Raw genomic sequence first — 56,526 nt, 5'->3', positions numbered from 1 at the left:
GGTTACCGCGTAGCGCTCCTTGTAGATGCGCCGTGCACTCTCCATGTCCCCCTGTTCCATGGCGGCCAGCATGGGCTGCAACTCGCTCTTTTCCATCGCTTCGAATTGTTCGAACAGCTGCTGGGCATTTTGCCGCGCGGCAGGATCGACCTGGGCGTTGACCGCCAGCTGCATGGCTTGGCGCATCTCGGGGATGTCCTCTTCCCGTGTCTCCTTGACCCGGGTCAACACCCCTTTTTCATCCTTGAGCGAGGTTTCTTGTAACAGCATCATGTCGAGCCCCACCCGCATGCGGGGGATGCGCGACACTACCTCTGCCATGGCCCGCATCGGGGTGGCGGTGTTCTCGTAGAGCTCGGTGGCCTGTCGTTCGATAGCGCCCATGCTGCGAAGGCTGGCGGCGCCCACCAGCAGCAGCGCCAGGCAGGGCACGGCGACAGCCAGTATCAACTGGCTCTTGATTGTCAGTTTACCCTCTAGCATGGGTTCTCCTCGCTGATCATGACGATGTGAATTATCACAGTATAAATCGACGGATCTGGCGCCAACTTGAGCCTTTGTTAACAAACTGCCAACAAAAAGGGGCGCCATGCGCCCCTTGTGATGTCAAAAGCCTCAAAGTCGGAAGTTGCCGACCAGCTTGTCCAGCTCGCCGGAGAGGTGCTGCAGGCTGCGGCTTGACTCGGTGAGCTGGTGGGCGATGTCGGCGGTCTCCATGGTGAGCTGGTTGATGTCTTCCACGTTGCGGTTGATCTCGCCCACCACGCTGGACTGCTCCTCGGTGGCGGTGGCGACCTGGATGTTCATGTCGCTGATCTGGGTGATGTGTGCGGTGATCTGGCCGAGGGCGCCGTTGGCCGCATCGGCCTGGGAGACCACTTCCAGGCTCTGGTTGCGACCCTGGGCCATGGCGCTGACGGCGCGGGCGCTCTGCTCCTGCAGCCGGTTGATCATACCCTGGATCTCGGCGGTGGAGGCGGCGGAGCGGCTGGCGAGGTTGCGCACCTCGTCGGCCACCACCGCGAAGCCACGGCCCTGCTCGCCGGCGCGGGCCGCCTCGATGGCGGCGTTGAGCGCCAGCAGGTTGGTCTGCTCCGAGATGCTGCGAATGGTGTCGAGGATGCTGCCGATGGAGTCGGTCTGGCTGGCCAGCGACTCGATGACCCCGGCCACCCCTTCAATCTCGCCGGAGAGGCCGACGATGCCGTGACGGGCCTGGGCCACCACCACGGCGCCGGCATCGGCCTGTTCGTTGGCCTGCTTGGCCACATCAGCCGCCAGCGACGCATTGCCGGCGATTTCACTCACGGTGGCCCCCATCTCGTGGATGGCGGTGGCCACCTGCACGGTGCGATCCCGCTGGGCGGTGCAGTTGTGCTGGGTCAGCTGGGCCTTGGCGGCCACCTCGTTGGCGGTGGCGGCGAGCTGGCGGGAGTTGTCGGCCACCTGCTCGATGGAGCCGTGGATCTTGGCGACGAAGTTGTTGAATCCGGTGGCCACCTGGGCCAGTTCATCCCGCCCTTCCACCTTGAGGCGCTGGGTCAGATCGCCGTCGCCGCTGCCGAGTTCGCGGAACAGGCGGGCCAGCTGGTTGAGCGGACGGCTCACCGAGCCGGCCAGCAGCATGCCGAGCAGGCCCATGCCGGCGGCGATAGCCAGGCTCACCAGCAGGATGTGCAGGCGGGCGCGGTCTAGCTCGGCATAGATCTCCGCTTCCGGCACCTGGGCCACCAGATACCAGTCGAGCAGCGGGATATAGCTGCTGGCCAGCACCACCGGCTGGCCGTCGATCTCGGCGTGGGTGGCGGCAAAGGGCTGCTTGTTCAGCAGGTTGGTGCTGCCGCTTGCCAGCTGGGCCAGGCTGTCACGGTCGATGCGGCTGGCGTCGGGGTGTAGCTTCACCTTGCCGCTGCCGTCGGTCATGAAGACGAAGCCGCTGTCGCCGATGCGGAAGTTGGCGAGCATGCTGACCATGCTGTCGAGGGACTTGGCGAGACCGGCAAGGCCGCGGCCATTGAGTTGCTGGAAGTTGACGAACAGCTTCACCTCGCCGTTGCTCTCGCGAAAGATGCTGAGCATCAGGTCTTGCTGGCTCTTGGTGTAGCCGTAGAACCAGGCGTCCTGCTCCGGGGTGAGGTTGCGCAGGAAGCCATCCTGGTTGTAGTAGGCGGCGCTCTGGCGATCGGCGAAGGAGGCGGTGACCAGACCATACTGGCTCGTCATGTCCTTGAGCTGGTTGATGAGGATGGACTCCTGCTCCTTGGGCATGCCGCGCTCGACCCAGTCCAGCACGAAGCGATCGTTGGCCAGTTGCCTGGCGGCGCCGGCGACCGAGGTGAGATCCTTCTCGATCTCCTTGCCGATGCGCTGGGTCAGGTTGGGCAGCTCCTGCTCGAACATGCGGGTTTCGATCAGTTGCTGGGCCGAACGCTGGCTGAAGTAGCCTACCAGCAGGCAGGAGAGCACCACGGCGAGGGTGACCGTGGCCAGGATTTTCTGTTTGAGTGTCAGGCTTGCAAGCATAAGAGTGACTCGGATGGATGAACGCGGGATTGAGCACATATTAGCGGCAGCCCGGCGCCACCCTTGATAGGCCGGCCCACTTTATTGATGGATTACGTTTGCGCTCACATCGCCGCCTGGCCGGGCCGTACCCGCCTGCGTCGGAATGCGCGCCGATAACCCGTACCAACTGTTGCGGTTCGCTTTGCGCACCTTATAGTAGGCTTCACTGCCTAGCTGGCTCGCCCTGGATTCAATGGAAAATCATATGCGCATCTTTCGTCGAGGATGGAACCCCCTGTTCCTGATTTTGCTGGCCTGTCTGCCGCTGATGGCGGCGGCCCAGCCCGAACGGCCCAAAATTGCCCTGGTACTCAGCGGCGGCGGCGCCAAGGGGTCGGCCCACATCGGTATCCTCAAGGTGCTGGAGCAGAAGCGCATCCCGGTCGACATCATAGTGGGCACCAGCATGGGCTCCTACGTGGCGGGCATGTACGCCATGGGGCTGAGCGCCGAAGAGGTGGAGCGCACCACCCTGGCCATCGACTGGAACAAGGGCTATCAGGACAAGGTAGGGCGCGACGAACTCTCCCTGCGCAAGAAGCAGCAGAGCGAACAGTATCAGCTGCGCACCGACATCGGCATCAACGGCGACTCGGTCCAGTTCCCCGACGGCTTCTTCCAGGGCCAGTCCATGGCCAGCCTGCTGCGCCACGCCACCTCCAACCTGCCGGTACAGAAGAGCTTCAACGATCTGCCCATTCCCTACCGCGCCATGGCCACCGACATGGAGACGGTGACTCCTTTCGTGCTGGACCACGGCAGCCTGGCCAAGGCGATGCAGGCCTCCATGTCCATTCCCGGCGCCCTTAAGCCGGTGGAGTGGGAGGGGCACATCCTGGCCGATGGCGGCACCGTCAACAACATGCCGGTGGACGTGGCCAAGGCGATGGGGGCCGACATGGTGATCGCGGTGGACATCAGCGCCAGGCTGCGCACCCGCGAGTCCCTGAAGTCGGGGCTCGCCATGATCGATCAGCTCACCACCTACATGACCCAGGTCGGTACCGAGAAACAGAAGGCGCTGATGGGGCCAGACGACATTCTGCTGACACCCGAGTTCGGCAACATGGGCATCGCCGACTTCGCCCTGATGCCGGAGGGGATCAAGCTCGGGGAGGAGGTGGCCAACCGCGCCTCGGCCCGGCTCGACAAGCTCTCCCTCTCGCCGGCCGCCTATGCCGCCTATCGCAACCAGAAGCTGAGCCGGCGTGCCGAGCGCAGCGGCCAGCCCGCCTACTACATCGACAAGGTGGAGATCATCAACAAGTCCCGTCTTTCCGACGAGACGGTGCGCGCCATGCTGAAGGTGCGTCCCGACAAGATCCAGACCAACGAGAGCCTGGAGGCGGGCATTCGCCGGCTCTATGCGCTGGAGTCGTTCGATCGCATCACCTACGAGGTGGTGGAGCGGGGTGGCGAGAACGTGCTGGTGGTCGACGCCAGCGAGAAGAACTGGGGGCCGGGCTACCTCAACTTCCAGTTCGGCTTCTCCGATGATTTCGAGAGCAGCTCCAATTACAACGTGGGCATGTCCTACACCCTCACCAACGTCAACGACTGGGGGGGCGAGTGGCTGACCGAGGCATCGCTCGGTACCGCCAAGCACTTCAAGACCGACTTCTACACCCCGCTGGAGCCCTCCCAGACCTTCTTCGGCGAGGCGAGCCTGGCCTATGACAAGACCCAGCGCCGCATCTTCATGCCCGAGGAGACGCGGGCGGCCGATGGGGTGAGCTATGTCGATTCCGAATACAGCTTCACCAGCGTCGATCTGGCGGTGGGCTGGAATCGTCAGCCCTGGAGCCGTCTCTCGCTCGGGCTGGAGGGAAAAATGGGGGACATCGACATTCGCAACGTGGCGGATGCCAAGGTGGATGCCTCCTCCTGGGGCCCCTATGTCCGTTTCGAGCACGACACCCTCGACAGCCGCTACTTCCCCTATCAGGGTGCCTACTGGGACATCAAGGGGGGTTACTCCGCCGTCCGGCTGGATGACAGCAGTGACATCAATGATCGCTACGAGGGGGTCAACTACCACCTGGCGATGATCAAGCCCTGGTCCTGGGACAGACACAGCCTCAACCTGCTGCTGGAGGGAGGGGGCTCCACCTCCCAGGAGGAGTACCCGCTGTTCGTGCAGGATCTGGGCGGACTGTTCCGCATGTCCGGCTTCCAGCGCTACCAGCTGAGCGGCCGCTACAGCCTGTTTGGCGGGCTGCGTTACATCTACCGGGTGGCTGACAACGACTTCGGCGCGCTGCGGGCCCCACTCTATCTGGGGGGCTCCATCGAGCAGGGTGGGGTGTGGAACAGCGGCAGGGATATCAGCGTGGAGAGCTCTTTCACCGCCGGCTCCGTCTACGTCGGGGTGGAGAGCTTCCTCGGCCCCATCTTCCTCGGCTACGGCATGGCGGAGGGGGGCAACGACATGTTCTATCTGCAATTGGGCAGCACGTTCGAATAACGGGAAAATGATGCCTTTTTGTTAACTTATTTCTGGTGTGCCATTTATCCACTTGTAAAACATCAGCAAGTTTAGATGGTTATGTCGTTTTGATGAATATCTGTACAGGCTTTGGATTTTAATTAGTCGTTAAAACTTATATAGTGGGGGGCACCCTACGGGTGTCCCGCAAGGACGATCGCCGCGAGCGTGGGCGAACCCCAAAAAAAGACCAAAGAGGAATTAGTCGTGCTTGAAACATACCGTAAACACGTCGCAGAACGTGCCGCCGAAGGCGTGGTTGCCAAACCTCTGGACGCAGAGCAGGTCGCCGCCCTGGTTGAACTGCTCAAGAACCCGCCCGCCGGTGAACAAGACTTTCTGAAAGAGCTGTTGTCCTCCCGTATTCCCCCAGGCGTTGATGAAGCGGCCTATGTCAAAGCCGGTTTCCTCACCGCCGTCGCCAAGGGCGAAGCCCACTCTCCCATCCTCACCGCTGCCGAAGCCGTCGAGCTGCTCGGTACCATGCAGGGTGGTTACAACATTCAGCCGCTGATCGACCTGCTGGACGACGCGACCCTGGCTCCTCTTGCCGCCAAGGGCCTCTCCCACACCCTGCTGATGTTCGACTCCTTCCACGACGTGGAAGAGAAGGCCAAGGCCGGTAATGCCCACGCCAAGCAGGTAATGCAATCCTGGGCCGACGCCGAGTGGTTCCTCTCCCGCCCCGAATTGGCCGAGAAGATCACCGTCACCGTGTTCAAGGTGACCGGCGAAACCAACACCGATGATCTGTCACCGGCGCCGGACGCCTGGTCCCGCCCCGACATTCCGCTGCACGCCCTGGCCATGCTGAAGAACGCCCGTCCCGGCATCACCCCGGACAAGGATGGCGTCATCGGCCCCATCAAGACCATCGATGCCCTGAAAGAGAAAGGTTTCCCGCTGGCTTACGTGGGTGACGTGGTCGGTACCGGCTCTTCCCGCAAATCCGCCACCAACTCGGTGCTCTGGTTCATGGGCGACGACATTCCGTTCGTGCCGAACAAGCGTGCCGGCGGCGTTTGCCTCGGCGGCAAGATTGCCCCCATCTTCTTCAACACCATGGAAGATGCCGGCGCCCTGCCCATCGAAGTGGATGTCTCCAAGCTGGAAATGGGCGATGTCATCGACATCTACCCGTACCAGGGCAAGATCTGCAAGCACGGCACCGACCAGGTGCTGGCCCAGTTTGAACTGAAGACCGACGTGCTGATCGACGAAGTGCGCGCCGGTGGCCGGATTCCGCTGATCATCGGCCGTGGCCTGACCGACAAGGCCCGCGAGGCGCTGGGTCTGCCGTTCTCCACCGTGTTCCGTCGTCCGCAGCCTGTCGCCGACACCGGCAAGGGCTTCACCCTGGCCCAGAAGATGGTGGGCAAGGCGTGCGGCGTGAAGGGCATCCGCCCGGGCACCTACTGCGAACCCAAGATGACCACGGTCGGTTCCCAGGACACCACGGGCCCGATGACCCGCGACGAGCTGAAAGACCTGGCCTGTCTCGGCTTCTCCGCCGACCTGACCATGCAGTCCTTCTGCCACACCGCGGCCTATCCCAAGCCCATCGACGTGCAGACCCATCACACCCTGCCGGACTTCATCATGAACCGCGGCGGTGTTTCCCTGCGTCCGGGTGACGGCGTCATCCACTCCTGGCTGAACCGCATGCTGCTGCCGGATACCGTGGGTACCGGTGGTGACTCCCACACCCGTTTCCCCATCGGCATCTCCTTCCCGGCGGGCTCTGGCCTGGTGGCCTTCGCCGCCGCTACCGGCGTGATGCCGCTGGACATGCCGGAATCCGTGCTGGTGCGCTTCAAGGGCGAACTGCAACCGGGCATCACCCTGCGTGACCTGGTCCATGCCATCCCCTACGCCGCCATCCAGAAAGGGCTGCTGACCGTCGAGAAAGCGGGCAAGAAGAACATCTTCTCCGGCCGCATCCTCGAGATCGAAGGTCTGCCGACCCTGAAGGTGGAGCAGGCGTTCGAGCTGGCGGACGCCAGCGCCGAGCGCTCCGCCGCCGGTTGCACCATCAAGCTGGATAAAGAGCCGATCATCGAGTATCTGAAGTCCAACATCGTGATGCTGAAATGGATGCTCTCCGAAGGCTACGGCGACGTGCGCACCATTACTCGCCGCATCAAGGGGATGGAAGAGTGGCTGGCCAACCCGGTGCTGATGGAAGCGGACAAGGACGCCGAGTATGCCGAGATCATCGAGATCGATCTGGCCACCATCAAGGAGCCGATCCTGTGTGCGCCGAACGATCCGGACGATGCCCGCCTGCTGAGCAGCGTGGCTGGCGATCAGATTGACGAGGTGTTCATCGGTTCCTGCATGACCAACATCGGCCACTTCCGCGCCGCCGGCAAACTGCTCGAGAAGTATCAGGGCGAGCTGCCGACCCGCATGTGGATCGCCCCGCCCACCAAGATGGACAAAGATCAGCTGACCGAAGAGGGCTACTACGGCATCTTCGGCCGGGTCGGTGCCCGCATCGAGATCCCAGGCTGTTCCCTCTGCATGGGCAACCAGGCGCGGGTAGCGGAAGGGGCCTCCGTGGTCTCCACCTCCACCCGCAACTTCCCGAACCGTCTGGGCAAGGGTGCCAACGTCTATCTGGCTTCTGCCGAACTGGCTGCGGTTGCCGCCATCCTCGGCAAGATCCCGACCGTGGCGGAGTACCTGCAGTATGCCAAGTCGCTGGATGCCACTGCCGCCGATACCTATCGCTACCTCAACTTCAACGAGATCGCCTCCTACACCAAGAAGGCCGATGCGGTGATCCTGCAGCAAGCGGTATAAGGGGAGGCGCCGACAGGGCGCATCCGTACTGACTCCAAGCCCCGGCCCGTGCCGGGGCTTTTGTTTGTCTCGCTGTCAGCAGCTGGTCAATCTTTGCGCATGTTAGGGCCTGATTCAGCATCGGCTGTTAAGGTGGGCTGCCATGTTTGCTGTATGGTCCCGCCATGTCGATGTCGCCGCTCAACCTGGATTTCTCCCGTACCTGGCTAAGGTTCGGATGCACCTTGCTGCTGTTCATGCTGCCCTTTTCGCTCGGGCTGTGGACCATCTACCACGGTCATCTGCAGACGCTGGATCGCCAGTCGCAACGCTCGGCCCGGCAGGCGGTCACCCTGATGGAGACCATGCTGACCCACGCAGAGGGGGCCAACCAGGCCTTGCGTCCCTTCGTTGACAAACCGTGCGAGCAGGCCCTGTTCACCCTGCGCCAGCAGGTGGCGCTGGTGCCCTTCGTGCGCACCGTCAACCTGGTGGGGGAGCAGGGGATCTACTGCAACTCGCTGTTTGGTGCTATCCAGTGGCCGGATCGGCTCGAGCACTACAGCGGTGGCCGGCTGCGGTTGATGGCCGGCAATCAGGTGAGGGCCGATCACCCCCTGCTGGCGCTGCGCGACAGCGAGGGCAAGGGCGCCATCTTCAGCACCATAGACGGCGACTACCTGCGCTTCATGCTGGTGCTGAGTGGCCACCCCTGCACCCTGCTGTTGCACGTAGGCAAGCAGTGGCTGGATGAGCGGGGCGTGCTGAGTGAAGAGCCGCAGGCGCCCTCCATGCTGGCCGGCCATGAGATCCGCTCTGCCCGCTACCCGCTCTCCATCTATGCCGGGCACGAGCTTCCTTCGCTCTGGCGCTCCCTCTGGCAGACCCGCCCCTGGGCCATCCTGCTGCTGCTGGGGATCTGCTTCGGCTTTGCCCTGCTCATCTGGTGGTTGCTGGGGCGACCCCGTTCCCCCGGGATCGAGCTGGCTCGTGCCCTGCGCAACCGGGAGTTCGTACCCTATCTGCAACCGCTGGTGGAGGCGGGGAGTGGTCGGGTGATGGGAGGCGAGGTGTTGATGCGCTGGCAGCACCCGACGGCCGGGCTGATCCGCCCCGATCTCTTTATCCCCCAGGCGGAGGCGAGCGGACTGATCGTGCCGATGACCACCCTGCTGATGGAGGAGGTGGCCCGCGAGCTGAGCATGGCGCGAGAGCTGGTGCCCCAAGGCTTTCACATCAGCTTCAACATCAGTGCCGTCCACTGCCGCGACATGACGCTGCTTGCCGGGTGCCGGCGTTTCCTCGATCACTTCGCGCCTGGCCAGGTGGTGCTGGTGCTGGAGCTGACCGAGCGGGAGTTGCTGGTGGCGGATCCCAAGACGCTGGCGCTGTTTCGCCGGCTCGACGAGATGGGGGTCAGGCTGGCCATCGACGACTTTGGTACCGGCCACTCCAGCCTGCACTATCTGCAGCAGTTCCATGTGGACTATCTCAAGATAGACAAGTCATTTATCGGCAGGATCGGCACCGAATCCCTCTCCGAGCACATAGTCGACAACGTGATCGATCTGGGAACCCGGCTCGGTCTCGCTCTGGTGGCCGAGGGGGTGGAGACGCGCCGGCAGGCCGACTACCTGAGGGGCAAGGGGGTCGACTACCTGCAGGGCTATCTGTTTGGCCGCCCGCTACCGCTGCGCGAATTTCAGGAGGTGCTGCGCCACTCCTGCGTCGATCCCGCGCGGCAGGCGCTCTCGGCCTGAGTCGTCAGGTGAGGGCGTGCAGCCACTCCGCCAACCTGGCGTGGGCACTGCCGGGGGCGGGAGGCGCGGGGGCGAGCAGGTGATAGCCGGTGCCATCCGCAATGAAGCCGAGCGGCGCCACCAGCAGGCCGGCTTCTATGTCGTCGCACACCTGCCGGTAGGGGCCGATGGCGACTCCCAGCCCGGCAACCGCCGCCTGCAGGCTGAAGTAGAAGTGCTCGAAGGTCTGCCCCGGTGCCTCCTCGCCGGCGGACTGGCCGGCGTGCTGCAGCCACTCCTGCCAAGCCCCCGGCCGGGTCTTGGTGTGCAGGCGGGGGGCGCCAGGGCGCAGGGCCGGGCCGTTGGCCCCCGTCTCGAAGAAGTGCGCCACCTTACCCGGCTGGCAGACCGGCCCGGTCAGCTCCTCGAACAGCGGCTGGCTGTAGAGCTCGGCGGGCCACTGGAAGTCGTTGCGCCGGATGGCGAGATCGATGCCGCTGCCGAAGTTGAGGGCGCCGCCACCGGCCATCAGGTGTACGTCCAGCTCGGGGTGCAGGGCCTGGAAGGCGGGCCAGCGCGGGATCAGCCAGCGCATCAGCAGGGTCGGCTCGCAGGAGATGACCAGCGAGGATGGCCGCCCCTGTTGGCGCAGTGCCTGCGCCGTCTGGCGGATGCCGCCCAGCCCCTCCCTGACCGCCTGATAGAGCCGTTCGCCCGCCTCGGTCAGAAAGACCCGGCGCTGGCGCCGCTCGAACAGCATGACTCCCAGATCCTCCTCCAGCAGGCGCACCGCCCGGCTGACGGCTCCGTGGGTGAGGTGCAGCTCGTCGGCGGCGCGGCTGAAGTGTTCGGTGCGGGCCGCCACCTCGAAACAGCGCAGCGCGGTCAGGGCGGGCAGCGACAGGCTTTTCTGTGAATTATTCTCACCGTTCATGTCAGAAGTTATCGTTCGTTATTGGCATCATGGCCAAATAAAATAGCCGATATTCCATGTAATCAGGACTATTTTCATGACCGAACTGTTAGCCGTAGTGGCCATTACCTTCTTTGCCGTCATCAGCCCCGGGCCCGACTTCGCCATGGTGTCGCGCAACAGCCTGCTGCTCTCGCGCCGCAGCGGGGTGCTGACGGCGCTCGGCATAGGTGCCGGGGTATGCGTGCACGTCACCTACACCCTGCTCGGGGTGGGGCTGTTGATCCAGCAGTCGCTCTGGCTGTTCAACCTCATCAAGCTGGCGGGAGCCGCCTACCTCATCTTCCTCGGCATCAAGATGCTGCGGGCCAAACCGGCAACCGACGAGATGCTGGCCGAGCAGCCTGCCCTCTCCAGCCTGGGGGCGCTGCGCACCGGTTTCCTGACCAATGTGCTCAACCCCAAGACCACCATCTTCATCGTCAGCCTGTTCATGCAGGTGGTGCAGCCGCAGACACCGCTGGCGGTCCAGCTCGGTTACGGCGCCTTCATCGTGCTGGCCCATGCCGTCTGGTTCAGCGCGGTGGCGATCTTCTTCTCCACCGACTCGGTACGGGGTCGGCTGCTGGCGGTGCGCCACTGGATCGATCGGGTGTTTGGCGCTCTGCTGGTGGGATTCGGCATGTTGCTGGCACTGACCCAGCAGACGCGCTGAGGCGAGGGGAGAGGCGCTCTCCCCTATCCACCCCCGACTGTAGGGGCTTGTTTTTCATGCCTTGTGGTCCGCTTTTCGGTAGAATTGGCGCTCATTTTGACGTCAATAAAGATGAGGGGCGGTATGACGGTCAGGTTCCAGGCATTTCACAGCATCAAGGCGATAGGTCAGCGAGAGGTGCTGTTCAACTGGTCCAGGACCAATCCCCTCGGCGCACTGGAGCAGGTGTGGCGTCCGAAGAATCGCGACGAACTGCAGCAACTGCTGCGGGAAAACCCCGAGCGCAAGCTGCGCCTCATCGGCTCCGGCCTCTCCTTCGAACCCATCCACAGCGTCTATGCCGAGGGCAGCCAGGCGCTGCTGGTGGACTTGCACCACCTGCGCGGTCAGCTAGGGCAGACCGCCGACACCGTCACCTATCAGGCGGGCACCCCGCTCGACACCGTCTACGCCGATCTCATCGCCATGGAGCGTATGCTGCCGGCTTCCCCCGGCGTCATCGGCATCCAGACCCTGGGCGGGGCGCTCAGCACCGGCACTCACGGCCAGGGGCTGCACCAGTCCGCCCTCTGTGATGCGGTGGCGGCCCTGACCGTGATGTTGGCCAGTGGCGACATCATCCGGGTGGATCGTACCGACCCCCGCTTCGGTGCCTTCGTGATGGGGATGGGCATGCTCGGCATCCTGCTCGACGTCACCCTGCAGACTGTGCCCAACCGCATCATGCGTTGCACCAAGTTCACCACCGACTACCCCTTCCTGCTGGAACACAACGAGCGGCTCAACCGCGAGCACACCTTCGTGAAAAGCTGGTGGTTCGCCTGGACCGGCGAGAGCCACATCTGGCTGGTGGACCCCGCCTCCGAGGAGGAGGTGGCCCGCTACCGCGCCGGTGGCAGCGAGCCGCTGCTGCTGGAGGGCGACATCGACGCCCGCATGAACGCCACCATAGATGCCACCCTGCAGAAGATGGCCAAGGACACCAAGGATGAGGCGCTGGCCGGCGAGCACTTCGAGACGGTGCGCCGCTTCAAGGATGCCTCCGATCTGGTGGGCAACGTCTACCAGATCCTCTGCAAGGGGATCCCGGCGCCCCAGATCAATTGCGAAGTGGCGGTGCCGCTGCATCGAATGAACGAGGCGCTGGAGACCCTGCAGGCGTGGCAGCAGGCCAACCCCGGCGTGCTGCACTACCCCTTTATCCTGCGCTGCACCGGCCCCTCCGAGGCCTGGCTCAGCGCCGCCTACGACCAGTCGGTCTGCTGGATCGGGTTCCTGGTCTATCTGGCGGCGGACGGCACCTTCGTCAACGGCTCCATGGAGCAGATGCGCGAGCTGCAGCAACTGCTGGTGCCGCTCGGCGGCATCCCGCACTTTGGCAAGCACCTGGCGATGGATCTCTACGACTTCCCGGCCCTGCTGCCGCGCTGGCACGACTTCCTGGCCCTCAAGGGCGAGCTCGACCCCCACGGCCGCTTCGAAAACCGCTGGCTCGCCGACCTGTTTGCCAACCGGTAAGGATCTGACATGACCGATATGCAAGATACCCGCATCCCAGTGACCCTGCTGACCGGCTTTCTCGGCAGCGGCAAGACCACCTTGCTCAACCACTGGGTCAAGCAGCCCGAGCTTGGCGAGTGCGCTGTACTGATCAACGAGTTCGGCTCGGTGGGGCTGGATCACCACCTGGTGCAGCAGGTGGACGAGCAGGTGGTGCTGCTCGATTCCGGCTGCATCTGCTGCTCGGTGCAGGGCTCCTTGGTGGAGGCGCTGCAGGGGCTGTTTATGAAGGCTATTCAGCGCAAGATCAAACCGTTCAAGCGACTCATCATCGAGACCACAGGCCTCGCCGATCCGGCCCCCGTGCTGTTCACGTTGAGGGAGGAGGGCTTTATCGCCCAGCGCTATCGCTTCGACGGTACCGTCACCGTGGTAGATGCCGGCCATATCGAGCAGCAGCTGGCGGCTCAGTATGAAGCGGTGAAACAGGTGGCGCTGGCGGATCTGCTGGTGGTGAGCAAGGGCGATCTGGTGGATGAGGAGACGCTGGCACGGGTGGAGGCCCAGCTGGCGACCCTCAACCCGGCGGCCCCCATCGAGCGGGTCAGCAATGGGGTGCTCTCGCCCGCCGTGCTGGAGAAGCTGGGCGCCTACAACGAGGCGGCCGGGCGCGACGTGCGCCAGCTGCTGGCCTGGCTGCGCACCGAATCCCCGAAACAGGGGCTGGCGTCGCCGATGCAGCCGAAGATGAAGCCGTTCGCCGCCAAGGTGGGCACGGCCGCGCCGACCCACTTCGAGCACGGCAATATCGAGAGTTTCTCCCTGCGCATCGGCGAGCCGCTCAAGCCCTCCCGCCTGCTGGCCGCCATCGACGCGGTGCAGGCGCAATACGGCGATGCGCTGCTGCGGCTCAAAGGCATCTTGCAGCTGGAAGGGGAGAGCCAGCCGGTGGTGATCCACGGCGTCCACGGTCAGCTCTATCCGCTGCAGGCGCTGGGGGAGTGGCCGGAGGGCAAGGCCCAGTCCCGGCTGGTGTTCATCGTGAAGAGTCAGGACAAGGCGGGCATAGAGCGGTTGTTCCTTGATACCCTCAAGGCGCCCGAGCCCAGCCTGGAAGAGCAGCTCAGAGCCATGCTCGGCCAGCCTGATGCCTGATGTAATGAGATGACCCGCGCTTGTGCGGGTCTTTTTTTGTCTGAAGAGGAGGTGGCTGCAGATGCCCGATAGCACACACATGGTGACCCCTGCCCAGCGCAAATGGCTGCCGCCGCTCACGGCGGTCGGTTTCTTCATGCAGACGCTGGATGGCACCATCCTCAACACCGCCCTGCCCAGCATGGCCGAGACCCTGGGCGAGAGCCCGCTGCAGATGCAGTCGGTGATCATCGCCTACATGCTGACGGTGGCGCTGCTCATTCCCGCTTCCGGCTGGCTGGCGGACCGATTCGGTACCCGCCGCATCTATCTGGCCGCCATCCTGCTGTTTACCCTGGGCTCTCTGGCTTGCGCCGCCGCCAACTCCCTGCCGGTGCTGGTGGCCGCCCGGGTGCTGCAGGGGATCGGTGGCGCCCTGCTGATGCCGGTCGGCAGGCTGGCGGTACTGCGGGTCTACAGCAAGCACGAGCTGCTGCGGGTGATGTCGTTCGTCACCATCCCCGGCCTGGTAGGGCCGCTCATCGGCCCGGCACTGGGTGGCTGGCTGGTGGAAGTGGCGAGCTGGCACTGGGTGTTTCTCATCAACCTGCCGGTGGGGTTGCTCGGCTTCATCGCCAGCTGGTACTTCATGCCGGACTTGCGCCAGAGCACGGCCAAGTTCGACTGGCAGGGATTCGTGATGTTCAGCGCCGGCATGGTGCTGGTGTCGGTGGGCCTGCAGGGGCTGGGGGAGCACAGCATCTCCACCGGCTGGGCGCTGTTTGCCCTGCTGTTCGGGCTGGCCGCCATGGCGAGTTACTGGCTCTACGCCGCCAATGCCGAGGAGCCGCTGTTCGGGCTGGGACTGTTCAAGACCAGCACCTTCGCCATCGGCATCTGGGGCAACCTGTTCGCCCGCCTCGGCAGCGGCGCCATGCCGTTTCTCACCCCGCTGTTTCTGCAACTGGGGCTTGGCTTCTCGCCGAGCAAGGCGGGGATGACCATGATCCCCACCGTGCTGGGGGCCATGCTGACCAAGACGCTGGTGAACAAGCTCATTCCGCGCATCGGCTATCGCCGCATCCTGATCGGCAACACCCTGGCGCTCGGGGTGATGATCGCCAGCTTCTCCCTCATCGACAACCAGCTCCCCTACGGGGTGCTGCTGGGCTGGCTGATGGTGTTCGGCGCCATCAACTCGCTGCAGTTCTCCGCCATGAACACCCTGACCCTGCAGGATCTCAGCCCGGAGTTCGCCAGCAGCGGCAACGGCCTGCTGTCGGTGGTGATGCAGCTCTCCATGAGCCTGGGGGTGGCCATCGCCGCCAGCCTGCTGGGGCTCTTCTCTGCCGGCTCGTCGGCGGCGGATGGCCAGTGGCTGGGAGGCTTTCACCTCACCTACCTCTGCATCGGCCTGATGTCGATGCTGGCGGCGCTGATCTTCGCCCAGCTGGCGCGGGACAAGCGCTGAGCTGCAGGCTCAGGGGGCCGGTAGGTAGCTTACCTGGCAGGGCAGCTGGGCCAGCAGTCCGGCCAGGTGGGCGGTTTCCAGCAGGAAGGTCTGCTCGGGGTGGCCCGGGGTCCAGGTAAAGGCGTGGTGGGTCATGAGCACGGGATCCACCAGCAGCGGGATGTCGGCGCGGGGCAGGAAGGGGCAGACCGCGCCCGGCAGGCAACCGATCTCGGCCTGCATCTCGTCGGCGGTGCAGATGGATGGCTTGGCGCCGAGCGTCGCCTTGACCGCCTTGTTGTCGAGCCGGCCGTCCCTGTGGGTCAGCAACAAGGCGAAGCGGCCATCCTTGAACTTGAGAAACAGGGTCTTGCTGAACTCGGCCTGCCAGCCGAGGCGGGCTCTCACCTTTTCATCGGTGGCGTAGTCGAGGATGGGCTCGTGCTCGAAACGCTGATGGGGCAGTTCGGCCAGCAGCCGGCAGTTGAAGTCGTGAATGGTATCGAGTGGCATGGGGTCCTCCTGTGATGGCGGCCATCCTGCCACTTGCCGCGGCACAGGCCCAATCACGGTTTCTTATCCGTTATCAGCTCCGTCCATCAGCAACAAGGGCACCCGTGGGTGCCCTTGTCGTTCAGTGGTGCTGCAATGTGTCCGCTTCCCAGTGAAAGGGGATGGGGCAGAGCCGTTGGGAGGCCTTGTCGTAGCACGCCCACAGCTCGCCGATGGTGCGGCCATCGACGGGGTGGCAGAACTTGGGCGCCAGCTCGGCCAGTGGCCAGAGCACGAAGGCGTTGCTGAGGATCTCGCCGCGCGGCAGCACCAGCGGCGTCTCGCAGACCAGCTCGCCGTAGAGCAGCAGATCGAGATCCAGGGTGCGCGGGGCGAACTTCTTGGCGTCCGGCTCGCGGCCGTGGGCGAACTCCATGGCACGCAGTCGCTGACACAGGGTCGCCAGCGGCAGCTCGGTGTCGGCCCCCACCACCAGGTTGTAGAAGGGGCGGCCGTTGAAGCCTACCGCCTCGCTCTCGAACACCCGGGAGACCTGCAGCTCGCCAAACTCGGCCTGCAGCGCATCGAGGCCGGCGCGGATATGGCGTTCCCGCTCGATGTTGGATCCCAGGCTGATATAGACACGAGTCATGCGGTGCTCCCTGTCATCTGGCTGGAACCCTGGCTGATGTAGATACAGGTCATGCAGCGCTCCCTGTTATCTGGTTCGAGCCCAGGCTGATATAGATGCGGGTCATCAGTTGGCGCTCGCGGCCGGGGTGCGGTGACGCAGGATCTCGACACCGACACCGGCTGCATTGGGGACGGCGCCCGGCTTGGTCAGGGTGACCTTGACCCAGTGCACCCGTTCGTCGGCCAGCACCAGCATGGCGACCTGTTCGGCCATGGTTTCGACCAGCTCCACCACCTTGCTGGCGACGTGATCACAGATCTTGCGAGAGAGGGTGGCGTAATCCAGTGCCAGATTGATATCGTCGGTTGCGGCGGCGGGGCGGTTGTCGAACCCCATCTCGAGGTCGAAACAGAGCTTCTGGCGAATGCCTTTCTCCCACTCGTATACACCGATAGTGGTCAAAACCTCGAGTCCGCGAATAAACACCTTGTCCATGACAGTACTTCTTCTTTACTCTTGATGGGCTGTGATGACAGCGCAGGGATGCAGGCCTGGCCAGCGGATGAGTGCCGGCGGCCGGTTTGGGCGACACGCGGTGGGCAACCCCACGCAGGCGCCAGAGAATGTGGCCCGCATCATACCCCATTCATATCGTGGTAAAAACGACCAAGATGACGGCCCTGACGATTTTGATGATTATTCTGGCCTACCTGGGCGGCTCGCTGTCCAGTGCTGTGCTGGTTTCCCGCATCACGGGTCTGCCGGATCCCCGTGATCACGGCTCCCACAACCCGGGGGCCACCAATGTGCTGCGCCTCGGTGGTCGGCTGGCGGCCGTGGTGGTGCTGCTGCTCGATGTGCTCAAGGGCACGGCTCCCGTCTATCTCGCCTGGTATCTGCAGATCAAACCCGTCTACCTCGGCTTCATCGGGGTGGCTGCCTGTCTCGGCCACATGTACCCCATCTTCTTCCACTTTCGTGGCGGCAAGGGGGTGGCCACGGCGCTCGGCACCATGATGCCCATCGGCTTCACCATGGGGGGCGCGGTGATCGGCACCTGGCTGCTGGTGCTGCTGGTGAGCGGCTATTCGTCGCTGGCCTCCATCATTACCGTGTTGCTGACCCCGCTCTTTACTTACCTGCTCAAGCCGGAATACACGCTGCCGGTTTCTCTGCTCTCCTGCCTCATTCTGATCCGCCATCACGAGAACATCGCCCGCCTGCTGAAAGGGGAGGAGCCCAGAGTCTGGGGCCGCCAGAACCGCGCCGAGCAGGAAGAAGTGCTGGAAATGGATGATCCTGAGCAAAAAAGAGACGAACGAGACAAAAAGTGAAATTTCCCGTTGACCACCTGCCTTAAAATCCGTTTAATAGCGCCCACGCCCAGATAGCTCAGTCGGTAGAGCAGGGGATTGAAAATCCCCGTGTCGGCGGTTCGATTCCGTCTCTGGGCACCAAATTTTGGTGTCGTGAAAGAAAAACTTGTTCATGCACAATGGTTTAAAGTGTGCCGGCTTAGCTCAGTAGGTAGAGCAACTGACTTGTAATCAGTAGGTCACCAGTTCGATTCCGGTAGCCGGCACCATTTGCCCAGATAGCTCAGTCGGTAGAGCAGGGGATTGAAAATCCCCGTGTCGGCGGTTCGATTCCGTCTCTGGGCACCACTTATAATTCCTCCTTAGCTCAGTCGGTAGAGCGACGGACTGTTAATCCGCAGGTCGCTGGTTCGAGCCCAGCAGGAGGAGCCAATTCAAAAGCCCAGCAGCAATGCTGGGCTTTTTCTTTGCCCGTTTTCCGGCATCCGGTGCCCCATTGAGCAAGATCTCGCCAGCTCGGCGGCAAGTTGTCGCAGTGCCCCTGCCGTACCGTTCCCGCCAGTGACTTCCCCCGCCCGCCTAGTATGATGGCGTGATGAGTCCCTATTCTGCCCATCTTGCCCTGGCGGCCTCTGTCGCATCGGTGGGCGCAGGAGAACGGGACCGCTTTCTTGAGTGAGGTCATGCATGAATGCAACAGAGCTTTGGCAGCTTTCCCCCGAACAGTTCAACGAGTGGCGCCGAGCCAACGACTACCCCCTGATCTGGGATCTGCTGGTGGCGTCGCTGCCCCATTTCGACGACTGGATGACGGAGCAGAAGATCGACAAGCAGGTGATCTTCCAGATCGGCATCGCCCGCTTCATCAGCTCCCGCTGCGTGCTGAGCCTGTGCCTCTACATGAGCGACGACAAGATCAGACTCTATGAGACAGCCTCGAGCGCGCTGGAGTCCCTGCGCAAGAGCGGGCTGATCCGCGCCGAGACGCGCTTTGAACCCTACTGCATGTGGCTGGCCGGCAAGCATGGCAAGGACGAGGTGAAGCGGGTGCAGAGCCTGCTCTCGGTCTCCGAGAACAACAAGGGGGAGGCCCAGGTGCTGGGCAGGCACCGGCTGCTCAACATCGGCGGCGTCGAGCTCAAAAGCCCCATCATCTCCGGCCGGCTGCTCGACTTCACCTGCCTGGACGAGCTCTCGCTGGATGGCGCCGTCAACAACTCCAAGGTCTATCTGTGGCACTGCTCGGCCAAGGGGGTGAGGGTCAACGGCGGGGTGATCGGGCTCGATCTGTTCGACTCCCTGCTGTGGGACCACAGGGCCTGGGCCAAGAAGCGGGAGCTGGCGCTGGAGGACGGGGTGTTTCAGGACTTCACCATAGAGTGCGAGGAGATCCGCTTTCACTCCTCCCGGGCGGTGCTGAAAAACTTCAACGTGCGGGCCAAGAACTTCGACGCCACCATGGAGCACACCAACCTGGACAAGGTACAGGTGGCCTACAACGAGAATGGCCGGGTCGATCACAGCGAGGCCAGCAAGCTCTATCGCAACGCCAAGCGGCTCTTCTCCAGCGTGGGCGATACCGTCGATGCCGGCGAGTGCTACTACAAGGAGAAGCTGCACGAGATGAAGTCGCTGGCGAGCCCCAGGGAGCTGTTCAAGGAGTGCTGGCTGCGCAGCGGCTTGCTCAAGAAAGGCTGGCTCACCCTGCTGTGCTACCTGAAATGCGCCGCCAAGTTCATCAGCTTCATCACCTGGGGCTTCGGGGAGCGGCCGATCCGCAGCCTGCTGCTGTCGATGGGGGTGATCCTGCTGGCGACCCTGACCTATTATCTGGCGCCGGGATCGGTCACCCATGACCATCTTGGGCGTTCGCTCTATTTCAGCATCGTCACTTTCGTAACCCTGGGCTATGGCGACATCTCCCAGACCTCCTCCCCGCTCCAGCTGCTGTCGGCCATCGAGGCCTTCTGCGGCATGTTCCTGACCGGGCTGTTCCTGGCGGGGTTTGCCTCCAAGACCAAGCAGTATTGACGGCGCACCGGTCACTGGTCGAGCAGGTCAGCCGGCCGGCGTGATCTGCTGCATCTTGAGCCAGAAGGCCTCCTGGCAGGGGTTGTGGAACAGCTTGCGCGCAGGGGTGATGGGGATGGAGCTGGCGACCACCCGATAGCTGATCCAGCACTCCGGGCAGACTTGTGGGGAGGGCTCTTCGTCCAGCTCCAGCTGGTGGCAGATGACCACGCCGTTGGCGAACCAGTAATGGGTCTGCCGGTGGTGGGTCAGGGTGCCGCTCTCGTCCTGTTCGCTGTGTTGTTCGCTCTGCTGGCGGACGAGTATCGCCGGTCCTGCCTGGCGATGGATGGCCCTGATATAGGTCACGAGGTCGTTCATGGTGTTGCCCATGTTGCTGCCGGATGGTGAATGACGGAGTCGATTGCCGATGGGGAAGCTTACCCGCGCAGGCGCTGGGCGGCAATCTGCTCCGGTTGTCCCCTTGTTTCGCCGACCGGCCCCAGTTGCTATACTGCCGCCCCGTTTCGTCGCTAGGCAGGCCGTGGTGCCGGTGCGCTGGCGCGAGACAGGCAGACTGGACAGGATCGTCCGGCCACCCGTTTTCTCCTCCCCGGTTCAGTCGCCAGCGTGGTGGACAGTCAGTCCGCATGGCACAGTTCGAGCCTGGCAGAAGAATCAATGCAAGGAGCCCTTGTCGCAAGACAAGGGCTCCTGCTTTATGGGTGTCATAACAACAATACTCACCACACAGCGACAGATTTCAGGATTGGTATGGAAAATCAAGCAGTTAAAAATTCTCACCAGGGGGCGGCCTCCCTTCGCCGCTGGCTGGAGCCGGTATTGGTGCTGGCCATCCTCGGCAGCCTGTTTGGCTACCTCGGCAGCCAGATGGGCCTCTCTGCCCTGGTCAACACCCTGTTCAACACCGCCCACCAGCTGCTGCTCAACACCGTGCTCTTCATCATGGGCATTACCGTGCTGTCGGGGGCGCTCAGCCAGCTGCTCAGCGAATTCGGGGTGATCCGCCTGCTGGAGGTACTGCTGGCGCCACTGATGAAGCCGGTGTTCCGGCTGCCGGGCCGCACCGCATTGGCGGCCCTGATGACCTTCTTCTCCGACAACCCGGCGGTGATCAGCCTCGCCAGAGACAGCCGCTTTCGCAAGGGTTTCACCCCCTGGCAGCTGGTCTCGCTCACCAACTTTGGCACCGCCTTCGGCATGGGATTGATCGTGGTGACCTTCATGGCCACCCTGCAGCTGCCGGGGGGCGAGTCCACCGCCAGCGCGGCTCTGATCGGCCTGCTCGGCGCCCTCATCGGCTCCGTGGTGTCGACCCGCCTGATGCAGCGTATGATCCGCCCGCTGGTGGGGGAGACCCCGATCGCCGACGAGGTGGCGAGTGTGGGGGCCAAACCGGGTCTGAGCCGGGAGGCGGCGCCTACCTGGCTGCGGGTGCTCAACGCCCTGCTGGACGGTGGCAAGTCCGGGGTAGAGCTGGGGATGGCGGTGATCCCCGGGGTGCTCATCATAAGCACCTTCGTGATGCTGCTGACTTTCGGCCCGGGTGAGCAGGGCTATACCGGCGAGGCCTTCCAGGGGGTGGCGCTGCTGCCGGTGCTGGCGGCCAAGGTGGGCTGGCTGTTCGAGTTGCTGTTCGGCTTCACCCACGCCGAGCTGGTGGCCTTCCCGGTCACCTCGCTGGGGGCGGTCGGGGCCGCCATGTCGCTGGTGCCCCCCTTCATCGGCAAGGGCTGGATCACCGGCAACGAGGTGGCGGTGTTCACCGCCATGGGCATGTGCTGGAGTGGTTTTTTGAGCACCCACACCGCCATGCTGGATGCGCTCGGCTATCGTCATCTCACTTCCCGCGCCATCGTGGCCCACACCGTCGGCGGCCTGTGCGCCGGGGTGGCGGCTCACCAGCTCTATCTCTGGCTGGGCTGATCCATTACGCAGCAAAAGGGCGCCGAGGCGCCCTTTTGCTTGCGTGGCCGACCGGCGGCCTCACAGGTTGCCCGGTTTGGGAATGGGGATGCCGAGCAGGAAGTTGTCCATCATGCCGACCATGCGGCCCAGCTCCGGTTTGGTGATGGTGTCGTTGGCCCCCAGCTGCAGCGCCTTTTGGCGGTTGTCATCGCTCATCAGCGACGAGAACATGACGATGGGGATGGTCTTGAAGGCGGGGGTGTCGCGCAGTCGCTTGAGCAGGTGCATGCCGTCCATGCGGGGCATCTCCACGTCGGTGATGATGCCGCTGACGAACTCGGCCACCGGGATCTTCTCCTCCTGCGACAGGCGATCGAACTCCATCAGCATCTCCAGCCCGTCGCCCCCGTCCTTGGCGGTCACCACGTTGTAGCCCGCGGTGCGCAGGGTGGTCTCGATCATCTTGCGGATGAAGGCGGAGTCGTCCACCACCAGGATGGTTTTGGCCTGGCGCATGGCCATCATGCGATCGTCGATGATGACCTTGCGATCCTGGGTCACATCGTACTTCTCCATGCTCAGCTCGGGGTTGATGTCGGCGATGATCTTCTCGAAGTCGAGGATCATGATGAGGTTGCCGTCGCGCCTGACCACCGCCACCACGCAGTCATTCTCGCCCGCCTCCAGGAACTGGCTGGGGGACTCAACATCCTCCCAGGAGACCCGGTGGATCCTGCTGACGCTGTCGATGAGGAAGCCGTTCGCCATCTTGTTGAAATCGGTGACGATGACCACCTTGTTGCTGTTGTCCGGGTTGGTTTTGATGCCAAGCCAGCCGGCCAGATCCACCAGCGGGATCAGCCGCTCGCGCAGGGAGAAGACCCCCACCATGTGACGCTGGGCGTTGGGGTAGTCGGTGGTCTCCGGCACCCGGATCACCTCGCGCACCTTGGCGACGTTGATGCCGTAGTAGGCTATTTTCTCGCGGCCATCGGGCAGCTGCTTCTTGAGGTGGAATTCGATGATCTCGAGCTCGTTGGTGCCGCTCTCGGTCAGAATGGATTTACGCTCTTCCCCGTCTTTGGCCATCATGGTCACTCTCGTGCTTCTGGTTGCGCTGGCAGCACCCGCTGCGGTTTTCCCTCAGTATAGGAATGGATCCGCCGCTGACGGCGGGATCCACACAAGATCGCCTCCATAACCGCTTGATCCCGCAGGCTGGAAGGCGCGTATCAGCCTATCAGGAAAAGCGCGGGGCGATGGAGAAGGCCATCACACTCGCCGCAAGGGGGAGTCATGGAAGAGAGTGTCGTGGTGATCGGCGCCGGCGGTGGGCTGGGGAGCGCCCTGGTGGCGCACTGGCTGGCGGCGGGCGCCGCGCCCGTCATCGCCGTCAGTCGCCAGCCGCAACCGGTGGGGCTCGACAGCGTCAGGCTGTACTGGCTGCGCTGCGATTACAGTGATGAACAGCTGGCAGAGGCGGTGGCCCGCATCGGTGAGCTGGCGCCGAGGCCGCGCTGGCTGGTGATCTGTAACGGCCTGCTGCAGCAGGGAAGCATCCGGCCGGAAAAGCGGTTAGAGGCGCTCAACCTCGAGGCCATGACCCAGCTCTACCAGACCAACGCCCTGCTGCCGCTGCGCTGGATCAGCCAGCTGCTGCCCCTGCTGGGGTCGAGCCCCTGCACCCTGGCGGTGCTCAGTGCCCGGGTCGGCAGCATCGGCGACAACCGCGCTGGGGGCTGGTATGGCTATCGCGCCGCCAAGGCGGCCCTCAACATGCTGCTCAAGTGCGCCGCCATCGAGCTCGCCAGACGGGCGCCCGGCGTCAAGCTGCTGGCGTTTCATCCGGGCACGGTGGATACCCTGCTCTCGCGACCATTTCACGGCAACCTGGCCGCCGGCAGCCTGCACAGCCCGCAACAGGCTGCCTCGGATCTGGTGACGCTGATGGCGCGGCTGACGCCGGATGGCGAGCTGAGCTACCTCGACTGGCGAGGCACGCCTATCGAGTGGTAGCGGGCGGCAACAACCGGGCCAGCAGGCTGCGCAGCGCCTTGATGACCGCCGGCTTGCCCGCCAGTTGCAGCCTGGCCGCCAGCGCTCCCCAGTCGGCATATTGCCAGATGGTGGCGATCAGCAGTTGCCGCTCGGCGGGGTCAAGCTTTTCCAGTTGTGTCAGGTTGCCCGCCAGCCAGCGTTGCAGGCTGGGTTGGCACAGCTCGAACGGCTTGTGGTGGTGGGCAAAGCAGGCCAGCTCATCCTGATCAAACTCATCGAGCCCGCTCGAGCTGGCCTCCGCATCCTGCAGGCACTGCCACACCAGCTCGGATTCAAGGGTTTTCAGCTCGCCCGCCAGCAGGGTGGGTAGCTGGCGCACGAAGCGTTGGTGCCAGTCGGCCAGCTCGGCGGTGCGAGCCGGTTGCAGCGCCTTGAGCAGCAGGGCGGCGTGGCTGCCGCTGGCGGCATCCCGCTGCAGGCCGATGCGCAGCACCCTGAGCTCGGCCTTGCGCCAGAAGGGCAGCAGATCGGCGCTGGCCGAGAAGGCCGAGCCCAGATAGTCGAACCCTGCCGCCTGATAATGCTGTTCGAGGTGGACCAGCAGGAGCGACCCCAGCCCGCTGCGATGCAGCGCCGGATGGATGGCGATGCGCATCACCCGGGCGTAGCTGCACGCACCTGCGGTCTTGAAGCCGGCGTGCGCCAGCAGCGACTGGGGCAGCAGATGACCGCGCGGACGCCGGCGCCCGGCCCAGATCGCCTCGGCCAGCTCAGGATCTATCTCTCCTTCCCGGGCGACCAGCGCCACCCCGAGCAGATGCGGGCCCTGTTCCAGCAGGTGGATGTCGAGGGCGGGACTCTCCAGCAGGTAGCGCAGATCGCTCGGCGTGGTCTGGTAGTGGGCCAGCACCAGCAGGCCGAACACTCGATGGAGCAGCCCTTCATTGGCAGCCAATGCATCCTGCTCGAGCCGGCGCCAGCCAGGCTGGGTGGGCGCTGGCGGTGTCTCGACCTCGGCGTTGAGGCCGAGCAGTCGGAACACCAGCGGCTCCAGCGGATCCCGGCTGCTCCAGCGGATCGGCTCGGCCAGGTGGATCTCCTGCCAGCCGGGTGTCTCGCGATCAAGTACCCGCTTGAAGCGCAGGTGAAAACCGCGACCCGTGCCCTCGTAGCCGTGCTCTGTGGTGGCGAAGACGATGCGACCGTGCCGGGCCAGCATGGCCTCCAGCAGCGGGGTGGGAATGGCGGCGGCTTCGTCTACCAGCAGCAGGTCGGGTTGCAGCGGTTCGTGTACCAGCCGATCCGGCGAGCAGTAGCTGAGCCCAGTCAGCAGTTGCGGCGCGTCTTCAAGGGCATGGGCCGCGTGGGCAAACAGGGTGGCGACCGTGGCCTGGGAGGGGGCCGTCACCAGGATCTGCAGATCGGGTTGTTGGCGCAGCAGCTCGGCGGCGGCCAGCCCCAGCAGGCTGCTCTTGCCGCGGCCCCGATCCGCGCTCAACACCAGCGGGCGGCGGCGGTGACCGTGCAACACCTTGTGGATGGCAGGCAGGGCGCGGGCCTGATCGCAGCTCAATGGCCGCGCCGGCCCAACCGGCTGCCACTGGGTCGGCGTAGCAGGAGGGACTAGCTCGAGGGCAGGGTCGCCCGCCAGCAGCCGCACCAGCCGGGCGAGAAAGCCGTGGCCCGCCAGTGCTGTATCTTCCGGTTGTGCCACCAGCCTAACCCGGTCCGGATCCGGCCAGGCAGGCCATTGGGCTCGCGGCGGGGTCAGCAGCAGCAGCAGGCCGCCCGCCCGCAAGGTGCCCGCCAGCGCCCCGAACGCATCGGGGTGAAAACCGCTGAACGCATTGAATACCAGGGTGTCGCACTCCTGACCGAGTCGCTGCAGCGCCTTGGCCGCCGGCTGCGGGTTGTGCTCGCTCGGGCCATCCCCCAGCCAGTAGCAGAGGCCGCCAAGCAACGCCTCGGCCCGGGCGATGCAATCGGCTTCATCACCTTCCAGCCAGATCAGCCGCCGTTCGCCGGCGCGGGCCAGTGCCTGGCGCAGCTCGTCGAGTGCAGCCGGCATCATGAGGCTGCGTTGTCGGCCGGTTTGCGGGGCTCGAACATGCGATCCCCCATCTGGTCGATGAAGGTGTGCGCCTTCTGCACCATGAAGCGCTCCGCATCGGCGGGGTTGGCAAACAGATCGGAGCGGATGAAGCGGTGGGTCTGCAGCACGCCGTCCAGCTCCTTGGTGATGCGGCCCGCCAGCCGATACTGACCCCCTTCGGCCATGGGCTCGGGATAGATGAGGTAGCCGGCGTATTCGGTGGGGGTGACTTCGGCGACCGGAGCGGGCTGGCCGCCAAACAGGGCAGTGAACAGTTTCTTGAGCATGATGTTTCCCTCAGTGACAGGGCATTGTCACCAAGGGGTTGATGGCTGGCAAGCGGGGGATCTTATTACCAATCGTTATTTGCACTACGAACCATTCTCATTTAGATTTCATGGCAATCCAGCATGAGGTAAACACTATGTATGTCTGTTTGTGCCGCGGCATTACAGATTCCCAGATCCGCAAGGCGGTACAGGCAGGCAAGACCGAGTTTCGCCAGCTCAAGCAGTCGCTCGACGTCGGCGCCCAGTGTGGCAAATGCGTGCGCATGACCATGGAGATCATCGCCGCCGAACTCGACAAGGCCGAGCTGGAGCAGGCGCCGCTCTACTACGAGGTGGCCTGAGCAGGGCACGCAGCCGGCAAAACCGGCCCGTTTTTTCAATCCCTTCCCGCAGGTGAGCTGGCTCGCAAGACCTCTTGTTGTCATCTTTCTGGACTAAGCTCTAAGGATCTAAGCCTCAGGCACGAACCAAGGAGCACTGTCGATGAAAGGAGATCCCAAGATCATCGCCCACCTCAACAAGGTGCTGGCCAATGAGCTGATAGCCATCAACCAATATTTTCTGCATGCCCGCATCTACGATGACTGGGGCCTCAAGGCGCTCGGGCACAAGGAGTATCACGAATCCATCGATGAGATGAAACACGCCGACGAGCTGGTCAAGCGGGTGCTGTTTCTGGAAGGGCTGCCCAACTTGCAGGATCTGGGCAAGCTGCGCATCGGCGAGACGGTGGAGGAGATGCTGCGCTGCGACCTGTCGCTGGAGATGGATGCCATCCCGGATCTGAAGGTGGCCATCGCCTATGCCGAGTCGGTGCAGGACTACATCAGCCGCGACCTGTTTCAGGATATCCTGGAAGATGAAGAGGAGCACGTGGACTGGCTGGAGACCCAGCTCGATCTCATCGATCGCATCGGGCTGGAGAACTATCAGCAGTCCCAGCTGCATCACGGCTCGTCCTGAATAGTTATGGCATGAAAAAACGATTAAAAAACCCGCTTAGGCGGGTTTTTTAATGTCCGTCTGCATAGCTTTTCATGAGGCTTATCATCATGAAAAGTAAGCTTATTTTTGTTAATCATGTCGCAAAAAAGCGAGCAAGAGAGGTGCACTATTGGAACCCCTTTTCGGGGGCAAACAATAACAACGGTTAAAGGACTACACCATGCACTTCTTGCCCAACAAACTGGCGCTGGCTTGTGCCATCGCACTCTCGCTTACTGCCTGCAATGACAACAGCTCCAACGCGCCGGCGGATCCCGCCGCCACCAAGACCTCCCTGATGCAGACCATGGACGAGGCCCTGCGCGAGAGCCAGGCGCTCGACCCCTACGGTTTTGCCATCGATGCCGCCAGCATCGCCAAGCGCAAGGCCCTCGACAGCGCCCTGCTCAAGCGGCTGGATGCCCTGGACGCGAGCGTGCTGAGCGAACGGGACCGGTTGTTCTACGACATGATCCGCTGGGATCTGCAGATCAACCTGACCGGTTACGATCTGCCACAGTCCCAGATCCCGATCCACCACTTCAGCAACCGGGTGGTGGACCTGGCCGATGAGGTAGGGGCCTCCCCGGCCAGCGGCAAAGCTGCCCGCACCGTCGAGCCCGGCTTCGACTACTTCGAGCAGAGCTCGGCCGAGCGGGTCGCGCCGGGGGATGCCACCTGGCGGCGCGACATCGATCGCCCGGCAGCGGCACCGGTTGTGGCCAGCAAGGCGAGGGTCGCCACCGCACCACTGGCCTGGTATCAGGAGCATCTCAGCTGGCTCAAGGCCTATGACGGCTACCTTGCCGAGGTGAAGCACCAGTTCGAACTGGGCAGCGCCCAGGGCAACACCCTGCCGGACGAGCTGGTGGACCGGCTGCTGGCCCAGCTCGACAGCAAGCTGGAGGGCGAGGCGATCGCCGGTTCCTACCTCGGCTGGCAGCAGCTGCCGGGAGAGGCGGACGAGGCGCTGCGCAGCGAGTACAAGGGGGTGCTGGACAGCATCAACGGCCGCTATCTGGCGCTGCGTGACTACCTGGATTACCAGCACGGCGGCGCCTATGCGGTGCGCCTTGGCAGCGGCGAGTGCGACGACGGTTTCTGCGGCATGACCAACGGGCGTGACTGGTATCGCTGGCTGCTGAAGAAGCACACCACCACCGACATGACGCCGGAGCAGGTGCATGAGCTGGGGCTGAGCGAGGTGGCGCGGATCTTCGGCGCCATGGTCAAGGTGTGCCATACCGTCGGCAAGTGCGACAGCGACGACGTGGCCCAGAGCAAGCAGAGCGGTCAGATCTACGCCTTCTTCCGCTACCTGAACGAACCGGCCTTCTTCTATCAGAACCCGCTGGCGGTCTGGTCGGCCGGCCTCAACCCCGGCAACGCCACCGGTGCGACCCTGAGCGGGCCGCAGCAGCAGGCGCTGGCCGAGCACGAGCGGGCACTGCAGGAGTACAACGCCTTCAAGAGCAAGGCGGCGCTGGTGCTGCCGGACTTCTTCGATGCCGAGCGCACCATTCCCAAGCTGGATTACGAGGTGGTGCCCGTCTCCTATAAGGACGCGCCATACGGCGGGGTGGCCTGGTATCAGGACGGCAACCCGCAGACCGGCCGCAAGGGGCGCTTCTTCCTCAACACCTACTACCCCTATGGCCTGCAGAGCTGGAACATCAGCACCCTGCTGGCCCACGAGGCGGCGCCAGGCCACCACTTCCAGATCACCATCGCCCAGGAGCTGGCCGCCAAGGATCCCGACTTCCCGCAGTACGTGGCGAACGCCTCCTACACCGCCTATGCGGAGGGCTGGGCGCTCTACACCGAATACCTGGCGGATCACGACATGGGGCTCTATCAGGGGCGCGGTCTCTACGATCCGGCGGTGGGGGACGTGAAGGTCGAGGGATCGTCTGCCTTCAACAACCAGCTACAGTACTTCGGTCGCCTCAACGAGGAGATGCTGAGGGCGATGCGGCTGGTGGTGGATACCGGCATCCACTGGTATGGCTGGAACCACGACCAGGCCGCCAACTACATGAAGGAGAACTCGGCGCTGGGGGACGGGGACATCAGCTCCGAGGTGCCCCGCTACATGGCCTACACCGGCCAGGCGACCTCCTACAAGGCGGGCCAGCTGGCGCTGATCCGGATGCGGGAGTCGGCCGAGCAGGCGCTGGGCGGAGGTTTTGACCTCAAGGCGTTCCACCACCATGTACTGGAATACGGCATGCTGCCCATCTCGGTGCTGGAGCAGAAGAACAAGCAGTGGATTGAACAGTCGAAGTGATCACAGTTACGGCGCCCGGCAAGGCAACGGGCGCCGCTTTCGATTAGGATACGGCTCTATTCAAACAACACTGCTACGGATGATGTCCATGGAACAGATCGCCCGTGAGATGGCGCCCCACAAGCGAGTGGCGCTGGTGGCTCACGACAACATGAAGACCCCTCTGCTGAACTGGGTGATGCGGCGCAAGGAGGAGCTCAAGCTCCACCACCTCTACGCCACCGGTACCACAGGCACCATGCTCGGCAAGCAGGCACAGCTGCCCATCACCTGTCTCTTCTCCGGCCCCATGGGGGGTGACCAGCAGCTCGGCGCCCTGATCGCCGAGGGCAAGATCGACGTGCTGATCTTCTTCTGGGATCCCCTCAATGCGGTGCCCCACGATCCGGACGTGAAGGCCTTGCTGCGCCTTGCAGCAGTCTGGAACATCCCGGTCGCCACCAACGAGGCGACCGCCGATTTCATCATGGACAGCCCCCACATGCGCCAGGCGTTCAGCGTGCAGATCCCGGACTACGCCGGTTATCTCAAGGCCAGAACCCAGTAACGGGGCAGAAACGACAGAGCCGGCCACAGGGCCGGCTCTTTTTATTGGCGGGAACGAAGATCAGCGCTGGAAGCTTTTCTGCGCGAACTTGGGTCTGGCATTCATGATCTGCTCCACCTGCTCGTCGCTCATCTTGCCGCGCGACAGCCCCAATACCTTGTAGGTGAGCAGCGGCCGGGCCGGCAGGGCGATCATCAGGGCGCGGATCTGGTTCTCGTCCTCTTTCTCGCGCGCCGGTTTGCCATAGGCATAGGTCAGTACGCCGGCATCCATCAGGTTTTTGACGGCAGGCTCGGTGATCGGCAAGTTTATGACGCTTTTGCGTTGCAGCACGAACTCGCGCAGCACTGCCTTCTCGTTGAAGTCGAGAAAGGAGATCATCTGGGCCAGCTGATCCTGCTGACGGCGCGACTGCCACTCGTCACAGGCCCACTCCCAGGCGATCAGGAAGCCCTGACTGCAGAAGTAGGAGATGGCGATCAGCATGCCGACCCCGAGCCAGGCGGCGTGTGTGGCGGCCCACTGGCTGACGGCGCCCTGCATCAAACCGGCCGGAAAAAGCAGAATGATGCTGCAGCAGAGCAGCAGCCAGACCATCAGCCAGTTGAGGCGGTTCAGTTGATAGAAATGTTGGATCCACCGTTTCATCGTTCACCCTTCCCAAATCAGTGTGGACAGTAGTCATCTCATAGCAAACGGTGTGCCAAGGCGAGGAGCTCACCGGCATTGAAGTGGATCCGGATGGCAAAGCCGGTGGGTGGGCGGTTACATTCCCTTACAACTTGTTGAGTCAATGATCATTAGTTTGCCTTGTGGGGTGGCGGTCAACTTGGTAAAAAGCCCGCACTGTCATAGGGGAGTAGCAACCCGCCCGTGATCCGGGCAGGGCTCATGTCAACATTCTTGGATCCTCAGATCCATGGCATGGGCGGCGATGGCATCCATCGCTCTGCAAGACCTTTGGCCTCGATATGCAAGCCAGCCGGGCGAGCCATATCGGGTCCATTGGTTGTTCTGCTCGCCTGGCGGTTACTCATCATGCTGATCACCCTGCTGTTGTTTCTGCTCTCTGCCGTCACCATCTATCTGGCCTGCGAATATTTCGTCAATGGCATCGAATGGACCGGCCACCACTTCAAGTTATCCCAGAGTGCCACCGGCTCCCTGCTGGCTGCCCTCGGCACGGCCCTGCCCGAATGCATCGTCACCCTGACCGCCTTGCTGATGGGGGATGCCCCCGCTCAGCAGCAGATAGGCATAGGTGCCGCCCTCGGCGGCCCGCTGGTGTTGGCCACCATAGGTTATGCCGCCGTCGGCGTGACCCTGCTGTTGTGCATGAGCCGGGAGCACAGGGCCATCGATGGCGAGGTGCAGCGCGAGATAGGCCGTGATCAGGCCTGGTTCGTCGGCATCTTCCTGGTGGCGGTGGCCCTCGGCATGGTGGCCTTTACCGGCAAGGCCTGGCTGGCCCCGTTGTTCGTACTGGTTTATCTGGTCTATGTGCGGCGCGAGCTGAAACAGACCGACAGCCACGAGGTCGAGTTGCCAGAGCCCCTCAAGCTGGATCCGGGCGCCGAGATCCCGGCGCTCGGCAAGGTGCTGCTGCAGACTCTGGTGGCGCTGGTGGTGGTGGCGCTGGCGGCCCAGCTGTTCGTTCACCAGCTGGAGAGCATGGGCGAGTTGTTCGGTCTCTCGCCGGTGCTGGCGGCCCTGCTGCTGAGCCCGGTGGCGACCGAGATGCCCGAGCTGATGAACGTGCTGATCTGGGTGCGGCAGGGCAAGCACCGGCTGGCACTGGCCAATATCTCGGGGGCCATGATGATCCAGGGCACCATTCCCAAGGCGTTCTGCCTGCTGTTCACCCCCTGGCTGCTGGACAGCACCATGATGGTCTCCTCGCTGGTGACCCTGCTGGCGGTCGTGCTGTTGTGGTGGGGGTTCAGTCGGGAGCGGATGACGGCGGGCAGGCTCGCCTGGGTGGGGCTTATCTATCTTGGCTTCTGCGGCTGGCTGGTCATGGGCTGATGTGCCACGAACAAGGACGGGATAGCATCCCGCCCTTTTTATGGTCATTCCCTCTGCCGGCCGAGGCCGGCAGGGAGATCAGAACTGCTGGAACCAGCGCTGGATCTGGGCCGGATCCTTGCTCTGGGTCAGGGCGAGCATCAGCAGCACCCGCGCCTTCTGCGGGTTGAGGGTCTCGGCGGCGACGAAGCCGTACTTGGCGTCATCGATCTCGGCATCCAGGGTGGTGGAGCCGGTCGGCACGCGTGCCGAGCGCACTACGCGGATGCCGTCCTTGCTCGCCTTGGCCAGGGTGTCGAACAGGGTGTGGTAGAGGTTGCCGTTGCCCACCCCGGCGCTGACGATGCCGTCGAACTTGGCATCCACCAGGGCCTTGGCCGGCAGATCCGAGGCGTTGGCGTAGCTGTAGACGATGCCGACCTGCGGCAGCTTGTCGAGCTTGCTCACGTCAAACGGGGTCTTGCTGGTGTGCTGGCGGGCCGGGCTGCGCTGATAGTCGATCTTGCCGTTGTGGATGTAGCCGAGCGGGCCGAAGTTGGGGGAGGCGAAGGTCTGCACCCCTGTGGTGTTGGTCTTGGTGACGTCGCGGGCATCGAGCACGGTGTCGTTCATCGCCACCATGACGCCACGCCCCTTGGAGGCGGGGTCAGAGGCGGTCACCACGGCGTTGTAGAGGTTCATCGGGCCGTCGGCGCTCATGGCGGTGGAGGGGCGCATGGCGCCGACCAGCACCACCGGCTTGTCGCTCTTGACGGTCAGATTGAGGAAGTAGGCGGTCTCTTCCATGGTGTCGGTGCCGTGGGTGATGACGATGCCGTCCACGTCATCCCTGGCCAGCAGCTCGTTGACCCGCTTGGCAAGCTTCAGCCACACCTCGTCGTTCATGTCCTGGGAGCCGATCTTCACCACCTGCTCACCCTGCACGTCGGCCACGTTCTTCATCTCGGGCACGGCGGCGATCAGCGTCTCGATGGCCACCTTGCCGGCCTCGTAGTTGGACTGGGTAGCGGACTGCCCCGCCCCGGCAATGGTGCCGCCGGTGGCCAGGATATGGACGTTGGGCAGGGCCATGGCCATCGGGGAGAGGGTCAGGCCGAGGACGGCGGCGAGCAGGGTCTTGCGGATCGGGAGAGTCATGCTGCAATTCCTTCTGGGTGATAAAAATTGCAGCAAGTTTGCGCTTTCTGTTGCAGGGGTTTGTGATGACTCTCACCAAAAAACAGCTGGATACAGAACTTTAACCTGTTTTATACCTACATAGAGATAATTTAACTCGCCGAGAAGCCTTTGGTTTCGATCAGGGCGATCAGCTCGGCCTTGCTCAGCTCGCTCTCGATGACGGCCTTGCTGCTGGCAAAGTCGACGCTGGCGCTGCTGACGGCAGGCTGGGCCAGCAGGGCTTTTTGCAGGCTGGCGGCGCAGCCACCGCAGGACATGCCGGAGACGGTGAGTTCGATGGTCATGGGATATCTCCTCTGTTGATTGAGAGTCAGCGTAAAGCTGCCGCCCGCGGCAAGGTCAAGGGGGTGATGAAGGAGTGAGGGCCAGCAGGTTTGCTGCTGGCTAGCCCATCAGCCCCAGGTAGTTCATCAGGGTGGCCCCCAGGCTGGTGGTGACGAGCGAGCCAAGGGTGGTGGTGGCGATGATGTTGGCCGCCAGGGCGCTGTCGCCCCCCATGGCGCGGGTCATCACATAGCTGGCGGCGGCGGTGGGGGTGGAGCTGATGAGAAACAGGATGCCGAGGGCCTGCGGGCTGAAACCCAGCGCCCAGGCGCCCATCACCAGCAGCAGCGGGATGCACAGCAGCCGGTTGGCGGTGGCCCAGCCGGTCAGCAGGGCGCCGCCGCGCAGGGCCTTGAGGTTGAGGCTGGCGCCGGTGCAGAGCAGCGCCAGCGGCAGGGTCATGTTGGCGAAGTAGTTGCCCGTGGTGATCACCAGCTGGGGCAGCTCGATGCCGAGCAGGCCGAACGGCAGGGCCGCCAGGATGGCGATGATCAACGGGTTTTTGGCGATCCCCCTGAGGATCGGCTTGATCCCCTTGCTGCCCCCCAGGCTGCGGGTCAGGGTGATCACCGCAAGCACGTTGTAGAGCACGGTGACTGAGCCCACCAGCAGGGCGGCGGCGCCTATTCCCTCGGCGCCGTAGGCGTTCTGCACATAGGCCAGCCCCATGATCCCCATGTTGCCGCGAAAGCTCCCTTGCACGAAGATGCCGCGTTGGCGCCGCTCCGGGATGAAGCGGGCTGCCAGCAGCTCCAGCACCAGAAAGCCGGTGAGGGTGCCGAGCAGGCCGTAGACGATGAGCCAGGGGCTCGGCATGGTGGAGAAATCGGTGCGCACCATGCTGAGAAACAGGAGCGCCGGCAGGGTGACCTGGAACACCAGGCGGGAAGCGGACTCGACGAAGCTGTCCGGCAGCAGGCCCAGCTGCTTGAGCCAGATGCCAAGCAGCAGCACCACGCAGATGGGGCCCGTGATGGAGAGGGAGAAGTGCAGACTGGCCAGCAGATCCATGATGCGCGTCCTGTGCGATGGCGGGTGGCACGGCATGCGCCGGCGCCAAAAGGGCATTCTAACGCCATGGGCTTGTATTCACAGGGGTTAATCACAACAATGTGGGCAATTCCACCGCCGAGCCCCTGTGAGCCACTTCATGGACAAAAAACTGACCATCCTCGATATCGCCCGACTCAGTGGTGTCGGCAAGTCGACCGTCTCCCGGGTGCTCAACCAGGATCCCAAGGTGAAGCAGGCGACCCGCGCGCGGGTGGAGCAGATCATCGCCGAGCACGGCTTCGTGCCGAGCAAGTCGGCGCGGGCCATGCGCAGCCAGAGCCAGCAGGTGGTGGGGATCATCGTCTCGCGGCTCGACTCCAGCTCGGAAAACCAGGCGGTGCGCGGCATGCTGGAGACCCTCTACCGGCGCGGCTACGACGCCGTGCTGATGGAGAGCAAGTTCTCCCCCGCCAAGGTGCAGGAGCATCTGGCGGTGCTGGAGCGGCGCGGGGTGGATGGCATCATTTTGTTCGCCTTCAACGATCTGGACTATGCCGCCATGGCGCCGCTCAGGGAGAAGCTGGTGCTGGTGGCCCGCGACCATCCCGGTTTCTCCTCGGTCTGTTTCGACGATGCCGGTGCGGTGCGCACCATGCTGGGCCAGCTCGCTAACCGCGGCATCCGCGACATCGCCTACCTGGGGGTGGACACCGCCGATCTCACCACCGGCCAGCGCCGGCTCGATGCCTACCTCGGCTACTGCGGCGAACAGGGGCTGACGGCGCGCAGCGCCCTCGGCGATCTCAGTCTGCAGAGCGGCTACCGGCTGGCGGGGGAACTGCTCACCCCGACCACGGGCGCCCTGGTCTGCGCCAGCGACACCCTGGCCATTGGCGCCGCCAAGTACCTGCAGGAGCAGGGGCGCAGCGAGGTGCTGGTGACCGGCCTTGGCAACAACCCCATGCTCACCTTTCTCTTCCCCAACGCCCTCAGTCTGGATCTCGGCTACAAGGGGGCGGGGGAGCAGGCCGCGCGCCAGCTGCTCGGCCAGATCGAGCAGGATCAGCGCCCGCTGGCGACCATAGCCCCCTGCCACTCTTTGTGAACGCCATCACCTAGCGCCGCATAAAAAATGCGCTTTTTGTGACCTCGACCACGAATTGGGAACGTTCCCATTTTGATCGTGACCAATTGGCGGCATGCTAAATGGGAACGATACCAAAAACGCTCGGGCCCACAGACTGGCCCAAAAGGGCGACGCAGACCAATATCAATGGAGTCACAGAGGGAAGGCTCATGTCCAAGATCAACGCACAACATCTGGCCACGCTCATCGACAAGATCGGTGGCAAGGAGAACATCGCAACCGTCAGCCACTGCCTGACCCGGTTGCGCTTCGTCCTCAACGATCCGGCCAAGGCCGACAGCAAGGCCATCGAAACCATCCCGGCGGTGAAGGGAAGCTTCACCCAGGGCGGCCAGTTCCAGGTGGTCATCGGCAACGAGGTGGAGCAGTGGTACAAGGCGCTGACCGAAGAGATCGGCGTCAGCGGCGGCAGCAAGGAGGCCGCCAAGCAGGCCGCGCGCCAGAACATGAACCCGCTGGAGCGGGGCATCTCCCACCTGGCGGAGATCTTCGTGCCCCTGCTGCCGGCCATCATCACCGGCGGTCTGATCCTGGGCTTTCGCAACGTCATCGGCGACATCAAGATGTTCGACGATGGCACCCACACCCTCACCGAGATCAGCCAGTTCTGGGCTCAGGTGCACGCCTTCCTCTGGCTGCTGGGTGAGGCTATCTTCCACTTCCTGCCGGTGGGCGTCTGCTGGTCTGCGGTGAAGAAGATGGGCGGCTCCGAGATCCTGGGTATCGTGCTCGGTATCACGCTGGTGTCGCCCCAGCTGATGAACGCCTACGGCATCGGCCAGCAGACTCCCGAGGTGTGGGACTTTGGTCTGTTCGTCATCCAGAAGGTGGGTTATCAGGCGCAGGTCATCCCGGCCCTGCTGGCGGGTGTCTTCCTCGCCTGGGTGGAGACCAATCTCAAGCGGATCATCCCGGCCTACCTCTACCTGGTCATAGTTCCCTTCATCTCCCTGCTGCTGGCGGTGATCGTGGCCCACGCCTTTATCGGCCCGTTCGGTCGCTGGCTGGGTGACGGCGTCGGTTTCGCTGCCAAGGCGGCCATGACAGGTTCGTTTGCCCCCATTGGTGCCGCCCTGTTCGGCTTCCTCTACGCGCCCCTGGTCATCACCGGTATCCACCACACCACCAACGCGGTGGATCTGCAACTGATGCAGAGCATGGGTGGCACCCCGATCTGGCCGCTGATCGCCCTCTCCAACATCGCCCAGGCGTCTGCGGTGGTCGGCATCATCCTGATCAGCCGCAAGGAGAACGAGCGGGAGATCTCGGTGCCTGCCGCCATCTCCGCCTATCTGGGGGTGACCGAGCCGGCCATGTACGGCATCAACCTCAAGTACAAGTTCCCCATGCTGTGCGCCATGGTGGGCTCGAGCCTTGCGGCCCTCATCTGCGGCTTCGCCGGGGTAATGGCCAACGGCATCGGGGTAGGGGGCCTGCCGGGCATCCTCTCCATCCAGCCGCAATACTGGGCCGTCTATGCCATCGCCATGCTGGTGGCCATCGTCGTGCCTATCGTGCTGACTCTGCTGGTTTACCAGCGCCAGCAGGCGGCCGGCAAGCTGGCTCAGGCCAGCGCCTGACTCCACGCATCAGGGCGACCCGCCGGGGTCGCCCTCTCCCTTTTTCATTCGAGACAAGAGCAAGACCCATGAGCCAAACACCCTGGTGGCAGAGCGCCGTGATTTACCAGATCTACCCCAAGAGCTTTCAGGACAGTGGCGCGCGCGGCACTGGCGATCTCAAGGGGATCATGGCCCGCCTCGACTATCTCAAGACCCTCGGCGTCGACGCCCTCTGGCTGACCCCGGTCTACGTCTCACCGCAGGTGGACAACGGCTATGACATCGCCGACTACCTGAATATTGATCCCGCCTACGGCACCATGGCCGACTTCGAGGCGCTACTGGCCGCTGCCCACGCGCGCGACATCCGCATCGTGATGGACATCGTGGTCAACCACACCTCCACCGAGCACGCCTGGTTCAAGTCGGCGCTGGGGGACAAGAACAGCCCCTACCGCGATTACTACATCTGGAAAGACCCGGTGGAGGGTGGCGTGCCCAACAACTGGCAATCCAAGTTTGGCGGCAGCGCCTGGGAGCTGGACAGCGCCACCGGCCAGTACTACCTGCATCTTTTTGCCCGCGAGCAGGCGGATCTCAACTGGGAGAACCCGGCGGTGCGCGCCGAGGTGAAGAAGATCATCCACTTCTGGGCCAAGAAGGGAGTGGACGGTTTCCGGCTCGACGTCATCAACCTCATCTCCAAGGATCAGCGCTTCCCGAGCGACGACAGTGGCGATGGCCGCCGCTTCTACACCGACGGGCCGCGCATCCACGAATTTTTGCAGGACGTGAGTCGTGACGTGTTCGCCCCGGTCAGTGCCATGACGGTGGGAGAGATGTCCTCCACCAGCCTGGAGCACTGCCAGCGCTATGGCGCGCTGGATGGCTCCGAGCTCTCCATGGTATTCAACTTCCACCACCTCAAGGTGGACTACCCCAATGGCGACAAGTGGACCAAGGCGCCGTTCGATTTCCTCGAACTCAAGCGCATCTTCAACCACTGGCAGAGCGGCATGCACGGCAAGGGGTGGTCGGCCCTGTTCTGGTGCAACCACGACCAGCCGCGCATAGTCTCCCGCTTCGGTGACGAGGGCGAACATAGGGTGGTAGCGGCCAAGATGCTGGCCAGCACACTGCACGGCTTGCAGGGCACCCCCTACATCTATCAGGGGGAGGAGATCGGCATGACCAACCCCGGCTATCAGCGCATCGATGACTATCAGGACGTGGAGAGCCGCAACATCTTCGCCATCAAGCAGGCCGAAGGGATGGGCGAGGCCGAGATCCTGGCCATTCTTGGCGCCAAGTCTCGCGACAACTCGCGCACGCCGATGCAGTGGAGCGCTGCGGCCAACGCCGGTTTCACGGCCGGCATCCCCTGGCTCAAGCCCGCCGGCAACTACCCGGTGATCAATGCCGAAGCGGCGCTGGCCGACCCGGGCTCGGTGTTCTGGCACTACCGGGAGCTGATCCGGCTGCGCAAGAGTCATCCCATCTTCACTCACGGGGATTATCAGGAGCTGCTGGCGGGGCATTCGCAGATCTGGGCCTATGCCCGCCGCGCCAACGGTCAGACCCTGCTGGTGGTGAGCAATTTCTACGGCGAGCCGATCAGCTTCGCACTGCCGGAGGAGCTAGCCACCGGCAAGGGGCGCCTGCTGCTTGGCAACTACCCGGATAGCCCGGCCCGGCCGCAATCCTGTATGCTGCGCCCTTATGAATCCCTGATCTGGCTGGTGGAGTAGGCGATGAGCGAGGTGATGATGAAGGCGGCGGTGCGTGGCCCCGAGTGGCAGAAGATGGTGGCGGGGGAGCCCTATGATGCGGGCGACCCCGAGCTCAAAGCAGCGCGCGAGCGCTGCCGCAGGCTCTATCACACCTTCAACACCAGCTGGCAGGAGAAACCGGCGCGCGATGCCCTGCTCCATGAACTGCTGGGCAGCCGCGGCAAGGAGTGCGCCATCAACCCGCCCTTCTTTTGCGACTACGGGGCCAACATCTTCGTGGGCGAGAGCTTCTACGCCAACGTTAACTGCACCATCCTCGATGTGTGCGAGGTGCACATCGGCGACAACGTGCTGCTGGCGCCTGGTGTGCAGATCTACACGGCCGCTCACCCGGTGGCGGTGGCGCCGCGCATCAAGGGGGTGGAGTTCGGCAAGCCGGTGCGGATCGGCCACAACGTCTGGATCGGTGGCAGCGTCGTCATCTGCCCCGGCGTCACCATAGGGGACAACAGCGTGATCGGCGCTGGCTCAGTGGTGACCAAGGATGTGCCGGCGGGCGTGGTGGCGGCCGGCAACCCCTGCAAGGTGCTGCGACCCATGACGGCAGCAGAGCTGGCTGGTGGCTAGTGGTACCCGCCAGCGCGCACTTTCCAACACCAAGGGCAGGCTATCCTGCCCTTTTTCTTGCCCGTCATTGGCTGAACCCGGGATGTACAGCCACTTCAGATTTTTTGAACATCTAGGCCAGTTTATCTCGCTAACAATGGCAAGCCTGGATGTTTAATATTCACTCAACGCTTAGGCAGGAACGCCAAGCGGCCAAATAACTGGTCGTTCAAGGCTGTGAGACCTTCAAATAGGAGGTCTGATGTTGGTGAAAGAACTACACACTATTTGAATAACCTCTTGCATGGATGCATTGATTCGGGGCCGTCGGCCCAGGCAATGACATAGAAACCAAGAGAGTGAATGAACATGAAAAACGTAATCAAGATGCTGGCCGTTGCAGGCCTGATGACCGCAGGTTTTGCCCAGGCTTCCGTTCCGGCTGACTTCAACGCCGCCCCGGGTGTGCTGTTTGTAAACTGGCATGCCACCGCTGCCGTCGAAGGCAAGGCCAACCCCATGCTGGAAGTGCGTGACGAGTCTGGCGATGTGGTTGCCTCCGTGCACGCCAACCTGATGGGCAGCCAGCAGGTGCAGATCCCGAGCCGCACCCAGGGCAACCTGACCGTGAGCCTGGGTGAGCAGAGCAGCGACTACCGCATTCCGTTCGGTATCGGCAGCGGGCGTCAGCGCTAAGGGATCCCGGGCAACCGGACACCCATGTGAGACAGACAGGGAGGCCGGGGCCTCCCTGTCGTCGTTGGCAAGAATATGCCCCAGCTCTGGCTACCGAGCTCAAAGGTGCAAGCCGGCCGTCGATCGCCATACGGCAGATCCTCGGCGCGGCCAGTTCGCAGCGCACTCTTGCGCCACACTCTCGCGCCGCGAAGCGTGACAGACCCTCTCTTCCTATAGACCGCCTTTCATTTCCCAGCCCGACCATGCCGTCGGTGCCGTGCAGCTTGCACACATTCTGCCTGTTCAATGCATTGCGCGGGTCTGCTTGGCGATATCCATCTGCTGACAGCAACCTGCCGCCTGCCGTTTTCCCGTTCCACAGAAGCCTATACTCCCTGAAGAACCTGTTGTGGGAGTGGTGATCATGCGTAGTCTCGTCTTGTTGGCCTGCTGTTGTATGGGGTCGGCCCTGGCTGCCCCGGTGCAGCTCAGGCTGCTGGAGTGGGGGTATCTGCCCGCCGGATATGAACAGCAATTTGCCGAGTACGCCAAGCGCGAGGGGGTGGAGGCGACAGTGACCCGGATCGAGCCACTGCTCACCGACTTTGACAGCGTCTATCGTGCTCTGCGTACCCGCAGTGCCGACGTGGTGATGCCGACCAGCTACTTCTACAAGGCGCATCATCAACCCCTCTTCAAGCTGCTGCTGCCCATCGACTTTGGCCGTTTGCGCCATTACCAGGAGGTGAGGCCGGCCCTCAAGAATACCGAGTATGACAAGTTGGGGGAGCGCAACTATTCAGTGCCCTTCTCCTATGCCATGTTCAGCCTGGCTTACGACAGCAAGCAGGAAAACACCCCGCCCACCAGCTGGCAGGCGTTGGCCGAGCCGGCGCGGCAGGGGCAATTTGCGGTTTTCTGCGATCAGTTTGAGCCCTTGCTCTTCTCCGTACTGCTCTCCCTTGGCAAGTCACCCGCTCTCTTTGCCAGCGGTGAAATGCTGGCCGATAGCCCATTGCAAAATGAAGTGGAAGGGCAACTGACCCGGCGGCTCAAGGCGAGCCGGGGCTTCTGGTTCAATCAGGCCAATCGGTGCGAGGATCTGCGCCATCAGCGCCTGGCCACTACCTGGGGGCTGGAGCTGGTGGAGTGCAATCGGCAAAACGGTCAGCAGTGGCGCATCGCCATGGTAAGGGAGGGGGCCATCTATGCCCTTGATGCCCTCTCGATTGCGCGGGATGTCGGGGATGATCCGGCCAGGCTCAAGGCGGCCTACCTGCTGATCGATTTCCTGTTGAGCGAACCCCTGCAGAGCCGCATGTTGATGGGCACGCCGACGGTTTCCGGCAGCAATGGAGCGGCCCGCCCCCCGCTTACCCCGGAGGAGCAGGCCGTGTTGCCGCCGCAGGCCCTGCCTGAATTTGACGAACGCCTGCTGGTGCCGGCCCTGCCTGCGCACATCAAGAATCGCTACAAGCGGATGGTGCAGCAGGCGCTGGCCAGCAGTGGCAAAGAGGGGCTGGCCAAGGTGTGTCCCTGGGATCTGGCGAACTGATGCCGGCGCTAGCGAGGTGTAAGGACGGGGCGATCGGAGAGGAGCTCCTGCACCAGTCCTACGGCCAGGTGGAGATTGGACTCCATGGTATCGCCATCCTGCGCATTGGCTTTCCAGCTGTCGGGGGCTTCAGGATGGGGGCCGGAGACGGCCACTTTTCCTTTACCGTAGGCGCCGATTAAGGCGGCGATCCGGCCATCGTCGAAGTAGGCAAGTTCACGCACCGGTTCGGTGCCTGGCTGCAGGGCGAAGGTAGGGCCGGCCTGGTAGTACATGCGGCGCACCTCCCCGAGCCAGCGAATGTCATGGATCTTGGGGGAGAAGTCACCGTCGTAGTCGTCAGACTCTGCCGGCACCAAACCGAGCGCCTTCACATAATTGCCCTCGTCGGCCCAACCCAGAGAAGCGACAAAGGCACCGCCGCAGATCCCCAGATAGCGTCCGCCCTGACTCAGATAGCGTTTGAGCGCCCCGGCGATGGCGGGGGTGAACCGATGAACCAGGGGCTCTACATCATCTTCGGTGCCACCGATGATAAACAGACGGGCGCCCGCCAGCTTGGCCGGGAGATCGCTCAGGTTGTCGAGATAGACCACGGGGAGCCCGGCCTGTTTGACCACGGCGGCGATCGCCTCGTTGCTGTCCGGGTCCGAGATGGGGCCGGTATAGAGCAGGGCGTAGCCTGTCGGATTGGCGTCTATCTGTGGCTGGCTCTGGGCCTTTCCCGCGAGAGGGCAGATCATCAGCAGGGTGGACCACAGCAGCCAGCGCACTGGTCGGCTCGCTGATGACCTCAACGCGTGGAGGTCAAAGTGTCGGTTGCTCAATATGTCATCTTCCTGTATGGGTCATCGCTGTGGGGACCAGGCCGACTCATCAGTCGGCCCGGTTGGGGGATGGGGTGAGCCGCAAGTGGCCGGCTCTGTGGGCGCCGCGCGGCCCTGATGGGACCATTCGCTTCGCAGCAGGGCAAACACCACTGTGTCCCACCACTGCCCCTTGAAGTAGCGATGCTCGCGAAAGTGCGCCTCCTGGCGCATCCCGAGCGATGAGCAGAGCCGTATGGCAGCCCGGTTCAGGGACAGGGTCTCGGCATAGATGCGGTGTACCCCGAGCGATGCAAACCCAAAGCCCGCCAGGGCCGAGGCCGCCTCCTGCATCAGTCCGCGTCCCTGGCTGTGGCGCGCCATGCCGCATCCCATCGAGGCCTGCTGATCGCTCTCCAGACGCAGGCAGACTGTGCCGATCAGGGCATTCGTCGCCTTATGCTCTATCGCCAGCTGATAGGCGCGCCGGGGGCGCTCGCCGGCCTGCTCGACAAACTGTCGAGTCAGCTCCCGGTACTTCTGCGCCCGGCCATCCTCCTCGCTGTAGAAGCGCTGATAGCGCTCGTCCTGGGTGATGGCCACGAAGGCCGCCTCGTCCTCGAGGCGCATATCGCGCAGCCTCAGGCGCTCGGTCTCAAGGATAAACATGCAGGCCTCCTCCAATGAGCGGCCATTATGGGGCCTGGGATGAGGGGAGGGACAATCCCCAACCGGGGTGTGGCCGCCGCCGCTCGGTAGAGCTCCTGGCCTGCGACGGGGATCTCGATGCGGCTTTGCCGCATAGGGGAGGGGGCAATCAGTGCGGCGCATTGCACCGGGTGAGCGAGGGCGCTGCCCTCGAAGGTTTTCGCCAGCCCACCTGGAGGCACTCAGTCGAGCTCCTGGCCTACGACGGGGATCTCGATGCGGCTTTGCCGCATAGGGGGAGGGGGCAATCAGCGCGCGTATTGCATCGGGTGAGTGAGGGGTGAGGGCTCGACCCTCGACGTTTTTCGCCAGCCCTTTGGGCTTTGGCGAGTGACTTTTCTTTGCGTGGCCAAAGAAAAGTCACCAAAAGAAAGGCCAACCCCGGCAAGTCGTCCGCTGCGCGGATGCCCTCGGCTCGTCGATCGGGTCGGCCGTACCGCCGCACACGGCACATCCCTGTGCCGCACACGGCACATCCCTGTGCCGCACACGGCACATCCCTGTGCCGCACACGGCACATCCCTGTGCCGCACACGGCACATCCCTGTGCCGCCTGCGGCTGCGCCGTCCTCCCTGACGGCGCTACTGACCCGTTCAACTCACCTTGGCGACTTGCAGGGGGGCCAATACCGTGCCCGACGGCGGCTAAGTGGGCTCGCTACGCGGCGCTCAAAATGGTGGGTGTCCCAATTTGGTGCCATGGCTTCGGCCAAAGCCCGCTTCGAACATCCTTGTTCTCGCGCCAACTCGGGGTCGAGCCGTGCTCGCCCTGATCCGATTTGGCCCATGGCCCGCCGCCCCTCGCTCGACATCCCTGTCTCGCGACCTGGCCTGATGGCTTCACCTCGGCGAATCAGAGGGGGAACCAATACCGTGCCCGACTGCGACTGGGTTGGTAGTTTTCTGCTCTGTTGGCCGCTACGCGGCACTCAGAACGGTGGGTGTCCCAATATGTGCTCGTGGGTGTCCCAATATGTGACGCCTCAAACAGGGGCGCGCGTTAGCGCGTCCCGCCTGAAGGGCCTTGCTGCTTTGACTTGTTAGTTGTGGACTCTGGCACATTTTGCATTTGGTAAAAATTGAACGCTAGAGAAGCCATGCCCAGAAACCAATATATGTTCATAGATGAGTTACTACCATTAGATGCTATTTGGTGACTAGCAAAGCCTACCATTGCGAGAGATAACAAAAATGTTGCAAACACCAATGTCAACGGAAGGTCGGTAGCTTGTTCTAGCCGAGTAAAGATGAATAACCAAACAACAAACAAACCGAAGAGGCTACCTAGAACCCACATAAAGTACTCTCCGACAAATTCAATGAGCGATAGAAAGCTACCAGTAGTTTCCGCTAATCCAACTGAGTTTTGTGCGGCAAGAGCACACGTAAAAAACGGTATAGTTAAATACCAGCTCAATTGCTTAATTATTTGTATATCCGCAATATTCATTCCCGATTCCCGATTCCCGATTCCCGATTCCCGATTCCCGATTCCCGATTCCCGATTCCTGATTTACAACTAACGCCCGCGTAATAGGCGTGAGTTTACGAACGTCCTAGTTGACGCGTTTGTTAGATTACTCACCATATTGCCTCTCCTTAAACCATCTTAAGAACTCTTGTTGAGAGGTGAAACTTCTTCGTGAAAAGCTAAATATTAAGTCTTTGTTTATATTTTCGATTTTTATTACATCTGAATTATCAGCTTTAGCGCCTGTGTGTACTATTTTACTGCGTATTCCATAGATTCTCTTTATCTCTCTCTCAATATCAATTCTTTCTTTAAAACTATTGCCCAACAAGAAGGCTGATCGTTCAGAAATTTTCTGATTAATACTACCTTGTGAGGAAAACCCACCAGAAGGTTCGTCGCCAACCAACAGTGATTCGATTGAAATTGCAAAAAACAGAAATTGATCCTCAGGAATATCCGCATTGACAGCTTTTCCAAACCAGCTTACAGCTTGATGAAGCCTCTTATTAATTTCCCCTTTTTGTTGTACGCAACTCAAGAGGCTTTTGTTTTTTTCATGAAGAATCAAGTTTCTGGTGTTTTCATTAACAAGGTGGTAGGTGGTTTTTGCTTCATCTGGACGAATAAACTCCATACACTCGTTAATACTCTCTGAAGCATTATGACCTGGCGACAGCAAGTTGAACTCGATAGAGAATTCAGATTTCCTATAAGAATCTTCGTTTTTGTAGAATTCATAATATACTTGGCAATCTCCAGATTCTGATCCGAATACTTCAATTTTCCTATTACGACCTACTTCTGTTCTCTTATCTCTTTTATGCCAGGGGTAGAAATAATAATCGGTTCTGTATTGAGTTGATCCTACATATAGGTTCAATAATGAACACAGGTATAAAGAGAATTTTTTTGCGCAGTCGATTGAGTTTTCATGATCAGTATTTAAATCAACCTGAAAGTAGCATTTGCAATTTTCAAGAGCATTAATACCGTGCTGGTAACTATATAACGAGTCTCTATCGGCAATCAGTTCTGGTAAATATCCTTTGTCATTTCTGTATAAAGTTCCGAAACCAAATTCTATTTTTTCGACTCGAAGGTCTATTCCTTGAATAGGAATGCAAACACTCCTTTTCTTAGTTGACCTAGCTAAAAAATCAACAAACTCTTCAGATTCAGTTTTTATTGAATTTTTTTGATCGTCAGAAACGAGTATCTTTGCAAAGGCATTTGAGAACCAGCCTTCCACTAATGAAGGGCTATTGCTCGGATACAATCTAATTATTTCTCTTAGCTTCTCTTCATATTTGCTTTCATCCCATTTTGTTAAAGAGTATTTCTTACCCCACAATCTTACTTGCTTAATTGAATAGCTGTCGTGACCTTCAAGCAGTTCAAAGTGTGGCAACATACTGCGAAATATATTTTCGACTTGTCCTTTCATATGCATCCGATTTAGATGAATCTAACAGTGATTAGATGGAAGGCGGTACTAATCCGTTAGCAGAGAATTCTTATAACTCCGTAACATCTTTATCGCCACCAAGTAAAAATTATAATTAAATCATAACGTGAACAACGTTCTTCTCGTTCTGGGTGTGTTCGTTTGGCTCCTTCTTTTTGCGCCACCATTAGTACTGTGTGAAAAAACAGTTCGTGGGTTACGCAAGGAAAGCGCCGCCAAACCACGACTGCGTAAACAGCTCAGAATCAGCATAAGGCCATCACCATGTTGGGTGGTCGTGGTGGGCAACGTTCGCTTATCTATTCCATCAGGCAAGGCTACCGCTCCTGAATTTCAGCCCCCAGTCTGCTGCTTTTAACCTGCGATGTTGCGCTGGCCTGGCCCATGGGTGACTCCGGTGAGGCGGTTGCCAAACGGCTATGTTAGCGAGTGAAGCCGGGGAAGGAAGAGCGGGATGATGATTTCCAGAGCAAGATCAAGAAATTCAAGAAATGAATCGGGATGGAGGGGCGCTCTGGAACTCTCACCACATTGAGCGCTGCAGAAGTGGGCGCCGCGTTCTGAGCGCCACAACTGACACCTGCCGCCTTCGCCACAGACGGGCACGGTATTGTTGACCCCCAGCAAGCCGCCGAGGGGAGGAAGCAAGGTCAGGAGCGCCATCAGGGATGATGGCGCAGCCGCAGCGGGGCAGGGATGCCCCATCTGCGGCGGTCCGCCCGACCTTGTGACCGACCCGAGGGAAACCGCGCAGCGGTCGGGTTGGCGGGGGAAAAGACCTTTGGTGACTTTGGGTCTTTCCAAAGTCACTCGTCCCTGCCCGCAGGGCGGACGAACCCCCCCTCGAGGAGGAACTCCTCGCGTCCTATGCGGCGCAGCCGCATCGAGAGGCTGGTCGTAGGTGAGGAACTCGACTGAGCGCCTCCAGATGGGCGTGCCAAACCCCTATGCGGTGCAGCCGCATCTCCCCTCACCTGGTGCAATGCGCCACGCTTATTGCACCCTACGACTGTGCGGCGCAGCCGCATCGGGAGGCTGGTCGTAGGTGAGGTGCTCGACTGAGCGCCTCCAGATGGGCGGGCGAAACCCTTTCGAGGGCTGCGCCCTCGCGTGCAGGGGCCCGTCGTAGGTCAGGAGCTCGACTGAGCGCCTCCTGATGGGCGGGCGAAACCCTTTCGAGGGCAGCGCCCTCGCGTGCAGGGGCCCGTCGTAGGCCAGGAGCTCGACCGAGCGCCTCCCAGAGCGTCTCTACAACTTCACCATGATATGCCGCGGCACCGTGTAGTCCTCCAGCGCGTAGAGGGAGAGATCCTTGCCGTAGCCGGACATCTTCATGCCGCCGTGGGGCATCTCGGAGGTGAGCATGAAGTGGGTGTTGATCCAGGTGCAGCCGTACTGCAGGTGGCTGGCCACCTTGCTGGCAAGGCTCAGATCCTTGGTCCAGACCGAGCTGGCGAGGCCGTAGTCCGAGTCGTTGGCCCACTGCACCACCTGCTCGGCGTCGCTGAATCGGGTCACCGACACCACCGGGCCGAACACCTCCCGGCGCACGATTTCATCCTCCTGACGGGCGTGGGCGATCAGGGTCGGCTCGAAGAAGAAGCCGTTGCCGGGGCGGATCTTGCCCCCCGCCGTCACCTCCACGTGACCGCTGCTCTGGGCACGCTCCACGAAGCTGGCCACCCGGTTGCGCTGCCTGTCCGAGATAAGCGGCCCCATCTCCACCCCCTCATCGCGCGGACCGCCCACCTTGATGGAGGCCACCGCCTCGGTCATGGCGGCGACAAACTTGTCGTAGATCTTGCCCTGGGCATAGATGCGGCAGGCGGCGGTGCAATCCTGGCCGGCGTTGTAGAAGCCGAAGGTGCGAATGCCGGCCACCACGGCCTCCAGATCTGCATCGTCAAAGATGATGACCGGCGCCTTGCCTCCCAGCTCAAGGTGGGTGCGCTTCATGGTACGGGCGGCGCTCTGCAGGATCTTCTGGCCGGTGGCGATGTCACCGGTGAGCGACACCATGCGTACCAGCGGGTGTTCCACCAGCGGTGCCCCCACGCTCTCGCCCCGGCCGCAGACGATGTTGATGACGCCGCGGGGGAAGAACTCGCTGGCCAGCTCCGCCAGGCGCAGGGCGGTGAGCGGGGTCTGTTCGGAGGGCTTGAGCACCACCGTATTGCCGGCGGCGAGCACGGGGGCCATCTTCCAGGCCGCCATCATCAACGGATAGTTCCAGGGGGCGATACTGCCCACCACGCCGATGGGATCGCGGCGGATCATGCTGGTGTGCCCCTCCAGATACTCCCCGGCGAGCGGCCCCTGCAGGCAGCGGGCGGCCCCGGCGAAGAAGCGGAAGCAGTCCACCACCGCCGGCAGCTCGTCATTGAGCACCGCCAGATAGGGTTTGCCGCAGTTGAGGGATTCCAGCGCTGCAAACTCCTCGGCGTGGCGTTCGATGGCATCGGCTAGGCGCAGCAGCAGGGTACTGCGCTGGGCCGGGGTGGTGCGGCTCCATTGGGCGAAGGCGCGCTGGGCGCCGTTCACCGCCCGGTTCACCTGCTCGAACGAGGCTTCGGGCACCGAGGCGAGAAGCTCACCGGTGGCCGGGTTGAGGATGGGCTCGGCCGGGCCGTCACCGGTGACGAACTGACCGTCGATCAAGAGTTGGGTAGAGAGTTTCATGGTTGCATCCTTGCGCACGCGTTGAGTCGTTATTTGCCACTGCCGGCGACGTCCTGGCCGTCGCGGGTGAGGTAGTAGGCAAGCAGAATGGGAATGGTGGTGAAGGCCACTATGATGAGCGCCACCACGTTGGTGACCGGTCTGTCCCGGGGCCGGATCAGCTCCTGATACATCCAGATCGGCAGCGTGGTCTGCTGGCCGGCGGTGAAGGTGGTGACGATCACCTCGTCAAAGCTGAGCGCAAACGCCAGCATGCCCCCCGCCAGCAGCGCGGTGGCGAGGTTGGGCAGGATCACGTAGCGCAGGGTCTGGAAGCCGTCGGCGCCGAGATCCATCGACGCCTCGATGAGGCTCTGGTTGGTGCGGCGAAAGCGCGCCAGGGCATTGTTGTAGACCACCACCACGCAGAAGGTGGCGTGACCGATGACGATGGTCCAGAAGCTGAAGGGGATCTCCATCACCCCATAGGCGGAGCGCAGCGCGATGCCGGTGACGATGCCGGGCAGGGCGATGGGCAGCACCAGCAGGAGTGACACCACCTCCTGGCCGAAGAAGCGGCTGCGGGCGATGGCCCCCGCCGCCAGGGTGCCGAGCACCATGGCCACCAGGGTAGCGAGTCCGGCCACCTCCAGCGACAGCTGGATGGCGCGCCACACGTCGGGGCGGTTGAGGGTCACCTCGAACCACTTGAGGGTGAGCCCGGGGGGCGGGAACTGGTAGCTCTTGCTCTCGCTGGTGAAGGCGTAGAGGAAGATGAACAGGATCGGAAAGTGCAGGAACAGGAGGCCGCCGATGGCCGCGTACTTGAGCAGACCTGAGGGCTGGCTGCCATGGTCCCGTTTCATGGAGGTATTAGAGCGCATCGAAGGCCCCCAGGCGTTTCGCGATGGTGAGGTAGATGGCGATGATGAGGATCGGCACCAGCGAGAAGGCGGCGGCGAAGGGCAGGTTGCCCGCCGTGCCCTGCTGCATGTAGACCACTTGGCCGATGTACATGGTGGAGTTGCCTATGATGCCGGGGATGATGTAGTCCCCGAGCGTCAGGGAGAAGGTGAAGATGGAGCCCGCCACCACACCGGGCAGGGCCAGCGGCAGGATCAGGGTGCGAAAGGTCTGGGCCGGGGTGGCGCCGAGATCGCCGCTCGCCTCGAGCAAAGATCGCGGGATCCGCTCCACCGCCGCCTGGATGGGCAGGATCATGAAGGGCAGCCAGACGTAGACGAACACGATGAAGGTGCCGATGCGCGAGAACGACAGCGACGGCCCCCCGATCACCGGCAGCGATAGGATGGCGTCGAGCAGCCAGTCCAGCCCCAGGGTGTCTGCCAGCCAGCTGACGACACCCTCCTTGGCCAGGATCAGCTTCCAGGCGTAGACCCGCACCAGATAGCTGGACCAGAGCGGCAGCATGATGCCGACGTAGAACAGGGCCCGGGTCTTGCCGCTGGTGTAGCGCGCCATGTAGTAGGCGACCGGAAAGCCGAGCAGGGCGCAGGCCAGGGTCACCAGCAGGGACATGCCGACGGTGCGCAGGATCACGTCCAGGTTCTCTACCCGCAGCAGGGCGACGAAGTTCTGCAGGCCCAGCTCGTGGTGGATCTGGCCGCTGAACTCGTCCAGCCCGAAGAAGGCGTTGGAGAGCAGCATCAGCAGGGAGCCGACATAGATGATGCCGAGCCAGAGCAGGGGCGGCCCCAGCAGGATGGCCAGCAGCAGACCGGAGCGGCCATAGAGCAGGGTGGAGAGGCGCCGCAGCGGCCTGACGCGAACGGAGTCGGTAGCGTGGCTCATGGCAAGGCTCGCACTGTGGGGGGCACTCATGGTTGAGCTCCCTGGTGGGCGGTGTGCAGACGGTGGATCGCCTGCTCCGGCCAGCTCAGGCTGACCCGGGTGCCACGGGGCAGGCGGGCCTGGCCCTCGTTGGGATGGTTGACGATAAGCTCGAGCTGTTCACCGAGATCGACCCGGTAGCGCACGAAGGGGCCGAGGTACTCCACCTCGCGCACCTCCCCTGACCAGCCGGGCGTACCGGCCTCGGCGAGCCGGATCCGCTCCGGGCGCACCATCATCTGGCGCTCATCGCCGCACAGGCGGCGGGCCTGCTCTCCCTCGAACAGGTTGACTGTGCCGACGAAGCGGGCGACGAAGGGGGTGGCGGGGGCGTCGTAGATGGTGTCCGGCGCGGCGATCTGCTCGATCTTGCCCTGATTGAAGATGCAGATGCGGTCGCTCATGGAGAGCGCCTCCTGCTGATCGTGGGTGACGAAGATAAAGGTGATGCCGAGCTGGCGCTGCAAGGCTTTGAGTTCGAGCTGCATCTGCTCGCGCAGCTTGAGGTCGAGCGCCCCCAGCGGCTCGTCCAGCAGCAGGATGCGCGGCTGGTTGATCAGCGCCCGGGCGATGGCGATGCGCTGGCGCTGGCCGCCGGAGAGCTGGCCGGGCTTGCGGTTGCCGACGCCGGGCAGGCGCACCAGCTCCAGCATCTCATCTACCTTGCGGTAGCGCTCCGTCTTGGCCACGCCCTTGAGCATCAGGCCATAGCCTATGTTGTCGCGCACATCCATGTTGGGAAACAGGGCGTAGTCCTGAAACACGGTATTGAGGTTGCGGTCGTAGGGGGGCACGGTGGAGCAGGGCTCACCGAACAGCCGGATCTCCCCCTCGCTCGGGTATTCGAAGCCCGCAATCATTCGCAGGCAGGTGGTCTTGCCGGAACCGCTCGGCCCCAGCAGGGTGAAGAACTCGCCGGCCGGGATCTGGAAGGAGATGTCGTCGACCGCCTTCACCTCGCCATAGTGGCGGCTGACCCGGTCAAATTGTACGGCGTTCATGGGACGTCCTTGTCTGTGTGGGAAGCGGGCCGGACTCCTGTCCGGCCCCATATCGGCATTTACTGAGGCACTTCAGCGACCACCCAGGATTGCGATATAGTCCGAGACCCAGCGGTAATAAGGCACGCAGGTTCCCTGGCTCTTGCACTGGGAGACGGGGGTACGCCAGAAGCGCACCCGATCGAAGTTGTCGATGCCGTTGGTCTTGCACCCATCTTTCCCGAGCAGGGCATTGCCCTCGCAGGCGGCCGACACTACGGGCACGGAGCCGAACCAGGAGGCGAGATCCCCCTGCAGCTTGTTGTTGAGGGAGTGCTCCAGCCATTTGTAGGCGCAGGTGAGGTTCTTGGCCTCGCTGTGCACCATGCTGGTGTCGGCCCAGCCGGTGACCCCTTCCTTGGGCACCGTCGTGGCGATGGGTTGCTTGTCGGCGATCAGGGTATTGGCCTGGAACGGCCAGGAACCGGAGGCGACTACCCCCTCGTTCTTGAAGTCGTCGATCTGGACGAAGGCGTCGTGCCAGTAGCGCCCCACCAGCTGACGCTGCTGGCGCAGCAGGTCGAGGGCAGCCTTGTACTGATCTTCGTTGAGCTCGTAAGGATCCTTGATGCCGAGCGCCGGCTGGTGGCTCATCAGATAGAGGGCCGCATCGGCGATGTGGATGGGGCCGTCGAACGCCTGCACCCGTCCCTTGTTGGACTTGCCGTCCGGCAGGGTCTGCTCCTCGAACACCACGCTCCAGGAGTCAGGTGCCTTGGGGAACACCTTGGTGTTGTACATCAAGATGTTGCCGCCCCACTGGTAGGGCACGCCGTAGTGCTTGCCATCCACCGTGTGCCAGGGAGCATTCTGCAGACGGGGGTCTATCTTGCCGTAGCTCGGGATGAGCGCCAGGTTGAGCGCCTGCACCTTGCCGCCGGCGATGAGGCGCAGGCTGGCGTCGCCGGAGGCGGTCACCAGATCGAAGCCCCCCTCGTTCATCAGGGCCACCATCTCGTCCGAGGTGGCGGCGGTCTTGGCGTTGACCTTGCAGCCGGTCTTTTGCTCGAAGCCGGTCACCCAGTCGTAGTTCTTGTCGGTCTCGCCGCGCTCCACGTAGCCGGCCCAGGCCACTATGTTGAGCTGGCCTTCACCCTTGCCGAGGGTGGTGGGGGCTGCCTGGGTCTGTCCTGCCAGCAGGGCGGGGATCAGGGCCAGGGTGAGGGGGGTCAGTTTCATCTTGCTCTCCTTGCTGGGGCGGGCACTGTGGTGATGCCACGCTGACAATTAACATCCTGTTAACCAGTCATGAGCGTAGGAGAAGCGCTGAGCAATGAGAATTTCAATTTTTAACGCCAAAGGTATCTGCTAAATCGATATCGAGTGCAGATGAATCTGAATTTTAGTGGTCGCTCGGCAAGAGAGGGTTAGCGAGGGAGTGCCTGCCGGGCCCGCAGCCGGCTCTGATCCCGCACTATGTCGATGAACTCGCGGGCGGTCCACTCCAGCCGGGAGCCACGTCGCCACACCAGGCCGATGTCGATGGCGGGAATGGGCTCCTTGATGGCGCGGGCCTCGACCCGCTCCTGCTCCAGCGACCAGGGGCGGTAGGCAAAGTCCGGCAGCAGGGCGAGCCCGAGCTGGCTGGCCACCAGGCTGCGCACCGCTTCTACCGAGGCGGTCCGCAGCACGATGCGCGGCGCTATGCCGTAGCGGCGCAGGCCGCCACCGATGATTTGGTCCAGCTGGTCGGCGGTCAGCGAGATCATGGGCTCTTCGCCGAGCGCCTTGAGAGAGAGGGTCGACTCGGCGCAGAGCGGGTGGTTGGCGGCGAGCCAGACCCGCAGCGGCGAGCGGGTCAGCAGCTCGGTATCAAACGCCTCCTGGCGGATGGTGCGGTTGGTCATCAGGATCCCCACGTCCACCTCGCCGTTGACGATCTGGTGCTCGAGATAGGGCTGCTCATCCTCCTTCACCTCTATCTGCACCGCCGGGAAGGCGCGGCGAAAGCGGCCGAGCGCCTCCGACAGGTAGTAGCCGGCCACCAGCGTGGTCACGCCTATGGTGAGCCGCCCCTGATCCTGCTGGGCCACCGCTTTGAGGGAGTGGCTCGCCTCGGTCATGGCGCCGAGGATGCGACGGGCATGGAGCAGAAACTGGTGGCCCTGGGTGGTTAGGCTGACCCCGCGCGGGTTGCGATCGAACAGGGGGGCGCCGAGCTCGCTCTCCAGCTCGCGGATGGCGCTGGTGACTGCCGACTGGGAGATGTGCAGCTCGGCAGCGGCGCGGCTGACCGAGAAGCTGTCGGCCACCGCCACGAAATAGCGGATCTGGCGAAAGGTGAAGTTCATCTGGGCGTCCTGCCGCATGCGATCAAGGTGAGTGCCAGCTTAACCTCGAATCGCGCCCAGACAAAAGGCGCCGTGCTGGCGCCTTTGTCATGGTTTTTCCGGCGGTTAGCGGGAGCTGGCCGCCTCGATCACCGGGATCCGGTTCACCGCCTTGCCCAGATAGGCGAGGGTGATGGTCACAATGATGCAGGTGAAGCTGAGCCACATGTAGGGCAGGTAGTCGAGGGTGGCCACCCCGAGGACCCCTGCCATGAAGATGCCGTTGTCGCTCCAGGGCACCATGCCGCAGGTGAGGGTGCCGCCAAACTCGGCGTTGCGGGAGAGGTTCTTGCGCGCCAGCCCCAGCCGGTCGTAGTTCTTGGCCATGATCTTGGGGGTCAGGATCAGCGACACATACATGGCAGAGCCGAACACGTTGGCCAGGAAGGCGGTGCCTATGGTGTGGGTGGTCAGGCTGCCGGCACCCTTGATGCGCTTCTCGAAGGCGCTGGCGATCACTTCCAGGATGCCGACCTTCTCCAGCAGGCCGCCAAAGCCCAGACCGAAGATGATGACGGCCACCGAGCCCAGCATGGACTCCATGCCGCCACGGCCCAGGATGTTGTCGATGAAGTCGACGCCGGAGGTGATGGCAAACGGGCTGTAGGCGGAGTGCATCGCCTTAACCGGATCCATGTCCTGGAACAAGATGGCCCAGACAAGGCCCAGCAGGGCGCCGAAGCTGATCACCGGGAAGGCGGGCTTGCGGTTGGCCAACAGGCCCAGCACAAGTACCACGGGGACTATGGCCAGCGGGGTGATGTTGAACTGCTTGTCGAGCGCCTCCATCACCAGGTTGACCTGCTCCAGGCTGACGTTGCCGGAGTACTGCATGCCAACCACGGTGAACAGGGCGGCGGTGATGACGTAGGAGAACAGGCTGATGGGCAGCATCCCCTTGATGTGCTCCATCACGTCGACGTTGGACATGGTCGAGGCCAGCACCACTGAGTCGGAGAGCGGAGAGAGCTTGTCACCGAAGTAGACACCGGAGAGCACGGCACCGGCTACCAGCGGCGCTGGCACCCCCAGGCTGTGGCCTATGCCCATCATGGCGATGCCGGCGGTGGCGGCCGAGCCCCAGGAGGTACCGGTGGCCAGCGAGGTGAGGGAGCAGATGATCAGGGTCGCCAGCAGGAAGATGGACGGGTGAATCACCTTGAGGCCGAAGTAGATGATGCTGGGGACTATGCCGCCGGCAATCCAGGTGCCGACCAGGGCACCGACGGAGACCAGGATCAGGATGGCCCCCATCCCCTTGGCGACACCGTCGACGGCTGCCTGCTCCAGGGATTTGTAATCATGGCCGAGCTTGATGCCGAGCCCCATGATGACAAACCAGGCGATGAACAGTGCCAACTGGATTGGCAGGTCGAGCACGCTGGTGAAGGAGAAGGCCAGGGCCAGGAAAATGGCCAGACAGGCAAACACCTGCGACATGCCCGGCAATCGGATGTGGTTGTGTTGGTTTTGCATAGATACTTCCTAAACTCTTGCTCGCCAAGGTCGGTCCCTCTCGTCCTGTGGATACACGTATCCCGAGGGGCCCACCCAAAAAGAGGCCGCAATCTACCACAAACCAGGGGGGACAAATCCCAACTGATTTGGCAAAAATGCAATTTTGATTGAAAAACTTACAATTTAGTTGATCTCATAACCCGTTTTTGAGTGCTCTGTCTGCCCCGATGGGACATTCGACTCCGATAGGAAAGTCCGATTGCATACTCCTAAAATACAAATGATAATTGTTATCAGTTGTTGGAGGGGAGTGTGTCATGAGATGGATAGTGAGGGCCATGCTGCTGATCGGGCTGCTGGCCATCCTGATCTGGGGTCAGGAGAGGGAGTACGGGGTATGGAGTCTGGGCTTCTTGCTGGCCGCCTGGGTCATGTTCGAACCCAGGCTGAGACCAGCGCTGATCCTGCTGCCGGTGGCCGGCATGACCGGAGTGGCGGCCCTTGTCTGGCAGCAGCCCTGGTTATGACGAGGTGGCCGGTGCGCTCTGCACCTTTTCCAGCGCCTGTTTGAGGGAGGTGATGACGTTCTTCTCCATCTCGTTGCGCTTGGCATCGGTCAGGAAGTAGATCATGTCGACGTCGTGGCGAATATAGTGGGAGGGGAGCTGGTTCAGGGTCAGGCAGCAGAGATCGGCCATCTGGTTGGTGTTCAGCGTCTGGCTGAGCCCCTGCTTCTCAATCTCCTTGAGCACCAGATGCTCGTAGAAGTTGTGAATGTCGGTATCCAGTATCATATGCATTCCTTGGCATGACGATGGGCGGTGAGTCGTCAAAAGCATAGTCATAACAAGGGGTAAAAACAAAAGGCCCGTCACTTTCGTGATGGGCCTTTTGCATAATGAATGGTGCGAAGAGAGGGACTCGAACCCTCACATCCGTGGGACACTAACACCTGAAGCTAGCGCGTCTACCAATTCCGCCACCTTCGCACACTGATTTTCTCCAGCTGGTTTTTAAATGCGGTTGGAGCGCATTTTCTGCGTTTTACATGCCAGAAGCATGGTGCGAAGAGA

The 56,526-nt window shown here is 62.5% G+C and carries 49 protein-coding genes, 5 tRNA genes and 1 riboswitch (1 of these 55 only partly in view); of the genes, 27 read left to right on the top strand and 27 right to left on the bottom strand.

Annotation, left to right across the window (positions count from 1 at the left end):
- On the bottom strand, positions 1-483 hold the 5' portion of the coding sequence (locus BN1143_RS04730) for a methyl-accepting chemotaxis protein (protein WP_042049832.1). 1,164 nt of this gene lie to the left of the window's left edge; only the first 483 of its 1,647 coding nucleotides appear in the window; its start codon is at positions 481-483; the stop codon falls past the left edge of the window.
- A gap of 132 nt (positions 484-615) precedes the next feature.
- Entirely contained in the window at positions 616-2,523 is a 1,908-nt protein-coding gene (locus tag BN1143_RS04725; RefSeq protein ID WP_042049831.1) for a methyl-accepting chemotaxis protein, read from the bottom strand.
- A 247-nt stretch (positions 2,524-2,770) separates the two neighbouring features.
- Here BN1143_RS04725 and BN1143_RS04720 point away from each other — a divergent pair, with 247 nt between their 5' ends.
- The 3 genes from BN1143_RS04720 (at position 2,771) to BN1143_RS04710 (ending at position 9,594) form a co-directional block, all read left to right on the top strand.
- Positions 2,771-5,029, top strand: a complete 2,259-nt coding sequence (locus BN1143_RS04720) for a patatin-like phospholipase family protein (RefSeq protein ID WP_042049830.1) — start codon at positions 2,771-2,773, stop codon at positions 5,027-5,029.
- Between the two features lie 228 nt (positions 5,030-5,257).
- On the top strand, positions 5,258-7,855 hold the full coding sequence (gene acnB / locus BN1143_RS04715) for a bifunctional aconitate hydratase 2/2-methylisocitrate dehydratase (protein WP_005305603.1): 2,598 nt from the start codon (positions 5,258-5,260) through the stop codon (positions 7,853-7,855).
- Between the two features lie 164 nt (positions 7,856-8,019).
- Positions 8,020-9,594 carry an EAL domain-containing protein gene (locus BN1143_RS04710; protein ID WP_052444022.1) on the top strand — a complete coding sequence of 525 codons (1,575 nt, stop codon included), beginning with the start codon at positions 8,020-8,022 and terminating at the stop codon, positions 9,592-9,594.
- A gap of 4 nt (positions 9,595-9,598) precedes the next feature.
- On the opposite strand, the gene BN1143_RS04705 is transcribed toward BN1143_RS04710, so the two are convergent.
- Positions 9,599-10,507, bottom strand: a complete 909-nt coding sequence (locus BN1143_RS04705) for a LysR family transcriptional regulator (protein ID WP_042049829.1) — start codon at positions 10,505-10,507, stop codon at positions 9,599-9,601.
- 76 nt (positions 10,508-10,583) lie between these two features.
- On the opposite strand from BN1143_RS04705, the gene BN1143_RS04700 reads away from it, so the two are divergent.
- From BN1143_RS04700 to mdtD, 4 genes are all read left to right on the top strand, one after another.
- Complete coding sequence (locus BN1143_RS04700) at positions 10,584-11,201, top strand: LysE family translocator (RefSeq protein WP_042049828.1); 618 nt, start codon at positions 10,584-10,586, stop codon at positions 11,199-11,201.
- A gap of 123 nt (positions 11,202-11,324) precedes the next feature.
- Positions 11,325-12,719, top strand: coding sequence for a D-arabinono-1,4-lactone oxidase (locus BN1143_RS04695; protein ID WP_042049827.1), 1,395 nt, complete (start codon positions 11,325-11,327; stop codon positions 12,717-12,719).
- A gap of 9 nt (positions 12,720-12,728) precedes the next feature.
- Positions 12,729-13,856 (top strand): CobW family GTP-binding protein, encoded by a 1,128-nt coding sequence (locus tag BN1143_RS04690; protein WP_042049826.1) that lies wholly within the window; start codon positions 12,729-12,731, stop codon positions 13,854-13,856.
- Between the two features lie 61 nt (positions 13,857-13,917).
- A complete protein-coding gene (gene mdtD / locus BN1143_RS04685) occupies positions 13,918-15,306 on the top strand; it encodes a multidrug transporter subunit MdtD (protein WP_005305583.1) in 1,389 nt (462 codons plus the stop codon).
- Positions 15,307-15,315: 9 nt separating this feature from the next.
- Here mdtD and BN1143_RS04680 read toward each other — a convergent pair whose 3' ends face one another.
- The 3 genes from BN1143_RS04680 to folB form a co-directional block, all read right to left on the bottom strand.
- Complete coding sequence (locus BN1143_RS04680) at positions 15,316-15,798, bottom strand: YbaK/EbsC family protein (protein WP_042049824.1); 483 nt, start codon at positions 15,796-15,798, stop codon at positions 15,316-15,318.
- 121 nt (positions 15,799-15,919) lie between these two features.
- Positions 15,920-16,429: a 2-amino-4-hydroxy-6-hydroxymethyldihydropteridine diphosphokinase gene (gene folK, locus BN1143_RS04675; protein ID WP_042049823.1), complete on the bottom strand. Its 510-nt coding sequence runs from the start codon at positions 16,427-16,429 to the stop codon at positions 15,920-15,922.
- Positions 16,430-16,534: 105 nt separating this feature from the next.
- Positions 16,535-16,906 (bottom strand): dihydroneopterin aldolase, encoded by a 372-nt coding sequence (folB, locus tag BN1143_RS04670; RefSeq protein WP_005305573.1) that lies wholly within the window; start codon positions 16,904-16,906, stop codon positions 16,535-16,537.
- A gap of 176 nt (positions 16,907-17,082) precedes the next feature.
- Between folB and plsY the strand changes: the two genes are divergently transcribed.
- From plsY to BN1143_RS04640, 6 genes are all read left to right on the top strand, one after another.
- Positions 17,083-17,745 carry a glycerol-3-phosphate 1-O-acyltransferase PlsY gene (gene plsY / locus BN1143_RS04665; RefSeq protein ID WP_016352149.1) on the top strand — a complete coding sequence of 221 codons (663 nt, stop codon included), beginning with the start codon at positions 17,083-17,085 and terminating at the stop codon, positions 17,743-17,745.
- 47 nt (positions 17,746-17,792) lie between these two features.
- A tRNA-Phe gene (locus tag BN1143_RS04660) sits at positions 17,793-17,868 on the top strand.
- Between the two features lie 52 nt (positions 17,869-17,920).
- A tRNA-Thr gene (locus BN1143_RS04655) sits at positions 17,921-17,996 on the top strand.
- A gap of 3 nt (positions 17,997-17,999) precedes the next feature.
- A tRNA-Phe gene (locus BN1143_RS04650) sits at positions 18,000-18,075 on the top strand.
- 8 nt (positions 18,076-18,083) lie between these two features.
- Positions 18,084-18,159 (top strand) — tRNA-Asn (locus BN1143_RS04645).
- 255 nt (positions 18,160-18,414) lie between these two features.
- A complete protein-coding gene (locus BN1143_RS04640) occupies positions 18,415-19,758 on the top strand; it encodes a potassium channel family protein (protein ID WP_017766436.1) in 1,344 nt (447 codons plus the stop codon).
- A 27-nt stretch (positions 19,759-19,785) separates the two neighbouring features.
- Here BN1143_RS04640 and BN1143_RS04635 read toward each other — a convergent pair whose 3' ends face one another.
- Entirely contained in the window at positions 19,786-20,130 is a 345-nt protein-coding gene (locus BN1143_RS04635; protein WP_082038432.1) for a hypothetical protein, read from the bottom strand.
- Between the two features lie 381 nt (positions 20,131-20,511).
- Between BN1143_RS04635 and BN1143_RS04630 the strand changes: the two genes are divergently transcribed.
- The gene (locus BN1143_RS04630; protein WP_042049820.1) at positions 20,512-21,684 is read left to right on the top strand and encodes a CD0519/CD1768 family membrane protein; all 1,173 of its coding nucleotides are present in this window, start codon (positions 20,512-20,514) and stop codon (positions 21,682-21,684) included.
- A 60-nt stretch (positions 21,685-21,744) separates the two neighbouring features.
- Here the strand turns inward: BN1143_RS04630 and BN1143_RS04625 are convergent, their stop codons facing one another.
- Complete coding sequence (locus tag BN1143_RS04625; protein ID WP_005305558.1) at positions 21,745-22,758, bottom strand: chemotaxis protein CheV; 1,014 nt, start codon at positions 22,756-22,758, stop codon at positions 21,745-21,747.
- Positions 22,759-22,962: 204 nt separating this feature from the next.
- Here BN1143_RS04625 and BN1143_RS04620 point away from each other — a divergent pair, with 204 nt between their 5' ends.
- The gene (locus BN1143_RS04620; RefSeq protein WP_042049818.1) at positions 22,963-23,682 is read left to right on the top strand and encodes an SDR family NAD(P)-dependent oxidoreductase; all 720 of its coding nucleotides are present in this window, start codon (positions 22,963-22,965) and stop codon (positions 23,680-23,682) included.
- On the opposite strand, the gene BN1143_RS04615 is transcribed toward BN1143_RS04620, so the two are convergent.
- Positions 23,669-25,735: a tRNA(Met) cytidine acetyltransferase TmcA gene (locus BN1143_RS04615; protein WP_042049817.1), complete on the bottom strand. Its 2,067-nt coding sequence runs from the start codon at positions 25,733-25,735 to the stop codon at positions 23,669-23,671. The genes BN1143_RS04620 and BN1143_RS04615 overlap by 14 nt on opposite strands.
- A complete protein-coding gene (locus BN1143_RS04610; protein ID WP_017788213.1) occupies positions 25,732-26,043 on the bottom strand; it encodes an HlyU family transcriptional regulator in 312 nt (103 codons plus the stop codon). The genes BN1143_RS04615 and BN1143_RS04610 overlap by 4 nt, the downstream gene beginning before the upstream one ends.
- 137 nt (positions 26,044-26,180) lie before the next feature.
- Here BN1143_RS04610 and BN1143_RS04605 point away from each other — a divergent pair, with 137 nt between their 5' ends.
- From BN1143_RS04605 to BN1143_RS04590, 4 genes are all read left to right on the top strand, one after another.
- Positions 26,181-26,387, top strand: coding sequence for a bacterioferritin-associated ferredoxin (locus tag BN1143_RS04605; protein ID WP_010635984.1), 207 nt, complete (start codon positions 26,181-26,183; stop codon positions 26,385-26,387).
- A 142-nt stretch (positions 26,388-26,529) separates the two neighbouring features.
- Positions 26,530-27,009 carry a bacterioferritin gene (gene bfr / locus BN1143_RS04600; protein ID WP_005314068.1) on the top strand — a complete coding sequence of 160 codons (480 nt, stop codon included), beginning with the start codon at positions 26,530-26,532 and terminating at the stop codon, positions 27,007-27,009.
- 202 nt (positions 27,010-27,211) lie between these two features.
- Complete coding sequence (locus BN1143_RS04595) at positions 27,212-29,317, top strand: DUF885 domain-containing protein (RefSeq protein ID WP_042049816.1); 2,106 nt, start codon at positions 27,212-27,214, stop codon at positions 29,315-29,317.
- 88 nt (positions 29,318-29,405) lie between these two features.
- Positions 29,406-29,864, top strand: coding sequence for a methylglyoxal synthase (locus tag BN1143_RS04590; protein WP_005305534.1), 459 nt, complete (start codon positions 29,406-29,408; stop codon positions 29,862-29,864).
- 60 nt (positions 29,865-29,924) lie between these two features.
- Here BN1143_RS04590 and BN1143_RS04585 read toward each other — a convergent pair whose 3' ends face one another.
- A complete protein-coding gene (locus BN1143_RS04585) occupies positions 29,925-30,512 on the bottom strand; it encodes a superinfection exclusion B family protein (protein ID WP_005305531.1) in 588 nt (195 codons plus the stop codon).
- A 194-nt stretch (positions 30,513-30,706) separates the two neighbouring features.
- Positions 30,707-30,814: riboswitch (yybP-ykoY riboswitch) on the top strand.
- A gap of 88 nt (positions 30,815-30,902) precedes the next feature.
- Here BN1143_RS04585 and BN1143_RS04580 point away from each other — a divergent pair.
- Entirely contained in the window at positions 30,903-31,889 is a 987-nt protein-coding gene (locus BN1143_RS04580; protein ID WP_041203009.1) for a sodium:calcium antiporter, read from the top strand.
- A gap of 78 nt (positions 31,890-31,967) precedes the next feature.
- On the opposite strand, the gene ansB is transcribed toward BN1143_RS04580, so the two are convergent.
- The 3 genes from ansB to BN1143_RS04565 all read right to left on the bottom strand — a co-directional run bounded on the left by ansB (position 31,968) and on the right by BN1143_RS04565 (position 34,403).
- On the bottom strand, positions 31,968-33,026 hold the full coding sequence (gene ansB / locus BN1143_RS04575) for an L-asparaginase 2 (protein ID WP_005305526.1): 1,059 nt from the start codon (positions 33,024-33,026) through the stop codon (positions 31,968-31,970).
- A 131-nt stretch (positions 33,027-33,157) separates the two neighbouring features.
- Entirely contained in the window at positions 33,158-33,352 is a 195-nt protein-coding gene (locus tag BN1143_RS04570) for a heavy-metal-associated domain-containing protein (protein ID WP_010635991.1), read from the bottom strand.
- A 100-nt stretch (positions 33,353-33,452) separates the two neighbouring features.
- Positions 33,453-34,403 carry an AEC family transporter gene (locus tag BN1143_RS04565; protein WP_017782469.1) on the bottom strand — a complete coding sequence of 317 codons (951 nt, stop codon included), beginning with the start codon at positions 34,401-34,403 and terminating at the stop codon, positions 33,453-33,455.
- A gap of 139 nt (positions 34,404-34,542) precedes the next feature.
- On the opposite strand from BN1143_RS04565, the gene treR reads away from it, so the two are divergent.
- The 6 genes from treR (at position 34,543) to BN1143_RS04535 (ending at position 41,663) form a co-directional block, all read left to right on the top strand.
- Positions 34,543-35,490 carry a trehalose operon repressor TreR gene (gene treR / locus BN1143_RS04560; protein WP_042049814.1) on the top strand — a complete coding sequence of 316 codons (948 nt, stop codon included), beginning with the start codon at positions 34,543-34,545 and terminating at the stop codon, positions 35,488-35,490.
- A 191-nt stretch (positions 35,491-35,681) separates the two neighbouring features.
- On the top strand, positions 35,682-37,112 hold the full coding sequence (treB, locus tag BN1143_RS04555; protein WP_019840679.1) for a PTS trehalose transporter subunit IIBC: 1,431 nt from the start codon (positions 35,682-35,684) through the stop codon (positions 37,110-37,112).
- 68 nt (positions 37,113-37,180) lie between these two features.
- On the top strand, positions 37,181-38,842 hold the full coding sequence (gene treC, locus BN1143_RS04550; RefSeq protein ID WP_042049813.1) for an alpha,alpha-phosphotrehalase: 1,662 nt from the start codon (positions 37,181-37,183) through the stop codon (positions 38,840-38,842).
- 3 nt (positions 38,843-38,845) lie between these two features.
- Positions 38,846-39,451 carry a sugar O-acetyltransferase gene (locus tag BN1143_RS04545; RefSeq protein WP_042049812.1) on the top strand — a complete coding sequence of 202 codons (606 nt, stop codon included), beginning with the start codon at positions 38,846-38,848 and terminating at the stop codon, positions 39,449-39,451.
- A 342-nt stretch (positions 39,452-39,793) separates the two neighbouring features.
- Positions 39,794-40,126, top strand: coding sequence for a hypothetical protein (locus BN1143_RS04540; RefSeq protein ID WP_010635997.1), 333 nt, complete (start codon positions 39,794-39,796; stop codon positions 40,124-40,126).
- A gap of 439 nt (positions 40,127-40,565) precedes the next feature.
- Positions 40,566-41,663 (top strand): ABC transporter substrate-binding protein, encoded by a 1,098-nt coding sequence (locus BN1143_RS04535; RefSeq protein ID WP_042049811.1) that lies wholly within the window; start codon positions 40,566-40,568, stop codon positions 41,661-41,663.
- A gap of 8 nt (positions 41,664-41,671) precedes the next feature.
- On the opposite strand, the gene BN1143_RS04530 is transcribed toward BN1143_RS04535, so the two are convergent.
- The 11 genes from BN1143_RS04530 to nhaC form a co-directional block, all read right to left on the bottom strand.
- Positions 41,672-42,436: a hypothetical protein gene (locus BN1143_RS04530; protein ID WP_042049810.1), complete on the bottom strand. Its 765-nt coding sequence runs from the start codon at positions 42,434-42,436 to the stop codon at positions 41,672-41,674.
- Between the two features lie 75 nt (positions 42,437-42,511).
- Entirely contained in the window at positions 42,512-43,138 is a 627-nt protein-coding gene (locus BN1143_RS04525) for a GNAT family N-acetyltransferase (protein WP_042049809.1), read from the bottom strand.
- A 1,039-nt stretch (positions 43,139-44,177) separates the two neighbouring features.
- Entirely contained in the window at positions 44,178-44,627 is a 450-nt protein-coding gene (locus BN1143_RS22295) for a hypothetical protein (protein WP_156141280.1), read from the bottom strand.
- Between the two features lie 127 nt (positions 44,628-44,754).
- A complete protein-coding gene (locus BN1143_RS22290) occupies positions 44,755-46,095 on the bottom strand; it encodes a HEPN domain-containing protein (protein ID WP_156141279.1) in 1,341 nt (446 codons plus the stop codon).
- A gap of 1,269 nt (positions 46,096-47,364) precedes the next feature.
- Complete coding sequence (locus BN1143_RS04510; RefSeq protein WP_042049805.1) at positions 47,365-48,795, bottom strand: gamma-aminobutyraldehyde dehydrogenase; 1,431 nt, start codon at positions 48,793-48,795, stop codon at positions 47,365-47,367.
- A 29-nt stretch (positions 48,796-48,824) separates the two neighbouring features.
- Positions 48,825-49,640 (bottom strand): ABC transporter permease, encoded by an 816-nt coding sequence (locus BN1143_RS04505; RefSeq protein ID WP_010636002.1) that lies wholly within the window; start codon positions 49,638-49,640, stop codon positions 48,825-48,827.
- A 7-nt stretch (positions 49,641-49,647) separates the two neighbouring features.
- Positions 49,648-50,616 (bottom strand): ABC transporter permease, encoded by a 969-nt coding sequence (locus BN1143_RS04500; RefSeq protein WP_052444021.1) that lies wholly within the window; start codon positions 50,614-50,616, stop codon positions 49,648-49,650.
- Positions 50,613-51,626: an ABC transporter ATP-binding protein gene (locus tag BN1143_RS04495; protein WP_042049804.1), complete on the bottom strand. Its 1,014-nt coding sequence runs from the start codon at positions 51,624-51,626 to the stop codon at positions 50,613-50,615. The genes BN1143_RS04500 and BN1143_RS04495 overlap by 4 nt, the downstream gene beginning before the upstream one ends.
- A gap of 72 nt (positions 51,627-51,698) precedes the next feature.
- Entirely contained in the window at positions 51,699-52,844 is a 1,146-nt protein-coding gene (locus BN1143_RS04490; protein WP_042049803.1) for an ABC transporter substrate-binding protein, read from the bottom strand.
- A 188-nt stretch (positions 52,845-53,032) separates the two neighbouring features.
- Complete coding sequence (locus BN1143_RS04485) at positions 53,033-53,956, bottom strand: LysR family transcriptional regulator (RefSeq protein ID WP_005305481.1); 924 nt, start codon at positions 53,954-53,956, stop codon at positions 53,033-53,035.
- A 105-nt stretch (positions 53,957-54,061) separates the two neighbouring features.
- Positions 54,062-55,471 (bottom strand): Na+/H+ antiporter NhaC, encoded by a 1,410-nt coding sequence (nhaC, locus tag BN1143_RS04480; protein ID WP_005305478.1) that lies wholly within the window; start codon positions 55,469-55,471, stop codon positions 54,062-54,064.
- 299 nt (positions 55,472-55,770) lie between these two features.
- Here nhaC and BN1143_RS04475 point away from each other — a divergent pair, with 299 nt between their 5' ends.
- On the top strand, positions 55,771-55,980 hold the full coding sequence (locus BN1143_RS04475) for a hypothetical protein (protein ID WP_017766456.1): 210 nt from the start codon (positions 55,771-55,773) through the stop codon (positions 55,978-55,980).
- On the opposite strand, the gene BN1143_RS04470 is transcribed toward BN1143_RS04475, so the two are convergent.
- Positions 55,975-56,247: a late competence development ComFB family protein gene (locus BN1143_RS04470; protein ID WP_042049801.1), complete on the bottom strand. Its 273-nt coding sequence runs from the start codon at positions 56,245-56,247 to the stop codon at positions 55,975-55,977. The genes BN1143_RS04475 and BN1143_RS04470 overlap by 6 nt on opposite strands.
- 109 nt (positions 56,248-56,356) lie before the next feature.
- Positions 56,357-56,442, bottom strand: a tRNA-Leu gene (locus BN1143_RS04465).
- Positions 56,443-56,526 lie beyond the last annotated feature (84 nt).

The sequence above is a fragment of the Aeromonas dhakensis genome (assembly GCF_000820305.1).
GTDB lineage: Bacteria > Pseudomonadota > Gammaproteobacteria > Enterobacterales > Aeromonadaceae > Aeromonas > Aeromonas dhakensis.
Note: the sequence above shows the minus strand (reverse complement) of the source record. Positions and strands in the feature narration are given on the sequence as shown.

What these genes read in the sequence shown, in the direction of transcription:
- BN1143_RS04635 (WP_082038432.1), bottom strand. Translation starts at nt 20,130, where the DNA reads ATGGGCAACACCATGAACGACCTCGTGACCTATATCAGGGCCATCCAT.
- BN1143_RS04700 (WP_042049828.1), top strand. Translation starts at nt 10,584, where the DNA reads ATGACCGAACTGTTAGCCGTAGTGGCCATTACCTTCTTTGCCGTCATC.
- BN1143_RS04710 (WP_052444022.1), top strand. Translation starts at nt 8,020, where the DNA reads ATGTCGATGTCGCCGCTCAACCTGGATTTCTCCCGTACCTGGCTAAGG.
- BN1143_RS04580 (WP_041203009.1), top strand. Translation starts at nt 30,903, where the DNA reads ATGCTGATCACCCTGCTGTTGTTTCTGCTCTCTGCCGTCACCATCTAT.
- BN1143_RS04625 (WP_005305558.1), bottom strand. Translation starts at nt 22,758, where the DNA reads ATGATGGCCAAAGACGGGGAAGAGCGTAAATCCATTCTGACCGAGAGC.
- BN1143_RS04535 (WP_042049811.1), top strand. Translation starts at nt 40,566, where the DNA reads ATGGGGTCGGCCCTGGCTGCCCCGGTGCAGCTCAGGCTGCTGGAGTGG.
- BN1143_RS04690 (WP_042049826.1), top strand. Translation starts at nt 12,729, where the DNA reads ATGACCGATATGCAAGATACCCGCATCCCAGTGACCCTGCTGACCGGC.
- BN1143_RS04610 (WP_017788213.1), bottom strand. Translation starts at nt 26,043, where the DNA reads ATGCTCAAGAAACTGTTCACTGCCCTGTTTGGCGGCCAGCCCGCTCCG.
- BN1143_RS04720 (WP_042049830.1), top strand. Translation starts at nt 2,771, where the DNA reads ATGCGCATCTTTCGTCGAGGATGGAACCCCCTGTTCCTGATTTTGCTG.
- BN1143_RS04570 (WP_010635991.1), bottom strand. Translation starts at nt 33,352, where the DNA reads ATGACCATCGAACTCACCGTCTCCGGCATGTCCTGCGGTGGCTGCGCC.
- folB (WP_005305573.1), bottom strand. Translation starts at nt 16,906, where the DNA reads ATGGACAAGGTGTTTATTCGCGGACTCGAGGTTTTGACCACTATCGGT.
- BN1143_RS04525 (WP_042049809.1), bottom strand. Translation starts at nt 43,138, where the DNA reads ATGTTTATCCTTGAGACCGAGCGCCTGAGGCTGCGCGATATGCGCCTC.
- bfr (WP_005314068.1), top strand. Translation starts at nt 26,530, where the DNA reads ATGAAAGGAGATCCCAAGATCATCGCCCACCTCAACAAGGTGCTGGCC.
- BN1143_RS22295 (WP_156141280.1), bottom strand. Translation starts at nt 44,627, where the DNA reads ATGAATATTGCGGATATACAAATAATTAAGCAATTGAGCTGGTATTTA.
- BN1143_RS04490 (WP_042049803.1), bottom strand. Translation starts at nt 52,844, where the DNA reads ATGAAACTGACCCCCCTCACCCTGGCCCTGATCCCCGCCCTGCTGGCA.
- mdtD (WP_005305583.1), top strand. Translation starts at nt 13,918, where the DNA reads ATGCCCGATAGCACACACATGGTGACCCCTGCCCAGCGCAAATGGCTG.
- BN1143_RS04505 (WP_010636002.1), bottom strand. Translation starts at nt 49,640, where the DNA reads ATGAAACGGGACCATGGCAGCCAGCCCTCAGGTCTGCTCAAGTACGCG.
- BN1143_RS04540 (WP_010635997.1), top strand. Translation starts at nt 39,794, where the DNA reads ATGAACATGAAAAACGTAATCAAGATGCTGGCCGTTGCAGGCCTGATG.
- BN1143_RS04705 (WP_042049829.1), bottom strand. Translation starts at nt 10,507, where the DNA reads ATGAACGGTGAGAATAATTCACAGAAAAGCCTGTCGCTGCCCGCCCTG.
- BN1143_RS04475 (WP_017766456.1), top strand. Translation starts at nt 55,771, where the DNA reads ATGAGATGGATAGTGAGGGCCATGCTGCTGATCGGGCTGCTGGCCATC.
- BN1143_RS04590 (WP_005305534.1), top strand. Translation starts at nt 29,406, where the DNA reads ATGGAACAGATCGCCCGTGAGATGGCGCCCCACAAGCGAGTGGCGCTG.
- BN1143_RS04615 (WP_042049817.1), bottom strand. Translation starts at nt 25,735, where the DNA reads ATGATGCCGGCTGCACTCGACGAGCTGCGCCAGGCACTGGCCCGCGCC.
- treC (WP_042049813.1), top strand. Translation starts at nt 37,181, where the DNA reads ATGAGCCAAACACCCTGGTGGCAGAGCGCCGTGATTTACCAGATCTAC.
- BN1143_RS04680 (WP_042049824.1), bottom strand. Translation starts at nt 15,798, where the DNA reads ATGCCACTCGATACCATTCACGACTTCAACTGCCGGCTGCTGGCCGAA.
- BN1143_RS04500 (WP_052444021.1), bottom strand. Translation starts at nt 50,616, where the DNA reads ATGAGTGCCCCCCACAGTGCGAGCCTTGCCATGAGCCACGCTACCGAC.
- BN1143_RS04495 (WP_042049804.1), bottom strand. Translation starts at nt 51,626, where the DNA reads ATGAACGCCGTACAATTTGACCGGGTCAGCCGCCACTATGGCGAGGTG.
- BN1143_RS04545 (WP_042049812.1), top strand. Translation starts at nt 38,846, where the DNA reads ATGAGCGAGGTGATGATGAAGGCGGCGGTGCGTGGCCCCGAGTGGCAG.
- BN1143_RS04595 (WP_042049816.1), top strand. Translation starts at nt 27,212, where the DNA reads ATGCACTTCTTGCCCAACAAACTGGCGCTGGCTTGTGCCATCGCACTC.
- BN1143_RS04485 (WP_005305481.1), bottom strand. Translation starts at nt 53,956, where the DNA reads ATGAACTTCACCTTTCGCCAGATCCGCTATTTCGTGGCGGTGGCCGAC.
- BN1143_RS04620 (WP_042049818.1), top strand. Translation starts at nt 22,963, where the DNA reads ATGGAAGAGAGTGTCGTGGTGATCGGCGCCGGCGGTGGGCTGGGGAGC.
- BN1143_RS04725 (WP_042049831.1), bottom strand. Translation starts at nt 2,523, where the DNA reads ATGCTTGCAAGCCTGACACTCAAACAGAAAATCCTGGCCACGGTCACC.
- BN1143_RS22290 (WP_156141279.1), bottom strand. Translation starts at nt 46,095, where the DNA reads ATGAAAGGACAAGTCGAAAATATATTTCGCAGTATGTTGCCACACTTT.
- nhaC (WP_005305478.1), bottom strand. Translation starts at nt 55,471, where the DNA reads ATGCAAAACCAACACAACCACATCCGATTGCCGGGCATGTCGCAGGTG.
- treB (WP_019840679.1), top strand. Translation starts at nt 35,682, where the DNA reads ATGTCCAAGATCAACGCACAACATCTGGCCACGCTCATCGACAAGATC.
- BN1143_RS04510 (WP_042049805.1), bottom strand. Translation starts at nt 48,795, where the DNA reads ATGAAACTCTCTACCCAACTCTTGATCGACGGTCAGTTCGTCACCGGT.
- BN1143_RS04630 (WP_042049820.1), top strand. Translation starts at nt 20,512, where the DNA reads ATGGAAAATCAAGCAGTTAAAAATTCTCACCAGGGGGCGGCCTCCCTT.
- ansB (WP_005305526.1), bottom strand. Translation starts at nt 33,026, where the DNA reads ATGACTCTCCCGATCCGCAAGACCCTGCTCGCCGCCGTCCTCGGCCTG.
- plsY (WP_016352149.1), top strand. Translation starts at nt 17,083, where the DNA reads ATGACGGCCCTGACGATTTTGATGATTATTCTGGCCTACCTGGGCGGC.
- BN1143_RS04470 (WP_042049801.1), bottom strand. Translation starts at nt 56,247, where the DNA reads ATGATACTGGATACCGACATTCACAACTTCTACGAGCATCTGGTGCTC.
- BN1143_RS04565 (WP_017782469.1), bottom strand. Translation starts at nt 34,403, where the DNA reads ATGGATCTGCTGGCCAGTCTGCACTTCTCCCTCTCCATCACGGGCCCC.
- BN1143_RS04585 (WP_005305531.1), bottom strand. Translation starts at nt 30,512, where the DNA reads ATGAAACGGTGGATCCAACATTTCTATCAACTGAACCGCCTCAACTGG.
- BN1143_RS04695 (WP_042049827.1), top strand. Translation starts at nt 11,325, where the DNA reads ATGACGGTCAGGTTCCAGGCATTTCACAGCATCAAGGCGATAGGTCAG.
- BN1143_RS04640 (WP_017766436.1), top strand. Translation starts at nt 18,415, where the DNA reads ATGAATGCAACAGAGCTTTGGCAGCTTTCCCCCGAACAGTTCAACGAG.
- folK (WP_042049823.1), bottom strand. Translation starts at nt 16,429, where the DNA reads ATGACTCGTGTCTATATCAGCCTGGGATCCAACATCGAGCGGGAACGC.
- BN1143_RS04605 (WP_010635984.1), top strand. Translation starts at nt 26,181, where the DNA reads ATGTATGTCTGTTTGTGCCGCGGCATTACAGATTCCCAGATCCGCAAG.
- treR (WP_042049814.1), top strand. Translation starts at nt 34,543, where the DNA reads ATGGACAAAAAACTGACCATCCTCGATATCGCCCGACTCAGTGGTGTC.